The 44,480-nt window shown below is 37.6% G+C and carries 29 protein-coding genes; 6 read left to right on the top strand and 23 right to left on the bottom strand.

The features are described 5' to 3' along the window. Positions 1-5,543: DUF6089 family protein (locus A3EE_RS0110955; RefSeq protein ID WP_018343488.1), on the bottom strand; the 5,543-nt coding region annotated here is incomplete at its 3' end. A 104-nt stretch (positions 5,544-5,647) separates the two neighbouring features. Here A3EE_RS0110955 and A3EE_RS21835 point away from each other — a divergent pair. Next, entirely contained in the window at positions 5,648-5,809 is a 162-nt protein-coding gene (locus A3EE_RS21835) for a FeoB-associated Cys-rich membrane protein (protein WP_018343489.1), read from the top strand. A 5-nt stretch (positions 5,810-5,814) separates the two neighbouring features. Here the strand turns inward: A3EE_RS21835 and A3EE_RS0110965 are convergent, their stop codons facing one another. The 10 genes from A3EE_RS0110965 to A3EE_RS0111010 all read right to left on the bottom strand — a co-directional run bounded on the left by A3EE_RS0110965 (position 5,815) and on the right by A3EE_RS0111010 (position 19,621). Further along, complete coding sequence (locus tag A3EE_RS0110965) at positions 5,815-6,672, bottom strand: class I SAM-dependent methyltransferase (RefSeq protein ID WP_245553832.1); 858 nt, start codon at positions 6,670-6,672, stop codon at positions 5,815-5,817. Then, positions 6,669-7,688: an SPASM domain-containing protein gene (locus A3EE_RS0110970; protein WP_018343491.1), complete on the bottom strand. Its 1,020-nt coding sequence runs from the start codon at positions 7,686-7,688 to the stop codon at positions 6,669-6,671. Before A3EE_RS0110970 ends, A3EE_RS0110965 begins: the two co-directional genes overlap by 4 nt. 8 nt (positions 7,689-7,696) lie before the next feature. After that, the gene (locus A3EE_RS0110975) at positions 7,697-9,034 is read right to left on the bottom strand and encodes a hypothetical protein (protein ID WP_018343492.1); all 1,338 of its coding nucleotides are present in this window, start codon (positions 9,032-9,034) and stop codon (positions 7,697-7,699) included. Beyond that, on the bottom strand, positions 9,031-11,127 hold the full coding sequence (locus tag A3EE_RS0110980; protein ID WP_018343493.1) for a hypothetical protein: 2,097 nt from the start codon (positions 11,125-11,127) through the stop codon (positions 9,031-9,033). The genes A3EE_RS0110975 and A3EE_RS0110980 overlap by 4 nt, the downstream gene beginning before the upstream one ends. 131 nt (positions 11,128-11,258) lie before the next feature. After that, positions 11,259-14,387, bottom strand: coding sequence for an ATP-dependent helicase (locus A3EE_RS0110985; RefSeq protein WP_018343494.1), 3,129 nt, complete (start codon positions 14,385-14,387; stop codon positions 11,259-11,261). 117 nt (positions 14,388-14,504) lie between these two features. Further along, positions 14,505-16,598, bottom strand: coding sequence for a peptidylprolyl isomerase (locus A3EE_RS0110990; protein ID WP_018343495.1), 2,094 nt, complete (start codon positions 16,596-16,598; stop codon positions 14,505-14,507). Positions 16,599-16,677: 79 nt separating this feature from the next. Then, positions 16,678-16,917 carry a hypothetical protein gene (locus A3EE_RS20395; protein ID WP_157446982.1) on the bottom strand — a complete coding sequence of 80 codons (240 nt, stop codon included), beginning with the start codon at positions 16,915-16,917 and terminating at the stop codon, positions 16,678-16,680. A 4-nt stretch (positions 16,918-16,921) separates the two neighbouring features. Beyond that, positions 16,922-17,446: an LPS export ABC transporter periplasmic protein LptC gene (gene lptC, locus A3EE_RS0111000; RefSeq protein WP_018343497.1), complete on the bottom strand. Its 525-nt coding sequence runs from the start codon at positions 17,444-17,446 to the stop codon at positions 16,922-16,924. Further along, entirely contained in the window at positions 17,446-18,918 is a 1,473-nt protein-coding gene (locus A3EE_RS0111005) for a porin family protein (RefSeq protein WP_018343498.1), read from the bottom strand. The genes lptC and A3EE_RS0111005 overlap by 1 nt, the downstream gene beginning before the upstream one ends. Continuing rightward, positions 18,911-19,621, bottom strand: coding sequence for a type III pantothenate kinase (locus A3EE_RS0111010; protein WP_018343499.1), 711 nt, complete (start codon positions 19,619-19,621; stop codon positions 18,911-18,913). The genes A3EE_RS0111005 and A3EE_RS0111010 overlap by 8 nt, the downstream gene beginning before the upstream one ends. Before the next feature lie 91 nt (positions 19,622-19,712). Between A3EE_RS0111010 and A3EE_RS0111015 the strand changes: the two genes are divergently transcribed. Beyond that, positions 19,713-20,816 (top strand): anhydro-N-acetylmuramic acid kinase, encoded by a 1,104-nt coding sequence (locus tag A3EE_RS0111015; RefSeq protein WP_018343500.1) that lies wholly within the window; start codon positions 19,713-19,715, stop codon positions 20,814-20,816. Here A3EE_RS0111015 and plsY read toward each other — a convergent pair. The 4 genes from plsY to tpiA form a co-directional block, all read right to left on the bottom strand. Further along, complete coding sequence (gene plsY / locus A3EE_RS0111020) at positions 20,797-21,447, bottom strand: glycerol-3-phosphate 1-O-acyltransferase PlsY (protein ID WP_018343501.1); 651 nt, start codon at positions 21,445-21,447, stop codon at positions 20,797-20,799. The two genes, A3EE_RS0111015 and plsY, sit on opposite strands and share 20 nt — an antisense overlap. 138 nt (positions 21,448-21,585) lie before the next feature. Continuing rightward, positions 21,586-26,595, bottom strand: a complete 5,010-nt coding sequence (locus A3EE_RS0111025; RefSeq protein ID WP_018343502.1) for a hypothetical protein — start codon at positions 26,593-26,595, stop codon at positions 21,586-21,588. 44 nt (positions 26,596-26,639) lie between these two features. Next, positions 26,640-27,470, bottom strand: coding sequence for a 50S ribosomal protein L11 methyltransferase (prmA, locus tag A3EE_RS0111030; protein WP_018343503.1), 831 nt, complete (start codon positions 27,468-27,470; stop codon positions 26,640-26,642). 223 nt (positions 27,471-27,693) lie between these two features. Then, positions 27,694-28,449 (bottom strand): triose-phosphate isomerase, encoded by a 756-nt coding sequence (gene tpiA / locus A3EE_RS0111035; RefSeq protein ID WP_018343504.1) that lies wholly within the window; start codon positions 28,447-28,449, stop codon positions 27,694-27,696. Positions 28,450-28,945: 496 nt separating this feature from the next. On the opposite strand from tpiA, the gene carB reads away from it, so the two are divergent. From carB to A3EE_RS0111065, 4 genes are all read left to right on the top strand, one after another. Then, positions 28,946-31,759, top strand: a complete 2,814-nt coding sequence (carB, locus tag A3EE_RS0111050; RefSeq protein WP_018343507.1) for a carbamoyl-phosphate synthase large subunit — start codon at positions 28,946-28,948, stop codon at positions 31,757-31,759. A gap of 168 nt (positions 31,760-31,927) precedes the next feature. Continuing rightward, positions 31,928-32,182, top strand: coding sequence for a DUF4834 family protein (locus tag A3EE_RS0111055; RefSeq protein WP_018343508.1), 255 nt, complete (start codon positions 31,928-31,930; stop codon positions 32,180-32,182). A gap of 170 nt (positions 32,183-32,352) precedes the next feature. Then, entirely contained in the window at positions 32,353-33,201 is an 849-nt protein-coding gene (accD, locus tag A3EE_RS0111060) for an acetyl-CoA carboxylase, carboxyltransferase subunit beta (protein ID WP_018343509.1), read from the top strand. 212 nt (positions 33,202-33,413) lie between these two features. Beyond that, positions 33,414-35,291: a T9SS type A sorting domain-containing protein gene (locus tag A3EE_RS0111065; RefSeq protein WP_018343510.1), complete on the top strand. Its 1,878-nt coding sequence runs from the start codon at positions 33,414-33,416 to the stop codon at positions 35,289-35,291. A 14-nt stretch (positions 35,292-35,305) separates the two neighbouring features. Here A3EE_RS0111065 and A3EE_RS0111070 read toward each other — a convergent pair whose 3' ends face one another. The 8 genes from A3EE_RS0111070 to lysA all read right to left on the bottom strand — a co-directional run bounded on the left by A3EE_RS0111070 (position 35,306) and on the right by lysA (position 43,929). Next, positions 35,306-35,767, bottom strand: a complete 462-nt coding sequence (locus A3EE_RS0111070) for a hypothetical protein (protein ID WP_018343511.1) — start codon at positions 35,765-35,767, stop codon at positions 35,306-35,308. A 34-nt stretch (positions 35,768-35,801) separates the two neighbouring features. Then, the gene (locus A3EE_RS0111075; protein ID WP_018343512.1) at positions 35,802-36,437 is read right to left on the bottom strand and encodes a DUF3575 domain-containing protein; all 636 of its coding nucleotides are present in this window, start codon (positions 36,435-36,437) and stop codon (positions 35,802-35,804) included. A gap of 189 nt (positions 36,438-36,626) precedes the next feature. Further along, positions 36,627-37,088: a hypothetical protein gene (locus A3EE_RS0111080; protein WP_018343513.1), complete on the bottom strand. Its 462-nt coding sequence runs from the start codon at positions 37,086-37,088 to the stop codon at positions 36,627-36,629. Positions 37,089-37,127: 39 nt separating this feature from the next. After that, entirely contained in the window at positions 37,128-38,792 is a 1,665-nt protein-coding gene (locus A3EE_RS0111085; protein ID WP_018343514.1) for a leucine-rich repeat domain-containing protein, read from the bottom strand. 103 nt (positions 38,793-38,895) lie between these two features. After that, the gene (locus tag A3EE_RS0111090; RefSeq protein ID WP_018343515.1) at positions 38,896-40,500 is read right to left on the bottom strand and encodes a fumarate hydratase; all 1,605 of its coding nucleotides are present in this window, start codon (positions 40,498-40,500) and stop codon (positions 38,896-38,898) included. Positions 40,501-40,642: 142 nt separating this feature from the next. Continuing rightward, positions 40,643-41,800, bottom strand: a complete 1,158-nt coding sequence (locus A3EE_RS0111095) for a class I SAM-dependent methyltransferase (protein ID WP_018343516.1) — start codon at positions 41,798-41,800, stop codon at positions 40,643-40,645. 259 nt (positions 41,801-42,059) lie between these two features. Continuing rightward, the gene (locus A3EE_RS0111100; RefSeq protein WP_018343517.1) at positions 42,060-42,338 is read right to left on the bottom strand and encodes a hypothetical protein; all 279 of its coding nucleotides are present in this window, start codon (positions 42,336-42,338) and stop codon (positions 42,060-42,062) included. Positions 42,339-42,696: 358 nt separating this feature from the next. Beyond that, positions 42,697-43,929 (bottom strand): diaminopimelate decarboxylase, encoded by a 1,233-nt coding sequence (gene lysA / locus A3EE_RS0111105; protein WP_018343518.1) that lies wholly within the window; start codon positions 43,927-43,929, stop codon positions 42,697-42,699. Between the last annotated feature and the right edge of the window lie 551 nt (positions 43,930-44,480).

The raw sequence follows: 44,480 nt of genomic DNA on the forward strand, positions 1-44,480 counted from the left end.
TGTGCATTCAATGCACTCTTAGAAACCTCAATTGTTTGAACGTTTGTAGGATTACCCGGTGGTCTATGACAGATCGTTACTTTCTCTTCTACTACAGGGGGGGTAACCGGTGTTTGTTCCTGAACTGGTGGTGCTGGAGTAACCGGTGCAGTTGGTGTCGTAGGTGCAGTTGGAGTTGTCGGTGTCGTTGGAACAACTACTGGATCCGTTTCTTTAGCAGGCATGTCTGCATTTGTACATTCACCCACATGGTCACCATGTGCCAGGTGAGCAGCCAATGCGCTCTTAGATACCTCAATCGTCTGAACCTTTGTAGGATTTCCAGGCGGCTTATGACAGATCGTTACTTTCTCTTCTGCTACAGGAGGTGTAACCGGTGTTTGTTCCTGAACCGGTGGTGTTGGATTAGTTGGTGCCGTCGGAACGGTAGGAGTTGTTGGCGCAGTCGGAGTAACTACCGGAGGTGTCACCACTTCAGGCTCAGGTTGTACTGCAGGTTTATCCGCATCTGTACATGCACCAACATGATCTCCATGTGCCAAGTGTGCCGCTAAAGCACTCTTAGAAATCGTCAGTGTTTGAACGTTTGAACTGTTTCCTCCAGGCTTGTGGCAGATGGTTATTTGTATATTTGCATCTTCGCTTGTAGAACATGCACCTGCAGTGCTGATCGAGCAGTTACAGTTTGTTGTAACAGAACTTGAAAGATTTCCTGATTGTAATTCGATACCAGTTGCATCGCATAGATCTATTTTACCAGTTAACGATGCGCTTGAATTAATACGTGTATCATTTTTTACCTGGATCAAACCACAGCTTCCCGAAGAGCCTGCAATAGATCCATTAATCATAATATCCGTTGTTATCCATTTTGAATTTGAGCCGATATTTAATCTGCCTGAACCGTTCACAAAAGTAACACTACTTACAGTTACTGTTCCTGAATTGGTAAACGTTTTATCTATATGCAACTGCCCACCTACTGTAAGCTTACATGAATTTGTAAACTCAGCAGAGCCATTGTCTTTTAAATTTCCACCAACTATGATTGTACCTGAATTACAAACGAAATTGTTGTTGTTGAAATTCATCGTCGCATTCAACGTTCCTGTATTGATAAATACAGCACTGGAGTTTACATTGAAGTCGGATGATATAGTAGCTTGTCCATGATTTTCAAATCGTCCATTAAATGTTATGTTCGAAAATTTAACAGTACCGTAGTTACGTATTGCAGACGCACTGTTGTTCATATTCAAATTATCAAACGTAGCACTTCCTGTAATTACAATATCTCCGCTATTAAAGTTGATATTACGAATCGTTGCATTGCCGCAAATCACCAACTGTCCGCCATTCAAATTAACATTACCTGTGAATGTATTCGGAACGCAAACTTTTTGATTTGCATTTACTGTAATATCTCCGCTTGAAGCTGTGATTGTATCACTACAGGAATTACAATTTGTTATCGGTGTTGTTGAAATGACACATGTTTTATCTGTAGGACCTACAACAACTTGAGGCACTTCACAAACCAGCGTCGCAACATCACTTGCAGCACCTGTTGTATTGGTAGCTGTAATATTTATAGCAGCTCTGTTTGTTACATTCACTGCAAACGTTACAATACCATTTACAAATGAATATGCCGAAGCGTTTACTACAGAACCATTGTTTGTAATGATCAATTGCTCTTTTGCAGTTACATTTGTTATCGTTGCTTTTACAGTTGTATTGCAATTCGCTATGATCGATGTTTCAGTAGCAGGTGTATTAATTACAACTGTAGGTGCAGGCAACTTATTACACGTCAGATTTACTGTCTTCGTTGCAGTCTTCGTTTTGTTTGTTGCAACAACCACAATTTTAGTTGCAGCAGCAAATGTAGTAGGTATCGTTAACAATCCTGTTGACGCATCAAATGTATACATCGACGCATCTAATACAGCAGAATTAGCTTTAACCTGTATCTGATCTTTTCCACTTACGTTAATCACATTCATCAATACATTTTCCTGACACGTAAGCGATGCATACGTTTCACTAGTTGGATTGATTAACGTAATCGTTGGCTGCAACACAGGATTACAAGTGAGATGGGTAGTTTTAAATACTGCACCTGCACTATTTGCAACCGTCAATTTAACTTCTGTACTCACTGCATAGGAAACAACAACCTTTATTAATCCTGAAGTTTTATCGAATGAAATATTACTTGCAGGAATCGCAATGCCATTTACGAAAGCTGTTACATCTGCAATAGATTCAATGTTTTTAACAGATGCAACAATGGTATCTTTGCAATTTTCTGAAGCGTACGGATCTTGCTTCGGGCTAATAATTACCAATTCAGGCAACAATACAGGCTTACATACTAAACTGATTGTTTTAGAATCCTGACCTGTTTCGTTACTTGCTTTGATTATTAAATCTCCATTTGTTTGGAATGCATGAGAGAATGTTAACGTAGACGTAAGTGTATCATACAACAACAGCCCTCTATTAACAGATGTTCCATTATAGGTAACTTCTATCTGGTTTAAACCTGTTACATTTGTCACAACCGCTTTAATATTCTCCACGCATTTTGTAGAGATCACTGGACTTCCGACAGGAACCAAAATGCTCACAGAAGGCGCAATCGTTGGCTTACATTGTATTGTTAAAGTTGTGGAAGATACACCACCATTATTTTTTGCAGATACAACAATTGTGCTCGTTGCAGTTACAGAAACTTCAAATGTTAAAATTCCGGTTGCTGCTGAATAAGTTAACAATTCGGATTTTATCGGCGTGCCATTTTGCACTACCGTGATATCTTCTACCGAAGCACAGTTTGTCAATTTCAATTTAACCGACTCGCGGCATGTTTTTGAAATCGAATTTATAGCAACCGGAGCAAGAACCTGCAGAGTTGGTTTAGGTAATATGATTGGTTTACATTGAAGCGAAAGCGTTTGTAAGGCTACACCATTTACGTTCGTAGCTTTCACAACTATAGATGCTGTTCCCGTGAACTGAACCGGGAAGATCAATACACCTGTTGTTGCATTATAATTCAATGTATTGCTTGCTACAGGTAAACCATTAAGTATTACAGAGACATCAGAAGCAGATGTTATATTTTGAATCTGAACAGATATCTGCTCCTGACAAGATGTTGAAACATATGAATTCGTTGTCGGAGAGATCAATGCAATAACAGGCTTAGGAGCAGGCTGACAAATTATAGTGAATGATTTAGATGATGAGCCACCTTTGCCAACAGCATTAATTAAAATCTCCGCTCTGCCTGAAACATTTACCGGGAATGTTAATTTGTCAGAAACAGCATCGTATGAAAGCCCATTCGTTAATACAATTCCGTTTAATGTTACATGTATGGAATTAATATCTTCTACATCTGTAACAGTTGCCACAACTGTTTCCTGGCATGTTCCGGAAACAAACGGATCTGTTCCCGGTGAAACAATCTGAATAGTCGGTGCAAAGACTGGTGCGCAATTAATTGTCAGATTTTGTGTTGCCGTTCCATCTTTATTTGTTGCAGTAACAGTAATCAATGTTTGTTTTGTAATAAGCGCATCAAATGTTAAGAGTGAAGTTTTAAGATCAAAGCGCATCAAACTTTTACTGATCGCAACACCATTGATCTCTACATTGATATTTTGAATGTCTGCAACTTCATATACTTTAAGAGCAACATGTTCGCGGCATGTGGAAGAAGAATACACCGACGTTGAAGGCTGCACCAATTGAAGGCTTGGCAACTTCGGTACATATTGATTCACACAATCCGTATTAACAGATGCAGTGGTAACGCCAGCAGCATTTGATGCTTTAATTAAAAACGTATTTGAACCAACAATTAGATTGCTGATTGTTAATGTACCTGTTGTTGCATCAAACGAATAAAACTGAGGATTGAGGATCGTACCGTTTCTGGTAATGGATATCGTACTTACTGAATTTATTCCGCTCACTAACGCTGTGATGCGTGCCGTACAATTTCCGGCATTGTCCTTATCTACATTCGAAGTAAGTACATTAATAACCGGAATAATTTGGGCATTTGTAGGAGCTGTTACAGGTGTACATGATAAGTTTACCGTTTGCACAGCAGAGTTTCCGCTATTCGTAGCACGGATCGTAATCGATGTAAACTGATTGAATCCTGCTTGAATAGTAACTGAACCATTGTACGGATTAAAATTATATTGATGTGAAGACAAAATAATTCCGTCCATGACCACTTCGATCGATTTTGGATCGGTTACATTTTTCACCGAAGCAACTACGTTTGCGATACAATTATTGCTCGATGAACTTATAATAGATACAGTAGGTGCTACAGGTGCCGGTGTGTTTAACACAGGCGAACAGTTTGTGTATACATACTTTGTATCTTTCCCTGAACTATTTTGCGCAACAATTGAAAATACGGTATTGCCTGCAATCGGTGTATGGATCGCTAACACCTGCGTCTGCTCATCATAAGAATAATAGGTTGATGATAACACATTGCCATCTCTTAAAACAGTAATCTGATTTACAGAAGTAATGTTTGTGATGCTGACCTTAATATCTGCTGTACATTCCTGCAGATAGACCGGATTTTCATGAGGATATAATAATGTAATTGCAGGCTTCGGATCTACAGGTGTTGGATAATAGGTTGTTTGCTGCTGAGGAGTCTGTTGAACATGTGAAGAACCTGAACCAATTGCTACTGTTAAAAATAAACTGCTGTAATGATATCGATCGTTCTTTAAACTTTTTGTTGCATCGTTCTTCCATTGACTTGCATCTAAATTATCTGTTGATGTATACGTGTATTTATGCTCCCAACCTAAATATACATTAGGCGATAATTTTATACCGATACCTACACCAATTGCGCCCGACAATACATACGAACTTTTATTCTGACCGTATACGCCATTGGTCTCATAACTTTTATCCCACAAATTATTCAGATCACTTTTAGCAAGACTTTTTGAAAAAGTTGATACCCCAGAATAATCGTACATATTTCCTGCGCCATCCAACTGATTTATCTTAGAAATATATCCTGTTGCACCGATCCCTCCAAATCCATAGATCTTAAAGCCACTATGCGCACGAAGTCTGTTCAGGATCAACAAACCTTCTAAAGAAAATTCATCTGTCTTTGTATAAAAATTTCGATATACATAACCTGAAGATGTATAGTTGATGGATGGATACGAAATACCATTCAGGTTATTATCATTCGCCACACCATAAAAAGGTGTGGATTCTCTTCCCCACATCCAGGTATGCAAATACCTTCCTCTTAATGAGAAGCCCAAAAGGCTGGTATTGTTCGCAACAATTTCTTTTTCTAAGGTTAGCCCCCAGCCCGTTCCAAGTCTGGAATGTACGTCTGCGTTTTCCCAGGCACCGCCCCAGTTCATACCGAACAACCATTTTTTCTGATAGCTCGCTGTATTTTGCGCGCTGGATTGAAGGGAAGGTAAAAGAATTAAAAGAAATGAAAATGCAAGTAGTAATCTTTTCATACGAATTATCTATGGTACACGTAGTATGCTAAATTATAAAAATCGTGCCACTTATATAGCATGAATGGAACCAAATAGAGAGATAAAGTGTAAATTTATGTGCTATGATAACACAGAATACACAATATATTATAATCGGTGCAATTGTCGGTTGGGCAGGAATTTACCTGTTAAGGCGCATTTATAATGCATTTAATCCACCAAAAGACGGTTGTGCAGGAGGTTGTGGCTGTGCTTCTGCAGAATTAAAAAAGGAGAAAGAATAAAAGGGCTATTTGGTTGCGTGAATAATGCAGTATTTCCATAAACCCTTTTTCAATGTTTTGTATTGATAATAGGCTGTATAGACATTATTTTTTGAGAACTCCGTGGTATTTTTGTGTACCAGATTATAGATTTTAGAAACAATCCAACCTGGAAAAAAAGCGTAATACAAGCGTTTTGCTGACTTTATAATGTTTTTTGTAGCATCCATCATCTGTATAGACCGAAAACCGGAACGCTCCAGCATTTCATGAAAAATGCTCTCTTTCTCAAAAAAAGGAACAGCCCATCCATGTCCCCAGGCATTTAGTTCACGTTCATCCGTTTCATTCCCGTCTTTCACGATAAAAAAATCCGCCATGATTAATCGCCCACCGGGCTTCAGCAAACGGTACGCTTCCTTTACAAAATCTTCTTTATTGCTTGCGTGACAAACACTCTCGATTGCCCAAACAACATCAAAGGATTGTTCATCAAAATCCGTTTGTGTAAAATCCTTCACCTGAAACTGAACACAGTCTTGCAAACCAATTTCTTTCACATACGCATTTGCACGTGCAGCCTGCTTCGCACTTAATGTAATGCCTGTAACGTTTGCTTGTTTATTTTTCGCCAACCAAATGGATGAACCACCAATGCCGCAGCCCGCATCCAGCACTTTTGTGCCTTCATTAATATTAGCTTTTTCTGAAAGAATTTTATTGATATTCGCTAGTGCTTCTCTAAACGTTTTTGTTGTATCCTCCCAATAACCATAATGTAAAGCGCGACTTTGATTCAGGTCCCAGAAATACATATAGTGATCTTCGCTCACATCGTAGTAGGTAGCAATATCTTTAGAGGAAAAAGTTTTAGAATTGCTCATGCCCATACAGTAGTGCCTTCGGTACAGTTCTTACACATTTCAATTTCACTTCTGGATTTCAAAAGAGATTTTCTGAATTGAATATACGGAGCACTGTTCCATATTTCTTTAAAAGTATGTGTCTGCAATTCGCCCATTACAAGATGGGCATCTTTATCAAAGCAACACGGTACGATCTTGCCATCCCAGGTGATTACGCATGAGTGCCACATCTTCCAGCAATGATTCAGCAATCCGTTTTTTATGGAATAGGTATTGTCTGCATTTTTTTTATACCGAGCGTATTTATCAATATCCGGAATCAACGGCGAACCATTTTCATAATCGTAGATTTGAGCCGTTTTAAATCGCACTTCACCAACACCTAATTCTTTCGCAATCTTTTTAACTTCTTTCAACTGATGTTGATTTGGCTTCACAACTAAAAATTGAAAAATAACATGAGGCGTTGAAGACTTCAATTCTTTTTTCCAGTGCAGAATATTTTTTGTTCCTTCCAGCACTTTTTCCAGACTTCCACCTATGCGATATTGTTCGTATACTTCCTGCGTAGTTCCGTCAATGGAAATGATCAATCGGTCAAGGCCTGACTCAACGGTCTTCCGTGCGTTCTCATCTGTTAGGTAATGTGCATTGGTAGAAGTTGCTGTATAGATGCCTTTGCTTGATGCATATTTCACCATATCTAAAAACGACGCATTCAAGTAGGGTTCGCCTTGAAAATAAAAAATCAGGTAACTGATTTCTTTATACAATTCATCTATAATTTTAGAAAACATAGATAAATTCAACATACCTGTTGGGCGTGTGAAGGAACGCAATCCGCTTGGACATTCCGGACAACGAAGGTTGCAGGAAGTGGTTGGTTCTATTGCAATGGAATACGGAACAGAAGGATGAACTACATTACCTGTGATCTTAGAATACTGATAACTTACAAAAACCTTCAAAATGGTAATCAGCCTTTTGAAGGTCATTTTAGAAAGTAGATTCAGTGCATCACGTGTAGCAATCATGCTACAAGTTAAAAATAATAACTGAATGCTACACTCATTCCCTGGCCTGAAGTTTTAGAAGGTGCAACTAAATATTCAAACCACATTAGGTTTGCAGATACAAGCAAATGTTCTGAAAAAGATTTGGCAATTCCCAGTTCAACATCTGCTCTTCCAAAACCTCCGTAAGACAAGGTTGGAATAAGTACAAAATCTTTTTTCAGATAATACGCAAGCTTTCCATATATTTTGGGAATATAACCATGCACGAACTGCTGACGCACGCCACCTGTTATCGTTACTTTAGGAGACAAGTGTCTATAGTAAGAAACATGTACCGTTGAAGGAAGCATGTAGGTTACATCTTTTACTGTTTTATGGATTCCCATATTTTCAAAAATTGTTGCAAGATTAACCGGATCCAATACAATTCCATTCCCACCAATGATATTATCTATTGCAATCCCATCATATGTATAAGAACCATCTCCCTTATATGTTGCTACATCATTCCAACGAACAAAACCAACATCCAGCAATTCTATTGCCAATTCACTTTGTTTTCCTTTGATCGAAAAAAAGTAATCCGACGTCAATCCTGCTCCATTCATGGATGGAACTGCTGAATAGGTAGAGTCATCTGTATAAGCAACATCAAACTTGCCATTCAACGTTAAATAACTGCCGTCATTAGCTGTATACAACGAGAGATTTTTTGAATGAATGCGCTGCAATCTTCCGCCGCGTACAAAACCCAATCGTGCACCCAGCTGTATATTTTGTTTTTTTCCAACGGTCTTTTTAACACCCAGGTATATGGTCTGATAGTTGACGTTATACATGCTCATCGGATCAAGGCTCGCCGTCTGTCCGGCATACATGGAGTTGCCATAAAATGCGAGCTTGTAGGCATCCGCAGAATATTGTGATGAATAAAAATCACGATAATTCAACCCTGCTTCAACACGTATTTTTTTAAATGTATGCTGCCCATAAATTCCTGCTTTCAAATCAACACCAATGCTGTTTGATTTCTTCAATCGATCAACCTGCTGTTGCTTCAGGTCACTATCGATATACGATTTTGTATATAGGTATGCTTTAATAAACGAATTTGTAATCGCATTCGAATTGATGTAGCCACTGCCATAAGCAGAAAAATAGGCTTTATATTCTTTCTCCTTTTCCAAAGAAAAGGTTTTATTTTTTGTTGAAACGGTTTCCTGATCTGAATCTGTTGAATCAACTTCTTTCAGCAATCTGTTTTTGCGCTCAAATAAAAATGCCTCCGGCCTATCAAAATCAACCTGTGCGTATACACTTACTATACTGCAAATAAATACTACTATACTACCGATCTTTTTCATTGCCCACTATTCACCTGGATATTCATATCACCCACCAACTTAAAATCAATTGAATAATCATCGTAAATACTTACGTGCGTGTTTACAGGCTTCGTATCGAATCGTGCGGTAAAGACTACCTGTGTAGCAAGATTTGTTAATGTATTTACTTCCGCTGCACTTAACTGAAATGATACAACGCTGTATTTACTTGAAACCACTTTCCCGCCTGCATCAATCGGTGCGGCAAGAATTGTATTTGTTGTGATGATGCTATCTACCTGCACACCGTACTGATCAAGAAAACGCATATCTACTTTTACATCGAATGGAAATCCGTTCCACACCAATAAATTAAATTTGCCTTCCTGAAAGCCTGCTGTTTTTAATGCTGGAATATCAAATGCAGCCGTATCAGATAAAACCATATTTGCAGCGATCACAGAAAGCGGAATTTTAATATCCAGAAATGCTTTCAAGTCAACTCCTGAATACGCAAAATCGGTATGCGGATTTCCTACTTTACCGGCAGGATTAAATTGAAAAATTCCGGCATACGAAAATTTATCCGGAAGGATATTTAATAAACTGATTGCATTCGAACCTGTTGACAAATCTATTGTTGATTGCACAGACACCGGAAAACCGCCGCCCTCTGTAGCAGGCGCTATCGGATAGGATTGATTCACAGGCGTACCTGTTAAACTCACATTTGCACCCGTTTTAGAATTATAAGCTGTCAAATTATCCAGCGTTGCTTCTGCAGGAATACCCAATGCATTTTCAAAAACAATGTCTATTGCTGCCGATGAAAAATCCAGTGTTGTTGCAGAAATGTTTTTAAATATATTGACATCAATATTGCCCGGACCAACATCCAATGCATCTTCTCCAAGATATCCTTTGATATAACTTGGCTTAGGATCAACAAGTGTTAGGGTCATATCTAAGCTATCATCTAAGGAAAGATGTACCAGCCGTCCGGTATAATTTATTTTTCCTTTTAACACATTATAAAACGTATTATACTTTGTGCCGTCAGTACCTGTGAGATCCATTAAGTATCCTGAAAAATCTGTATCGAAAACAACATGGGACGTGCCGTTTGCAGGTGCCGGAGGAACAACCGCGTCAAATTTAAATGTTTGTCCGTTTTTAGTTGCTGCAGGAATTTCATACGTAAAGCGCACCGTATCTTCTGCCGTACTGTATACATCAGCGTGCACCGTACCTTGACGAATAATTGTTTCTGTTAATTCAACATTGTTCAATCCGATCAATTCGACATTGGACGTTTCATTTACAACTTCCTGTTCAGGAAAAATTGCTGTTGCAGAAAATACTTTTATGTTGCTTATTGAAAGTGTCAACAACAATGCATCCGAGGTATCTATAATAACAGTTCCGGGCGCAATGTCCATATCATCTATTGACGCATCTATAGTTGAACCAATAGTCTTTCCGGATAAATCCTGCGTTTTAGACTGTGTTGTACTCGGAAGAATGTTTGTGAACGTTTGTGTCGTGATTACAGAAGGTGGAGTATTGTTGTTTAATGAGAATTGCAAATTAGAAATTGTAAGCGGTAAACCATTTTTTACCGACACGATCATTTGTCCACTCAATAAATCAGCTGTTTTAAAAAATTGACTGATATCAATACTAATAGGGCCTGCAGTAATATCATTCACACCCGGAAAAGGAATTGGAAAACCTAATTTACCGGCAAGTATGATTTGATCACCTAAGGGATTTCCTTGATTTTTTAATTGCAATGCAATTTGTCCTAATGAAATCGCGCGTGTAATTGTCTGATCAGATAAAACCAGACTGCTTAACTTCACCGTCCTTTTAAATTGCGGTGCTTCAAGCGAAACCAATGAGTCTATGGTGTATGTAAAGATCTGCTGACGATTCACTAAAGAAATAGAATGATCCACTTCGGTTTCAACCTGCGTAGAGTCTTTAATAATATCTCGGATCGTTAATTTACTTTTCACCAAGGGTGCAAGCACTTTTGTATCCCATCTGGGTTTCTCAAATTCTCTTTTGCAGGAAAAATGTATGCCTGCAATAAAAAGAATTCCTACAACTGCTTTAATATATATTTTCATGGGGTGCGTGGGTAGTTCCAGACGTATGAAGCTCTCTAGATAAATTTAGCCAATTACTTTAACCAAACCAATAATTAATTAGACTATTGTAAGAAAAGTAACCTTAATTCACTTTAATGAATTATCAAAGCTTATTCTTCGTCCAGGGATAAGGTCATGTCAACTGCTTTATAATTGTATCGAACAAAGGTACACCAGGTACAGTCTTCCTCTCCGCAGCCTTCATTGAATTCGTGCTTCATAATACGCTGATACGAATCAACAAGCTGTAATCCCACTGCCTGTTCGTCTTCAGGCGAGATAAATATTTTATGTTTTGTTTGCTGCTTCGTAGTTGCATCGGGTTCAACAAAATCCAATTCACCGGAGATCACTTTGTAATTCGTTTTGCGGTCGTTTTCAATCAGCAGTTTGTAAAATATGATCTGCCTCCAGTAATCTCCTCCGTTTGGTTCCTTTTCTGTAGGAGGTAATAATTTTGATTTACTGGTAGCGTACTTGCCCGTTTTGTAATCAATTACATTTACGTCCTTACCAAATACTTCAATTTTATCTACATTCCCTTTTATTGGTATTCCTTTGTATTCAACATTGTCGATCTTATGTTCAAGCAATACGTCTTTGTGCCACACATTGATGTAAGCGGCATATAGCTCAGGAAGGACAACGGTAGCGCCATACTCTTCGTAGTTTTTGTATTCAATCAACGTAAAATGCGAATGTACATTTTTCATTTTCAATTTGAATACGTCGCTCAAATATTCAACCGTTGGAAAACGTTTCTCTTCGTCAGCTACCATGGATGCGAAGAAATCTTTCAGTGCTTCGTGTACAGCAGTACCAAAGCCCGAAGAGGCAGTACGTGCACTTGGTACCATTAACATGTTTTCAAAATAAAATGCGATCGGGCATTTCAAATATTTATTCAAATGCGTCACACTCAGTTTATAATTTTCCAGCAGTTCATTCAGATATACCGAATCGATCAGTGGAATAACCGGCGGTTCTGTAAATTGCAAAATGTCTAATTTATATTGAACAATCAGATCATCAATCAAATTCACCTGTTCAACCGTATTTGATCCGTCTTGAGTTAGCTCAACTAAAAACCGGCTGCCTACTAACTCTTTTTCATTTGCATCTTTTGCAGGATATGAAATATATAAAAATTCTTTCGCCCGTGTTAATGCAACATAGAATAAACGACGTTCATCTTCTTCGTTATCGTGATCTTCACTTTCTGTTATGGTACTCGGAATTTTAAATCCAAAGTTGCGCTGCGACTGTCCTTCCCATTGTTTAGAGATGCAGCCGATCAAAAACACATAGTTAAATTCTAATCCTTTAGAAGAATGTGAGGTAACAAAATTTACACCTTTTTCTGCATGAATAATTTTCTGAAGATTCAAACGTACATCGTTATCCAGCATTTTTTGAATGGTGGATAAAAACTCTTTCAAGGTTAATAACGGAGTGCGTGCAGTTTCTTCTTTCAGAAAATCGAAGAACGTAGTCAGAACCTGCATGTACCAGGTCTTTTCAGACGTATTCATGATCCATGAAAGTATACCACCACGCGTTGTTATTTTTTCAAACAACACCTGCAATGTTATGTTGTGAAATTCTTTTTGCCAATAAACTAAATTATCTTCCAGGTCAAGAATCGACTTCATTGAATGAAGATTCATCTTTGCAAGTTCCAATTTATTGCCCATTAGCTCCCTCCAGCGTATAGACTTAGTTTCAGCGGTACGCCTTGTTTTACGAGCTATGTTCGCAATGTCCCTCGGGTCGATATTGAAATATTCAAAATGCATCAGGCGGAATAATTGCTCTTCTCCGGAATCCGGATAATCATTTTCCCGTTGAATATAAGAAAGTACATCAATCAGATTTTGAACAAAGGGCAACTGCAATACATTAATGCTTTGCTTAATGTTCAATGGAATTTTTCTTTTCTCAAGTACTTTAATAATATCTGCAACTTTTGAGTGCTTTCGATAAATTACTGCAACCTCTGAGAGATCAACTCCTTCCTGATGCAACTGTTCTAATTGCTGTACAATAGCTGCTTCTTCATGCAGCTCATTATAATATTCTATGATCTTAGGTTTGACAAGAGATGTAGCAACCTTACCTTTTGCTACCAATTCCTTATCCAATCCGTTCACACTGTTTACAAGACGTTCGTTGTTGTTCTTGATCACAGCCATGGATGCATTCAGCACAGCTTGTGTAGAACGGTAATTTTCTTTTAATACAATCAACTCCGGTTTATACTTGACATTAAAATCAACAATGTTTTTAATGTTCGCTCCCTGAAAACGATAAATGGATTGATCATCATCACCAACAACAAACAAGTTCGGGCGCTCCCAATACGAAGCCAGCATATCCACCACTTCGTTCTGCGAGCCGCTTGTATCCTGATATTCATCTACTAAAATATATTGATAGCGCTCCTGGTAATTACGCAACAGCAAATTATTCTCTTTAAATGCCTTCAGCACCCATAAGATCATATCGTTGTAATCGTAGCGACGGATATCGCTCATGGCTTTATTGAAATTGGCAAACTCTGCAATGGCAGCTTTCAGCTTATCCATCTTTTCAATTTCAATGTAATAGCTCGCCTTCAGATCTCCTTTATTATTGTTTCCTGATTTGCGTTTGTATTGATGTTCTGGATCATCTTTTAATTCATCTACATACTGATCGATCAGGCGATACATGTTGACTTCAGACCAGCCTTCACTTTTCATGTTTTTAAACAGCTCCTTCAATCCGATCTGGTCGTAGTAGATATCACCTTTAAAGCGCTTCAGTTTACTTGTAGAATCGAAGTTGTCAATCAACTTTTGATATAATTCTATGGTCTCTAATTCTGAAATGGGCTGAAGATTCCGCACACCAAAATAATCCAGGTTCTCCTGAATAACCTGATTACAAAATCCATGGAATGTGTATACATGCACACGGTATGCATCCGGACCGATAAAATCCAGCAGACGCTTGCGCATGGCTACGGTACCGGCTTCCGTAAACGTTAAACATAAAATATTATGCGGCTGCACCTGCAAATCGGGTGAAGCAAGGATATGACCTATCCGTGCAGAAAGGATTTGTGTTTTCCCTGTACCCGGACCGGCAATAACTAACACAGGACCTTCTGTTGTATTCACAGCCTGCAATTGAGCCTTATTTAATTTTGCCAACTGCTGCTGAAAATGAATATCGTATGTTGAAGATGGAGCGGCCATGATAAAAACGTGTAAGGGTTTGTATTTAAATATACGATTTCATTTTATTTATTGGTACAAAAAAAAGTCATCCCGATAGCTATCGGGATGACTTTAAAATTCTGTTTATAAATTCAATTAAAATCTATAACGCATATCTATAATTTCTGATGTCTTTTTAATAGCTGCATCAATAACACCGTATGCAATACGGTTGTTACGTTGCTGCTGTAATTGAGAAACAAACTGGCTGTAATCTGCAACTTCTGATTTCGTAAAGTTTAAATTCTTAACGATTAATACACCGTTCTCGCCTGTAAGTACCGTAGATACTTTATCTTTACCAAGACCAAATATTACACCTACTGCTTCAGGCTCATAACCTACACCAGTGATCATTCCTGAAGAAAGAAGAATGTCTGTTGCTTTGCCTGTTAATGCATCCGAACCATACGCTTTTGCTATCGCAGCTAAGTTTGTACCGTTTGCATTTAATTTTGCAGCGATGCGTTTAGCTTTTTCTTCATTTTCGATTTTAGGTTTCACTTGATCTTTTACATCTTTAGCAGAAGCAAGACCTTTTTCACGGATACCTGTAACCAATACAACGATCTGCTTGTTATCAACTGAGAATACATTAGATACATTGTTTACATCTCTGTCATCGCTGTATAACCACTTAATGATTTCTCTCGCTTCCGTAACACCTGTGATGCTTTTAGCAGCTCCATCAATATTTGCCTGCTCATATTTAGCAGCGCCAAACTTGAATTTTTTCAATTCGGTTCTGAATGTTCCAGTATCTTTTACAGACGAAGCAAAACCATCTGCAACTCTGTAAACCGAATCTACAGTAGCATCAAATGCTTCAACATTTTTCTGTACAGTTGCAACTAAAAACTTCTTACCCATTTTAGGTACGTCAACACGAATGATGTGGTAACCGAATTGTGTTTCAACAATGTTTGGCAATACACCTGCTTTGTTCGCACTGAAAATTGCATTTTCAAATGGCTTAACCATTTGACCTTTTCCAAACCAACCCAGTGAACCTCCATTGGAAGCAGTACCATCGCCGCCATATTGTGCAGCCATTTTCTCGAAGCTTGCTCCTTTTTGAATTTCAGCTAAGATCTGTTGTGCTTGTTTTTTAGCTTCTGCTTTTTTCTCTGCAGGATCTGTTTCGTTTGTACGGAATAAAATATGGCTAGCTTTTGCTACAACATTCGTATCGCTTTCGATCTTGATCACTTTTGTCAATGTATAACCCTGGCCACTTGGGAATGGACCATATACGCTATCCGTTTGTAAAGACGTTACCATTTTAGACATTGCTTCCGGCAACTGGCTAATCTGTACATAAGATGGTTCTGCAGGTGCGTCTGAATTTGAACGGATAAATGCAGTGTCATTTTTTGCTATCTTAAATTCTTCCTTGATCGCAATCAAATCTTTTTTAACATATGCACTGTCTTCAGCAGAAGGTGTATTGTTAAATACAGCAAATTCAATTGAACGGCCTTCTTCTACTTCAAATTCTTTTGCATGATCTTTAATATATTTTTCGATCATTTCATCCGTTACAGCAATTGTATCTTTGATAGAATAATATGGTACATATACATACTCCGCTTCTGCTTTATCATTTAAGCTGTGGTAGTAACGTTGTGCTTCTGCTTTTGTAACATATTCAGACTTCTTGATCAACGCATCGTATTTGCTGCGCATTCTTTCGTCGAAAACATATTGTTTCATTGCTTTCCAACGGCCTTGAAGTGCTATTTGCTCTTCCGGAGATTGGAATTGGTTGCTGTTGTCCAGATTTGCAATAAACTGTTTTACGTTTTCAGCACTTTGAAATTGTTGTTTTACAATTTCAGACATGTGCTCACCTTCAATTAAATCTCCTCTTTCTTCTTCAGAAATAGCAATACCCGCTTTTTCATATACAGGTATATTTAAATTGTCAAAAATTAATTGATTCCAGGCAATATCTTCCATGTTTGTGTTGTTGCTGGAACCGCCATAAAGTCCTTCAGCCTTCGCAATGGCTTTTTGGTAATCTTCAATAGTGATACTGGTACCACCAATTTCACCTACTTTGTTTTTAAAACTTGAAAAGATAGAATTGCTTGATGTAAAAGCATCCCCTAAAAGGAATAGCACTAAGCCTAATACAATAGTACCTACTACGAGGCCAGATCTTTGATTGATTTTATTGAAAATACCCATTTTTATACGTTTCTAAAGAATTGCAAAATAACGACAAACCTCCGTAAAAACAAAAGTCTGGAGTCGATTTGAAAATTAATTATTTGCCTTTTTTATTAAATTTTGTGCCCGTTTGGACTTTTTTGTGGTTTTGGTTATCCTCATCCTCTTTTGACTCATTCATTTTACGATACGTAAAGCCTAAAAAAAGCATGAACGTAAGCATGTAAAACATATAAGCTGCTGCAAATCCATTGCGCATGTTCTGATGTATAGAAATCATCAACATCCCTGCCATCGCATAAAAAAGAACTACGGTTAAAGTGCTTTTACTTTTCATACGGTTATTTTACTGAAACAATCCCTGTTACTGTCCGAATAGTGTAAGAAGAAAAATCCTGAGTAGCATCCATTCCATTTCCTTTTACAATTTCATTTGCTGTTTCAATTACTAAAAACTTATCGGTATAGATCTTCTTCGTTGCAGGCGACCAGAATAATTCTTCTGTAGACATTTTTTTCCCGTCACGCTTATTATCAATTACGACATTCCCTGAAATTTTATACAGATTCTTCTCTTTGTAAAAAATTGCATAGTTGGAAGTCAATATTGCTTTGGGATCTTTTTGTTCATCAAAAAATTCAACATAAACTCCCTTCGGAAATTCTCTATCGCTGTTCTGTAATAATAGCTGCACGGGAGCTTTCAGAATTAATTTGGTTTCACCAGAATCGCTGTATATTGTTTCAATATTTGTTGCAGTCATCATTGGGCCGGCATAGGGCGCAATATAGACAGCAGTCTGCTCTACTTTAGGTGCACAGCTTACCATACATGCTGTGCTGAAAAATATGAGCCAGCGTAACATTATTGTATACGTCTTTTATGAAACCATTTATCATAAAGAGTCATGCTCAGCTGCAATCTAAAGTAGGTCTCTGAAAGCTGTGTTGCAGTAAAGGTAGAACGCTGACCAACTACAAACGCAACACTTACTTTAGGCAGGATTGGTACATAAGCAGTATTTACACTTCCTTTTGAACGAACACCAACTGGTATGGATGTGCCTACTGAGAATGCATAATCATACAATGTTTTACCTGCAATATTAATAGGTGTGGCGGTATAAGAAAAACCTGCGCGATACGTCTTAACCCTATGTCCGCGATATATCTTATTCGAATTCTTAACAAAATTACGAGGTATAATTTCTCCGCCTATAGCAAATGTATACGATGCAGAATTTAACTCACTGTCTTTCGCTTTGTTCTTATCAAAATTAGACCAATCGGTGTAAACAAAGTCTGCAGCTACCAGCCAATATCCCGGGTTTTCAAAACTGGCACCTACTCTATAGGTTGTTGGAAAATAAGCAGTACTTCTTGTCTTTGATACGGTTGAATCCGATGTCACTAAATTTCTTGGATTACGAACAAACAAACTTTGTGTCTCTGTAGCTTTTACTCCCGGGAACAGTTCTGCACTTGCTCCGAATTTAAAATTAATAGGAGTAATTTTTCTGGAAACACTCTCTATGCGTGTTGTATCTACAGCATAGTATGGAGTACCGTCTGAAGCATAGACAATCGTACTGTCTATAGAATACGAGATAGTTTTTTTACGTTGAAATATCTGTCTCTTATACAGAACACCCGGCTTGAATGATACTCCGCTGTAATTTGTTTTTTTATTTGCACCCACTTCATTTTCAGCATCCGGATAATTTGGATCCGTAATTATTTGTGAAGTTGCTTCTTGTGTGATCGAACCAAAATTATAGGCTATGGTCATACCCAAAGCCAAATTTTTAGTAATACCTACACCATTCATCCATTGTAATTGATATACGCCACCGTTACCCAGATATTTATACATAGCGCTGTAATTGTTCGGATCGTTCGCTACGCTATCTTTATAACTGTATTTATTTTGAACGATGGTTAAAGGAGACAGCATTAAGCCCGATGTATAGACTTTTGAAATAGGAACCGTAAAGGCAATATTATTAATGTTCGCACCGGATGAGGAAGCTTTCGTATCATCGAATTTAAATGACTTATACTGAATGGTAAATCCAACATCAAACTTTACCAATGAGTCATTGTATTGATGTTTAAAATTTGCCAAACCCGCCGGGTTCAACACATTCATATAATCTTTACTTGATAAACTTGAGCCGGCATAGCCCATGCCCATATTACGTATATTTCCTTTATACGACATTCCATCTCCGATACCGATCCGGGAATAAGGAGAATTTCCTAAGCCCTGAGCATTAGATACAATTGCAATAAAAAATGATATAGAAAGTAGGACGAATCCCTTAAAGTCATTAAACATTATAATTCAGTATTCGATTTAAACCTATTAAATTCAACTCAGCAACTACAAAGATGGCTTCTTTTAGCCTCTTTTCAAAAAGACTGGAGTTTCCACCCGTCAATAATACGTTTATTGTAGGGTATTTATTTTGGTATGCTGCAACAAAACCTTCAATTTCAAACTGCATTCCGCAAATAACCCCGCTCAAGATGGATTCTGTGGTAGATTTGCCCGTTAATTCTATTTTTTCTGAAGGAATCTCAACCAGTGGTAGTTTGGCCGTATAATGAGGCAATGCCTTCAAGCGCATTTCCAGACCCGGACTGATACTGCCGCCATGGTATATGTGATCCTGATCTACAATGCCATGCGTTAAACAGGTGCCCAGATCAAATATCAGATTATGCTGCTTCGGGTATAGTACAGTTGCGCCAACTGCTGCTGCAATGCGATCCGTACCCAGCGTATCAGGCGTTTTATAATCAATTTTAATAGGCAAAACTGTCTCGGAATTGAAATAGAGCAGGTTAGTCGATGCAGTCAAGGCATCAAACAGCTTGTCTTTCCGGACACTTGAAACAAATACATGAGCCGGCTTTGTTTCCTGCACCTTCAAAATTACTTCACTCATTTCTGAATAAACATGCGTCCAGCATAAGGTATCGCCTTCAAAAGCACCTGCTTTTATGTATGTATTCCCCACATCCAAAACAATGTTCATGCTGCTGCTCAATTTATTTCCAAATATAAAGAAGTTCCAAGTTGTTTAATCACGTTTGTCTGCCTAGTTTTAATTTTACATCTATTGACTCATGAAAAATAAAACATATACGGTTGCAGGGTTAATGTCAGGTACTTCTTTAGATGGTCTGGACATTGCAGTTTGTGTCTTTGAACAAAAAAATAATCAATGGACATACCAAACACTTGCAGCTACTACTATTGAGTATTCCGAACAATTTAAAATTGGCCTGAATACGGCTATGAAAATTTCAGGGGAAGAATTGATTGCGCTTGACCGTTCATTTGGTGCCTTTCAAGGAACTGCTGTTAAAAAATTTATAACGGACCACCAACTCTCTATTGATCTGATTTCCGCACATGGCCATACCATATTTCATAACCCTGCTGAAGGCTATACCTTACAAATTGGCAGCGGTGCTTCGTTGTATGCAGCGTGCAACATTCCGGTAGTAACAGACCTGCGGTCTGTTGATGTGGCCTTTGGCGGACAAGGCGCACCGCTTGTACCGCTTGGCGATGAATTGCTTTTTGGCACGTATAGCGGCTGTCTTAATTTAGGCGGAATTGCAAATATCAGTTATGTATCCAATCATAAAAATGTAGCATTTGATATTTGTCCCGTAAATATTTTATTGAATGCCTATACATTAAAAATAGGTAAGAGTTACGATGATGGTGGACGTATTGCTCAAAGCGGAAAGCTTATTCCTGCTTTACTACAGCAGTTCAATGATCTAAAGTATTACAAACAAGCAGCGCCCAAATCCATTGGCAGAGAATGGGTAGATGCAGAAGTTTTTCCACTGATTGCGCAATATGCAACACATCCAATCGAAGATATTCTTCATACAATCGTTCTGCATGCTGCACAGCAAATTGCGTCATGTCTTTCTGCATTACCTGTAAAAGAAGGCAAGCAGCAGTTATTAATTACAGGCGGTGGTGCATTCAATACTTTTTTAATTGAATCCATAAAAAGCTTTGCCGATAAAAAAATTGAGCTGATCATACCGGATGCGAATACCATTCAATTTAAAGAAGCTATTATTTTTGGCTTTTTAGGTTTACTACGCATGCAAAATATACCAAATGCAAAAAGCACCGTTACCGGTGCTTCTGTTGATACAATTGGCGGTGCCGTGTATGGCAACTTTAATGACTTCTTTTCTTGATCAGATACGTTTTATTTTCTTCCCCAAGAAACAGTCGCTTTATATTTTTTTTATGTGTTAGAACAACCATTAAGAAAATGGCAAATCCAAACACAATGACAATAGGTGTTTCTGTATGAAATTTTGGTACAAAAATAATCATCAGAGGAAATGCTAACGTTGATAGAATAGAACCTATTGAAACATATTTGGTAGTGATCAACACAACCAAGAATACAGCTAAGCAAATCAATGCAGCTTCTAACTGTATGCTTAACACCATACCTAATAAAGTTGCAATTCCTTTACCTCCTTTAAAACGTTCAAATATCGGGAAGATGTGACCCATTACAGCGGCCAAACCATAAATCAATTTATATACATCCAGTTGTATACTTTCAATAATCGAAAAGTGCACTAAAAAAACTGCAAGACTTGTAGCCGCCCAGCCTTTGAAGATGTCGATCAGCATCACTATCGTACCTGCTTTTTTGCCTAGTACCCTGAAGGTATTTGTAGCACCCGCATTACCACTCCCAGCCGTTCTGATATCAATATTGTGATATTGTTTACCATACCAGATCGCAGTAATAAATGAGCCCATCAAATAAGCTATAAAGGCACCGAAAATGATATATAGTATATTAATCATATTTAAATTGTACGGTATAAACAGAAATATCGTTGCACGTAATTGCTGTGGAAATTACGTACACATTCTGTTTACATATTGTTTTTATTGGTTGATTAAGTAGAAAGCTATTTAAATTCAAAGATACGAAAAACAACGCTACTTAAATAAATTTTTGAGTTGTTCCTGATCTCGTTGTTTTTGCTGCTGTTCTTCAATGGTTGATTTATTGTTTGCTTTATTTTGATCTCCTTCCTGACCTTCTTCGTAGGTAGTATCCTGCTCCTGCATTTTATATTGATTTGCATCCGTTGCATTGTCTTTGTACTCATCTGGCTTGCTCTCGTCAACACGTTGCTGCGTATTATTCGTGTCGTCCAATTGCAGCTGCTTACGTTTCGCTACAGATGCAGAATCCATTGCCAATGAATCGCTGCCGATAGGCAATGAATCTGTTACAGCTGTTGGATCATATGCAGGTTCTTCTACATAATCATCCTCCACTTTATACTGCTCTTTAAATGCACCAGTAAATTGATTCACCTCCATCGCTTCAGCCTGTACAACAAAGAACTTAGAGCGATCCGGCATTTCACCTTTCGTTTTTGAAGCAATGGCTCCACTCACATCACCGCTTGAAGATGCATATGCCAATCTATTATTTTCGTATTTAATAAAATACCAATTGCCGTAAGTAGGTTCCAAATAAATTGTTATGATATCTCCGGAAATTGATTTTTTAATTTCTATATATCCTTTAACAGCTTTATTGATATCCGTTTTTAAGATACTTGCAAGTTCAATCGGTCCAACACTATAAAATGCCTTATATTCCGGCGACCAGTTCATCTTAATTTCAGAGAATACAATTCCCTTTTGAAAATTTGAACTTAAAGCTGAAATACCGCTTTGTCCGGAGGCACGCTTACTTTTGTAACTCGCAACACCAGCATCCTCGATAAACTCTGCCAGTTTTTGGAATAATAAATCATCTTTCTCTTGCTGATATTTCACTGTGCTTTCTTCAAAAGCAGTTGCCTCATCCTGTATTGGTGGCTGGATAGAGAGCGATGAAATATTTGTTGCCATTGCAGCAAGCGGAACGGTATTGCCTTTAAATGCAAAGCTTATAAAGTAATTGAAACTATATTCATCTTCAATCAATTTAGCGCGACCGATACCGGATGTATATGCAGTAACATTTGCATCCGGTTTTAATATGTCAAACTTACCGCCGAATTTAATGCCAGATGTATTGTCATTATAAGAGAGGAAGTTTCCTTTGTATGATTTTCCGTTCAGCTTTTCTGCACTACCTACAACAAATTCAGTAGAATCCGGATGGTATTGGAAAATACCTGTTACAGGTAATAGATCCTGATCTTCCGGATGGATTTTTTCTGAAATAAAGTTTGGATACAATTGATTTGATTTGGTATCAAAAGACAATGTTGTTACCAACGGATTTCCTCTTTCAGAAACTGCACTGTTCAGATCCAGGGACACGGTATTGGTGGTTCCTGTATTGGTGTATTTAAGCCATGAAGAATAACTTAGCTGTCCCTTTAATGCCAGCTTAATAAAGCCTTCAAATGCAAGGAATTTTTCAGGCGACTTCATCGTGATGTTTCCTTTGTAAAGAATTTTGTCTCCAACAAACAATGAATCCTTTTCTTGCACCTGCGCAATACCAGTAGTCAAATAATCGGTATTCTTTTTATCTGTAGCAGGGGTATATTTAAAATTACTGAATAAGATCTGCAACGTATCTGCTCCTAAGTTTACATACCGGTAAAGAGCCTCGCCATTGAAATTCTTGCGACCGAAGATGTCTATATTGCCATCATACAAGTGATGATAATTTGTAAGCGTATCGAAATCCAGAACGGCATTGTTAAGTGTTTGCATTACGGCATTTTCACGAATCATCACATGGTGACCATCAGGCGTAATTTTACCATCGTTTACAACAATATAAGGTATTCCATAAATACTTAATGTAAGCGAATCCATTATGTATTCAGCTCTGCTTGCATTAAACACAAGTGAATCCTGTTCCTTGCTTGTTGTATAGAAATATGAATTGCCAATATTTGTAGAATCGCTTGCTTCAAGGTATATCTTGCGCTGAGCAACATCCCACGTACCTTTACCTATACTGGTTTTATATTGTGCATATGGAAATTCAGTACTTGCAAAACCTTCTTTTTCAGGCCCAAACGTAGCAATTCCTTTCTTCAGATCGTAATCCAGTTTGGATTGTACTGTTTTCAACGCAGGTTTTTCAGGGTTGTCAGATTTAATTCTGAACGTTGCATCGTGTGCACTTAAGTGCATGTCTTCAAAATGGAACTTTTCAGATTCAGTTTCTGAATCTTTGGTGGATAGTACACCTTTACCATACATACCTTTGTGTGTTAGTCCCAATGTCCCATCAAACGTAGCTGTTGAATCATACAATTTGAATGGTTCTGTAATGGATGACATGTACATACTGTCTACCTTTGGTTTCCACATCAAACGATACGGACCGATTTTAACATCCGGCATCGTTACCGATGGATCCAGCAGCGGATTTGTACCAGCAGTTGTCACCATGCTTGTACCATCCGTAAGTGTTGAATCTTTAAAGAATACAAAATCTTTCGACAGCAATGTTGTATTCAAATACTTGATCTCACCATTACCTCGCAGACCTTGATTATCCAGCTTAAGCATGTTGTTGTATACAGCATCTCCTTCATACATTTTATAACCTGTCGGGGGCGTTGGGTGCGTAAACCCAAGTGAATAATCCGGCATTACAACAAGCCGCTCTTCAAAAGGCGGAAAGACCCCGCCCGATTCAAATGTTCCGTCAAAACCAATTACACTCGGATCGTTATTACTCAAACTATCAACTGTAAATGGAGGAATTTTAAATTGAAACGTTGTGTCGTATGCGCCTTTTGCAATATCTTTTTTATTGAAAAATACTGAAGCTCCGGTAGACGCGTGGAAGATCGGATACTCCGCATATCTTTTACGTGCAGACTTATTATTCGGCTTATTGATGTATAAGATACCGGATGAATATCTCAATTCATTCGTCAATACTTTCGCTTTACCGGATTTTTTTGTATCAACTGTATCTTCATCAGACACCGCAAGTTTGATCGCATTGATACTTGTCAATACAACATAAAAGCTATCGTAATTAAATTCAAAATCAGTACCTACGAATTGAAAATTCGCCGTGTTGATCTTTCCATTAAATTTAAAATCCCGGTTTGCTAATATTTCTACGGTATTGCTATCCGGCTCAAAATTTACAGATAGGGAATCACTGATGTAAATTCTTTTTACACCATGTACGATCAAGGATTTAGATGTTAAATTCAATTCCGCATTCGCACCTGAAGGTGTAAGCGAAACGAAATTGATGTTATCATAATCCTTTTTATCTCTGCTTGATAATACATAGTGAAATGCTTTATCCTTTACTACTACCAAACCTGTACGGCTATTGTAATCAACAAAGCCAAGCTTCATCAATTGTATCATAGCACCTTTCAAGGTTTCAGCAGGAAGTTTAGAAGCATCCGCAAGTTCAATTACAGGAAATTCTCTGGATTTAATTTTATCCGAATACCAAACGATCAATTGCAGCGGGTGAAATTGATAAATACCTTTCAAGCGGGCATATTTTGATAATTCATAAAATTCCTGCGATTCAAATAATGCAGCAATTTCTGTTCGTCCATTTATAATTTTAAAATCAATTTTATCTTCATTCAGATTCCATGTCAATGCATCTGCAGTAATTTCAAGCTTATGATATGAATCTAAGAACGGAGCCATTCTATAGCCATTGGTTTTAGTCAAACGCAAAAACTCACTATTCTTATTGTATTTTAAAATGGTACCCGGGTGATAAATAGAATCCGTTCCTTGATAGATCACAAGCTTCGTATAATCACTTGTGATCAATGAATCTCCAAGTTGGAAGCGGTTTGATACTGCTTTAACTTTTACTTCACCCCCTTTTAAGATTTTAATTTCTGAAAAGCCTTCATCAATAGAAGAGCTGTATATTTTTTTACCGGACATGGAGAAACCTCCATGATACTCAATGTTTTTATCTAAGCCTTTAACCGGAATGTTGCTGTAAAAAGATTTGAAACGCGGATAGTTTTTATCGGCATAGCTTTTTGCTTTCATGCTGTTGTATTCAAACACACCAATCGGAATGGAGTCTGTTTGTTCCGGATAATGCAAGCGTGAACCTTCTGATACAATCCGATAGCCTCTGATCGGAAAGTTAAAGCCTCCCAGATCCACATATACATTAGGCAAGCCTACACTGGACCAATCAAATGTTCCGCCTTCACCAACAAAGAGTCCTGTTTTTAAAGAAACAACACCGCTGGTATTTTTAATGCGTACCGTATCTACAGGTGTTGTTATTACTAAGGTAACGCCTTTCAATACAATAACAGGGCCATCTACATTTGGCTGAGGAGTCGGTTCATAACCAACATCCAATGCTTGTTCATTTGTAGGTGCAGGTTCTTCATCCAATGTTCCCCACGTTTCTTCGTTCTGATCAAAATTATCCCAGTCTTCAAACTGATTTTCCGTTGCAGTATCTGCCGGTGCCGGCACTTCTTCTACAAAAGCCGGTTTGCTCTCTTTTATTTGAAAAGCAAAGCTCCCGCCTTCCACCTGAAGTGTGTTGTAGTTAGAGGCATAGAGTAGATTTTGTTGAGTAATTAATTTCGTTGTTTTAAAAAACACCTCCATTTGAGGCCCTTGCATGGTCTCTATAAACTGATCTGTTATGATCAAAAATGTATCGAGCTGAACACCACCCATACCCTTACCTTGCATTGCAGTAAGCGTCAGATAAAAATCTCTAAAATGCGGATTGGCTCTTAACTTTTTACTTTTAACCATTTTTTGTGAAACCTCAACTACTTTCTTCTGCTGAGCGGCACTGAATGCTCCCCATGCTCCGCCTAAGGCTGAACCTGCTTCAATACACTCCTGGTTCTTGGTAACCTCCATCATTGCTGCAGCTTCACCTGGATATGCAGCAGGATCGCCTGAAAATTTTTGCTGCGAAAACACCGAAATGCTTGTGAGCAAACAAATAAAAAACAGAAGGGAATATTTTTGGATTTTCTGCATGTTCAAAATCTATAGTAAATACGTTTAACGGCTTTTCAGCCATTTTATTTTTTTTGTAGTTTCATTGAAACCCAACGATCTTTCACTTTAAAACTTTCCTTTTCAAAACCTGCTTCGTTCGCACGTTTTAAAATATCCTCAATATCTTCTTCGTAAAAACCGCTTAAGAAAAGCAGTCCGTTTGGAAGCAGACGTTTGTAGTACTCATCCATTTCGGCCAGCAATACATTTTTATTAATGTTCGCCAATAAAATATCAACCTGAATATCTGCCGGAATAATCTCTGTGATTGTACCTTGTCCGGTTTGAATCCTATCACATCCGTTCAAATTACAATTTTCAATCAAATTTTCAAAAGCCCAATCTTCTATATCGAACGCATATATTTTCTTTGCTCCTTTTTTTTGAGCTAAAATGCTGAGAATTCCTGTTCCACAGCCTGCATCAATCATTATTTTATCCTGAAGATCTGTTTCCAATTCATATTGGAGCATCAACGAAGTAGTAGCATGATGACCCGTGCCAAACGACATCTTCGGATTGATCACAACTTCATACTTAAACTCAGGTCTTTCGGGATGAAACGAAGCACGTACATAACATTGATCTGCAATAACCAATGGGTCAAAATTCTTTTCCCATTCTTCATTCCAGTTGATGTTTGGCATGTCTGCAAACGAGTATGTATACAACGGATTAATTTCGTGCAACACTTCTTTTAAGTCCGCTTCTACGAACGCGCTTTTTTCTACATACGCTTCCAGCATATTTACGTGTTCAGCAAATGAATCAAAACCAATGGCTAGTAACTCTGCCATAACACGTTCCTGCTCGTTTTCATCAACGGCTATATCAACTTTAATGTATTGGTCCATAAGAAACAAAACCCCGACAAGAGTCGGGGTTATATATTTTAAATTTATAATAATGAATACGCGTACTAGCGCATATGGCGCCAGTCTTCAGACTGGTGTCTATCATTCTGTAGTCTTTGACTACTTGACTTAGCTACAAATGCAGTCAAAGACTGCAAAATAGATGACACGAGTCCCGCTTCGCTAAGACTCGCGCCAGGAAGCAGTAGACGTATTAAAACGATTAGTAAGACTTAGCAATATCAATGAAATCACGTGATTTCAAAGAAGCACCGCCAATCAAACCACCATCAATATCTTTGCATGCTAACAAACCTTTTGCGTTATCAGGCTTCATGCTACCACCATATAAAATGCTGATCTCATCTGCTACTGCAGCGCTGTATTTAGATGCTAAATGCTCACGGATTTTTGCATGCATTTCCTGTGCTTGTTCGTCAGATGCTGTAACACCTGTACCGATTGCCCAGATTGGTTCGTACGCAATTACTACTTTTTTGAAATCTTCCGGAGATAAGTGGAATAGGCCTTCTGTTAATTGAGTATTAACAAAATCAATATGAATGCCTTTTTCTCTTTGAGCAAGTGTTTCACCACAGCAGAATAACGGAGTTAAACCGTTTGCCAATGCAATGTTTACTTTATCAGCCAATTGCTGATTTGTTTCGCCAAAATATTCTCTTCTTTCGCTGTGACCAATGATCACATATTTAACGCCAACAGATTTCAACATAGAAGCTGAAATCTCACCTGTAAAAGCACCTGATTCTTTTTGATATACATTCTGCGCTCCAATAGCTACTTTATCACCAGCGATCTTAGAAATAGCTGCCAGTGAAATGTATGGAATACACATTACAAGATTAACATCTGCAGGAACCTCATCCTTTGCTATATTTACCACTTCAGATGCCAACGCCAAGCCTTCTTCAAGTGTTTTGTTCATTTTCCAATTTCCTGCAATTACTTTCTTTCTCATAATCGATGTTCTTATTTATATGTTTGATTCGGGTTTTTCAATAATAAGTAATAAGCCAAATATAATAAGAATTGACGAAAGCAGAAAGATTAAAGCTAAAGGCGGAACGCCTGAGTTTCTTGGGGCGATGCCCCAAGTTTAGATAAGTCAGGCTTACAGCCTGAGTATTCGATATGACAAACCCTGTAAGGCTTTAACACCGTAACTTGGGGCATTGCCCCAAGAAATTCAGGAATTCTTATCTCTTTACTTGTCTTATCTAGCACCTGGCAACTAGAACCTGGCAACTACGATTCGTATTTTTTCTTGAAATCGTTCAATAACACACTAGTAATCAAACTTATTATTCACAACAATAATATAATCTTTCAAATCCAATCTTTTTGCTTTAAATTTGCTCAATTTGACTGTGTAAAAGAAGGACAAAAACCCCTTTTCGCCTTCAAATTCGGATTCTGTACAAACCATTGAAATCTATATAAAATAATAATATCCCATGCCTAAGGATTTAAGTATCAAACACGTTCTGATTATTGGTAGTGGCCCGATTGTAATTGGCCAAGCTTGTGAATTTGACTATGCGGGCTCTCAAGCTGCGCGTTCTCTTCGCGAAGAAGGCATTGAAGTTACATTAATTAACTCCAATCCTGCTACGATCATGACGGATAAAGTTGTAGCTGATAATGTGTATTTGTTGCCATTAGAGAAAAAATCAATTATAAAAATCCTTGAAAAACATAAGATTGATGCGGTGTTGCCTACCATGGGCGGACAAACTGCATTGAACTTAGCAATGGATTGTGATAAAGCGGGTGTTTGGAAAAAATTTGGTGTTCGTATGATCGGTGTTGATATCAACGCAATCGAAACGACTGAAGACCGTGAGAAATTCCGTTTGAAAATGATTGAAATCGGTGTTGGAGTTTGTAAAGGCGCAACAGCAACATCTTTCTTACAAGGAAAAGAAATCGCTCAGGAAATCGGCTTCCCGTTGGTTATCCGTCCGTCCTTCACCCTTGGCGGTACAGGCGGTGGTTTCGTACATACAGCAGATAAATTTGATGAAGCTTTAACGAAAGGTCTACATGCTTCTCCAACACACGAAGTATTGGTTGAACAAAGTATTTTAGGCTGGAAAGAATACGAATTAGAGATCCTACGTGATAGCATCGGTAACATGATTATCATTTGTTCGATTGAAAACTTTGATCCGATGGGTATTCACACAGGTGACTCTATTACAGTGGCACCAGCGATGACCTTGCCGGATACTATTTATCAGGAGATGCGTGATCAGTCGATCAAGATGATGAAAGCAATCGGTAATTTTGCAGGTGGCTGCAACGTACAGTTCTCTGTGTGTCCGGATACTGATCACATCATCGGTATCGAGATCAACCCACGTGTATCACGTTCTTCAGCTTTAGCTTCAAAAGCTACAGGTTACCCGATTGCAAAAATCTCTGCAAAACTTGCGATTGGTTACAACTTAGATGAATTAAAAAATCAGATCACAAAAACAACAAGCGCGTTCTTCGAACCTGCATTGGATTATGTGATCGTAAAAGTTCCTCGTTGGAACTTCGATAAATTTAAAGGTGCTGACCGTACCCTTGGTTTGCAAATGAAATCTGTTGGTGAAACAATGGGTATAGGACGTAACTTCCAGGAAGCTTTACAAAAAGCATGTCAATCGTTAGAGATCAAACGTAACGGTTTAGGTGCGGATGGTAAAGAATTAACGAATCAGGCGGAAATTCTTCACAGCCTTGAAAACCCAAGCTGGAATCGTTTGTTCCATATTTACGATGCATACAAATTAGGCGTTCAATCTAAGACGATTCAGAAGTTAACGAAGATCGATCCTTGGTTCTTAAACCAAATTGAAGAGCTTGTTACCTTAGAAAAGGAAATTCAGAAACAAACGATACAGAACATCAGCAAAGAAATGCTGAAAACTGCTAAGCAAAAGGGCTACGCCGATCGTCAGATTGCGCACTTGCTTAGATGTATGGAAAGTGAAGTATTCACAAAACGTCACGAATTCGGTATCAAACGTATTTACAAAATCGTTGATACCTGTTCTGCAGAGTTTGAAGCTAAGACACCTTACTACTACTCTACATTTGAAGGCGAGAACGAATCAATTCCTTCAGATAAAAAGAAAATCATTGTATTGGGTTCAGGTCCGAACCGTATCGGACAAGGTATTGAATTTGACTACTCTTGTGTACATGGTGTATTAGCAGCAAAAGAATGCGGTTACGAAACCATCATGATCAACTGCAACCCTGAAACGGTTTCTACGGATTTTGACATCGCAGATAAATTGTATTTCGAACCGGTATTCTGGGAACATATTTACGAGATCATTCTTCTTGAAAAACCGGTTGGTGTAATTGTTCAGCTTGGCGGACAAACAGCATTGAAGCTGGCTGAAAAATTAGAAAGATACGGCATCAAAATTATCGGTACAGATTTCCAATCATTGGATCTAGCTGAAGACCGCGGACGTTTCTCATCCTTATTAAAAGAAATCAACATTCCGTATCCGGAATTCGGTGTGATTGAAAATGCAGACGAAGCAGTTGCAATCAGCAAAAAATTAAACTTCCCGCTTTTAGTTCGTCCTTCTTATGTATTGGGTGGACAAAGCATGAAGATCGTGATCAACGAGCAGGAGTTGGAACAACACGTAGTAAACTTATTGAAAGATCATCCGGGTAATCAGGTTCTTGTCGATCACTTCCTTGAGAATGCAATCGAAGCGGAAGCGGATGCGATCTGTGATGGAGAGAATGTACACATCATCGGTATCATGGAACACATAGAGCCGGCTGGTATTCACTCCGGTGACTCCCACTCTGTATTGCCTCCATTCGATTTGAGCGAAAACGTGATCAAACAGATTGAAGAGCACACAAAGAAAATTGCTGTAGCACTTAAAACAGTAGGTTTGATCAACATTCAGTTTGCGATCAAAAACGAAATCGTTTACATCATTGAAGCCAACCCAAGAGCTTCACGTACGGTACCATTCATCTGTAAGGCATATGATGAGCCATATGTAAATTATGCTACAAAAGTAATGTTGGGTGAAAATAAAGTGACAGACTTTACATTCAATCCTAAGAAAAACGGCTACGCAATTAAAATACCTGTGTTCTCATTCAACAAATTCCCGAATGTAAATAAGGAACTTGGACCGGAAATGAAATCAACGGGTGAAGCGATCCTGTTCATCGACGATCTGCAGGATGATGAGTTCGTGAAATTATATTCTGAAAGAAATCTTTATTTAAGCCGATAGGTAGAATGTTTTAAGTAATAAGTTTTAAGATTCGTTTCTTTGAACTTATTACTTAAAACATTAAATTATGGTATAGAAATACTGTTTTAAGAGGTAGCGCAACAAGACATACAATATTTTTTCTACTGCAACGTCTTAAAACCTAGAACTTATTACTTAGAACACATCATGTGGAAATTCATATTCTTTACAATTATAATTTTTTGGTTGCTTCGTTTGCTTTTAAAACCATTCCTAAAAGCTATGGTTATTAAAAGTGCTGAGCAAATGGCTAAAAACATGCAGCAACAATACAATCAGCAACAAAGACCGCGTTATCCGGAAGGATCTATACACGTAGATCATATTCCTGCTGGAAAAACTCACAAAAATGGTGGTCAGGCTTCCAAGGACGAATATATAGATTTCGAGGAAGTAAAATAATCTCATTTATTTATTTTTTTATCTGATTTACAGATAATTACAATTGTACTGATATGTAAAAAACTTACATATTCGTACCGTAATTTTATTTTTTTGTTATCTTTGTCATCCTTTAAAATCCCTCAGGATTTGAAGAAAAGGTTTAATTGAACATTAAAGAAAGAATATAGATGTCTTGGTTTAAGAGAACAGAAAAAGGTATCACTACCCCAACTGAAGAGAAAAGAGAAGTACCGGATGGTTTGTGGTATCAATGTCCTGAATGTAAAAAAGTTGTTCATACAAGAGAGCACGAAGAACATGCCTGGACATGTACTGAATGTAATTACCACGCCAGAGTAGGTTCAAAAGAATATTTCGAGTTGTTTTTCGATAATAATGAGTTCACGGAATTAGACGCAGGTTTAAGCTCAGGTGACCCATTGAAATTTATTGATAGCCAGCCATACCCAAAACGTATTATAGCTGCCCAAGCTAAAACTGGTTTGACAGATGCTGTGCGTACTGCTTATGGAAAGGTAAACGAAAAAGAAGTTGTGATCAGTTGTATGGACTTTACGTTCATTGGTGGATCTATGGGTTCTGTAGTAGGTGAGAAAATATCAAGAGGTATTGATGCTGCACGTGCTAAAAAAGTGCCGTTCATCATGATTTGTAAATCAGGTGGAGCGCGTATGATGGAAGCAGGTTTTTCATTGATGCAAATGGCAAAAACATCTGCTAAACTTGCCTTGCTTTCTGAAGAAGCCCTACCATATGTTTCTATTTTAACGGATCCTACAACAGGTGGTGTTACTGCTTCGTATGCGATGCTGGGTGACATCAACATTGCTGAGCCGGGAGCGTTGATCGGATTTGCCGGACCACGGGTTGTTAGAGAAACGATCGGTAAAGATTTACCTGCAGGCTTTCAAACTTCTGAATTCTTATTGGAACATGGTTTCCTGGATTTCATTGTTGACAGAAAAGACATGAAAAAACAGGTTTCTGATTTCTTGAGAATGGTTGAGAAAAAGTAATTCTGTACTAGATATAAAAATGAAAGCCTCACTTAATAGTGGGGCTTTTTTATTTTACCGCAAAGAGACCCCAAGGAACCCACTCTCTATTCGTAGAGCGCTACGCTAACTCTACGGATAGCTTTGGGACTTTTGTTTTTAAGTATTCTAAGTTTTTTTTGAAATTGATTTAGTATATTCATATCAACGAACTACTTTTTAATTCAATTTTTATGAAACACTTCTTACACACAGTTGTCTTTTGCTTAACCGTATTCTTTACAAACGTTTATGCGCAGCAGCCTGCATTCAACGCCAATACAACCGTGCCGGCTTATGCAAACGATTTCTATTTTGGTTCAAACCCGGGTTACTATGGTGGCTACAACAACAATGCACCTAATGATAAACTCATACACGATCTCTTTATCAAAGCCGGTATGCATACTACCCGTCCGGGATTGTACGATTATTTTTTAGACCAATATGGTGTTAATGTGCGTAAGAATGAATTCGCCTATTATACTGCTACGTTGAATATGAAAGAACTTACGTTATTTTTAAACGGACCAAGTGATGCGCACCGTTCCACAAAAGTTATTACTTGCAACACACAACAATTCCGTTCGGAAGTTTTTAAAAATTTATATGCACCTATTTGGGACGATAGTACGAATGGGGTAACTGCTGTTAACGATACAAACTATTATGCAGCCTATGTCTACAAGGTTGTAAAAACCTATGGCAGCTATATCCGCTTTTATGAAGTGTGGAACGAGCCGGATTTTTCCGCCAATAGCAATGTTTCTCTAAATCCGGGACAACCAGGTAATTGGTGGGATGCAAATCCTTCTCCTTGCGATCTGGTAAATCTGCGTGACGATATAACAAATTATGTACGCATGCTGCGCATTACCTATGAAGTGGTAAAGTCTATGCAGCCCAATTCATACATTGCAACGGGCGGACTGGGTTACACGAATTTTTTAGATGCAGTAATGCGAAATACCGATAACCCGGTAGATGGATCTGTTACTACAGCGTATCCACTAAAAGGCGGTGCATACTTTGATGTATTAAGTTATCATTGTTATCCGCAATACTATTTACGCACCTGGGACAATAGCATCGGAGGATTTAAATATTTCAGACATTCTGATTATGCAGTGCAAAAAGTCATTGCTATGAAAAATGATTTTCAGGCAATACTTACAAAGTACGGATACAATGGAACGACCTACCCTTCGAAACATTTTATTCTTACGGAAGTAAATCTTCCACGCAAGCATTACGGAACAACCGATTACATAGGTACTCCTGAAGCGCAACGCAATTTTCTGATGAAGGCATTTGTGGTTGCACAAAAGCAAGGTATCAAACAAATGTATACATACAACATCGGTGATTCTAAAAGCGAAACCGACCCAAACGTAAGCACCGATGGTTTTGATGGCATGGGCTTTTATTATAATCTGAATACTGTAACTCCTGCTACCGCAACACTCGCGCCCTCGGGTATCGGATGCAAAACATTATCTGATTTTATACTAAACTATAAATACGATGCTGCAGCAACAGCCTTACTGAACTTGCCTTCTACCGTAGATGGAGCGGCCTTTACAAAAGGTACGGAAACACGTTATGTATTGTGGGCAAAAACAACAACCGATCAAAGCGAAGTATCAAGTGCGAATTATACATTTCCTTCTGCATTAAACTTTCAAAGTCTGACTACACAAGCATGGAATTATTCAAGCACCGGTACTACACAAACCGTAACAGGATCTGCGATCACACTTTCCGGCAACCCGATCATGATCAAAGGAACTGCTATCTCAACAGGAATCATTCCTGTTGCAGCAACCAATGATTGGTTTTCAATCTATCCCAATCCATCAAATGAAGATGTTACCATTCATTTTACAGAAACATATACCAATCCTGTTTCTATTACTTTATATGACATGCAAGGCAGAGTACTACAAAAAAATCAACTGGTAGGTGAAGTCAATTCAACTATTTTCTTAGGCAATTTAGCAGCAGGTGTATATCAGGTAGAAGTTCTTTCGAGTGAAAAAGGCAGAGCAACTAAAAAACTTGTTGTGTATTAACGCAGCACAAATCTTTATTTGATCAGCTCGTGCAGATTTAAGTCCGAATCTTTTGCATACTCCCATTTCCCTTTGATTGCAGAATTGAAGATGTCTGCAATATAGAGTGGGTCATTTTTGTACTGTACTTCTTTAAATGGTTTATATTGAAAAACAGCTACACTTTTTTCAGTATTGAATAGAAATACAATACATCCTATCACCAACTTTGGAATAAATACAAGTGCGTTGATAATATATAGTGGTTCCCGGTATCCCTCTCCGGACATATGATTCAGGAAAACAAATTCGGACCAATCATCTATCGGATATTTTTTAAGGATAGGCTCTATGACATCGTCCCAATCATCCCCATATGTATCTAAATCATTGTTGATGGTTGTTTCCAGATTCAATTTAGAAATAGGTTCAGATCTAACCTCTGCAATAATGGTTAGAATATCTGCGTATATCTGTTTGTAGGAAGATGCGTGCATGTTTACTATTTCTTACAAACATAAGACATCTTATCTAAAACGCATAGCCGAAATGAAGGACGAAATGAAAGGCATTACCCGGTCCTGAATTATTGAAAACTTCTTCAACCTTATCTGATCCAAGCTCATAAGACATTCCATATCGTGCAAAATAATTATCATCTGCACCAAATGTTGCCTGACCAAAATGCAAGCCTCCTAAAAATTCAAAAAAAATCCGTTCATTAAAAAATGCTTTATAACCACCGGATATACCTCCACTCCAATAATCAATATCTGCTCGATGCTTTCCAACATAATCACGATTGTCATCGTATGGATGGTTTGGATACTCAATCGCAGTATATACATAAGGATTATAATGCGCGTAACCACCTCTGACTTCTAAAAACCAGCTGCTCTGCTCAAATGATTTAAAGTAATAACGTGTGAACATATTGCATGTATATCCTGGAAATCTGGTTCCCCCATATGAAGCCATTGCTCCTAATGAAAAGTGTTTGCTAAAGGCATGCTCGTAAGAAAAAAATATTCTTGTGGGTATTGGCGTAATACCTATTTTAAATGCGTTGCGTTTTGGTCTGACAATTTTGGTCTCATCCTGTGCATGAATAAAATGGCCAATAGCGAAGAAAAAAATAAAGCCGATTGATTTAATGTAAAATTTCATAGAGGTTTTAATTAAAATAGAATGTCTATTGAATGCAGATTAAAAAGATTCAAAAATAATTTTATCTTTCTACCAATAGGACAATTCATTTATAACTCACCCCTATTCAAGACATAAAAATCTATTAAAAAAGAAAAACCCTGGGAGGCGTTTAATCCTCACAGGGTTTTATAATTCTATTCAGATAAATTAATTCACAAAAATATCTTTCCATCCCGAATCCGGATCATTTCCTGACATCTGCAGCCCTGCAATAATTTGCCAACGAACTTCTCTTGGGTAAACATTATACGAAGGCTGTACACCTTCCGGCAAAAAGACATTCTCAACCCACGAATAATTTTTATTTGCATCCAGATGTTGAGCACCTGAAAAATCAAACGTGAATTCATGAATAAAACGCGTATCCACTTTTTCTTTAGTAACTGAATTGCCATTCACAACCTCATTATGAATTACTTTAACGTGTTCAACCGCCGCTAATTTTACATAAATTTTATCAAGTGTAATACCAACGTCTTTTACTGACACATTTACCGTAACAGGAACATTTGTATTACGATATAGGTTTGTATTCATCACAATTTCAACCTTTGCAGCATTGCCTGTAATTTTATTTGCAATGTTTTTAATTTTATCAAAAAGTCCCATAATTTTTATTTTTTAATTATTTAATAAAGATACTTTGAGTTACCATACTTTCCAAAAAGGTTTAGGTGCAGGTGCCGCAAAGGGATCCATTTCTTGTTTTTTAAAATTATAGAATTTTTTAGCACCTTCTATTTGGGATACTTCAAAATAAAACTTTTCATTCAGTTTATTAATATCAACTAAATGAAATTGATCTAATTCCGTTGCGTTTTCCAAAACAATTTTTTTCAAAGAAGGAAAATTTTTCAAGGAGATCGTTTTTATAGCGGTATTTCGAATAACCAATTCTTCCAATGAAGGATATGTAAACTGCCCAAGGAATTCAATTGGATTATTTGATACATCTAGCTTTTGGAGATTTAATTTCGAAACTCCTTCATGCAATTTAGTAATACCACAATTAATCAAAGCCAATGACTTAATTGTACCACCATACGTAATAAGGGTCTCGAAAAATTGAAATACTTCATGATTTATCATTCGTTCCTGATCCCGAATAATTACTTCATTAAAATATTTTAAAAAAAGTCCTTCAATTCCACTTGTGTCCGTATCTATAACTAAAGGCTTTACCGCCGAGGTCTCTCCGGAATTGCCAGATATAAATTTATGCTGAAGTAAATTCGTATAATATAGTCCTATTCTTGAATTGGGAATGCCATTTGAAAGAACAATTTTTTTTGAATAAAAATCTTTTTTCCAAATTCCCCAAAATGCTGGTCTGAAACTACCATTCGTTATAATTAATGCCAAAGCAAGAGCATGTGCCCGAACCTTATCATCTGTATGGTACAGACCTGTATAAAATACTAAATCGAATAGTCCATGGAAATTGATATCCTGTTTTGCAAATTCTTCTATAAGCGCTATAATTTCAATATTGCTGTCACCTAAAAATGTATTGATTATTTTTTCGATGTCCGGGTGTCTACCAATATGATTACATATAAAATTTGAATAGTTTTCAATTTGATAGTCATCTGTTAAAAACTGATAAATAACTTTATCATTTTTATTTGATTCAAAAGCGGCGGACTTACTTGCTCTCGATTCTACAAAGGTTTTGAAATGCGTTAAATTAGATTCCTTTCGCTTATTGATTTGATCGGTAAGTGCAGAGTTTAATTTTGTCAAATGTTCCGTTGAATTGTTAAAACGGAATACGGTTACACGTTTGTCAGAATTTTTACTTCTGTATAATTCATTAAAAATTGCAACTCCCAAAACGCTAGAAGATTCATCGTTAATCCATTTTTCTAAACTGCCGCTTGTTTCTATTGGTAGAATATCAGAAGGGTAAACAGGAAATTTTAATGCGTCTGAATATTTTAAAATGTGCTTATCCATATTTGCTCTTACATAGGTCTGTATATAGCCTTTACCCATGTTAAGATCTAACTTGCCAAGCACATACCTTTTCATTGATACATCCGAAGTTGGATCTTCAATCGTATTTATTTGTGCAAGTGCTTCCATCCAATCTGTTGGAATCGATTCATTGAAAAACAATACAACACCACATTCATTTTTAAAATATACGACAATTTCATTCGGTTGAATTCCTTTATTGTTAATTAATTCATCGAATTTTTCCGGTCGTCCATTATCCAGCAATTCAATGTTAAATTCAGAAGTTAGTTGTCCCGCTATTGTTTCCTGAGATACTTTTCTAGTATAGGTGCCCCAAAAAGTAAGATTCTTCATAAAGAAATTATTAAATGAATATGAATTCAGATTTAAGCAGAAAAGCAGAAAGGATATTGATTTGTATAATCCATATCCTTTCTGCTTTTCTTATTTTATTTTTTTACAAATTCGCAAAAAAGTCATTCCCCTTATCATCACAGATGATGAACGCAGGGAAATCAACTACTTCAATCTTGCGTACCGCTTCCATTCCCAATTCTTCGAAGTCAACTACTTCAACCGATTTAATATTTTCTTTCGCTAAGATCGCAGCCGGTCCACCGATGGAGCCTAAATAAAAACCACCGAATTGTTTACACGCATCGGTTACTGCTTTCGAACGATTTCCTTTTGCAAGCATGATCATGGAACCACCCTGACTCTGAAACAGATTCACATATGAATCCATTCGTCCGGCTGTTGTAGGACCGAAGCTTCCGGATGGCATGCCTTCCGGTGTTTTCGCAGGACCAGCATAATACACCGGATGATTTTTGAAATACTCCGGCATTGGTTTACCTGCATCCAGCAATTCTTTGATCTTCGCGTGCGCAATGTCACGCGCAACAATCAACGTTCCTTTTAATTTTAAACGAGTTTTGATCGGATACTGAGAAAGCAATTTCAATACATCTGCCATCGGCTGATTCAAATCTACTTCAACTGCTTTTTCTAAGTGCGGAGCTTGTGCAGGCAAATACTTTTCAGGATTTGTTTCTAAGGCTTCAATGAACACACCTTCTTCTGTAATTTTTGCTTTGATGTTACGATCTGCTGAACAGCTTACACCAATACCAACCGGACAAGATGCTGCGTGACGTGGTAGACGAATCACTTTTACATCGTGTGTGAAATATTTACCGCCGAACTGCGCTCCGATCAAACTCTCCTGACAAATTACTTGTACCTTCTCTTCCCATTCAAGATCGCGGAATGCTTGTCCACCCATATTCCCTTCTGTAGGTAGTTCATCGTAGTATCCTGCTGAAGCTAGTTTAACAGCTTTTAAGTTCGCTTCTGCAGATGTACCACCTATCACCAATGCAAGGTGATACGGCGGACAAGCAGACGTACCCAAGTCTTTGATTTTATTTTTAACAAACTCCGCTAAACTGTTTTCGTTTAGTAAGGCTTTTGTTTGCTGGTATAAATATGTTTTGTTGGCAGAACCGCCGCCTTTTGCCATGAATAGGAATTTATATTCATTGCCTTGTTCTGCATAGATGTCAATTTGTGCAGGCAAGTTTGTACCAGAGTTCTTTTCTTCGAACATGGTAATCGGCACTACTTGCGAATAACGTAAATTACGTTCCTGGTATGTATTGTATATTCCTTTTGAAAGAGCCTCTTCGTCGTTGGCGCCGGTCCAAACGTTTTCACCCTTTTTGCCCATTACAATTGCAGTACCTGTATCCTGACAAGATGGAAGCTTACCTTCTCCGGCAGTAGATGCATTTTGTAATAAGGTATATGCAACAAAACGATCGTTATCTGTTGCTTCCGGATCTTTAATAATCTTCGCTAATTTTTCTAAATGCGATGAACGGAGATAGAATGAAACATCAGCCAACGCCTTTTCAGCAACCAATTCAAGCGCTTTCGGATCTACTTTAAGAATCTTGCGGCCATCAACTTCAATTGTTGAAACATACTCTTTGCTGATTAATTTGTATGGAGTTGGATCTTTCTTTAACGGAAACGGTTTTTGATAACTGAATTCAGGCATGGGAGTTATTTAGTTATATGTTAAACGGGAATTCTAATTTACGGAGTCTTAATTATTTTTCTACGTATGATTACGTATTTAATTTGAAGATTATTTCAGTGTTGTTTTTATAATTCGTCGTTCGCCACGGCGGCTAACCAAATCATTTCACAAGCTTTTCCAGATAATGAAAATCAATATGAAACTCCTTTTTAATATCCTCTATTTTGGATTGAATTGTCTGGTCTTCAATATTCATGGCCGTTTTAGCGCCTACAAGCATTACATTTTTACGTGTATGTTCGTTTGAAATAAATTCAAATACTTTTGTGTTATAGTGATGCTTTTCTAAGATCAAGGCGCGAATGGTATCTGTTACCATTTCAAATTGGCGTTCTTTAAAGATTCCGTATTTCAGAATCGGACTCTCCTGCTCGATGCCTTTTACCTGCTGACGAATCTGTTTGTGGCAGCATGGTGCACATACAATCAGTTGCGCATTCGAAACAATGCCTTTATAAATGGCGTCGTCTGTTGCAGTATCACAGGCATGGAGTGCAATCAATATATCAATTTGCTTCTCTGTATATTTCTGAATGGGTTTGCAAACAAAGTTTAATTTATCGAAACCACATTTTTTTGCAATATCGTTGCAATACTCAACTAACTCTTCACGCAATTCAATACCAGTCACCTGAACGTTCAATCCCTTTTCGTTCGCTAAATAATCATACAATGCAAACGTAAGATATCCCTTACCCGAACCCATATCTACAATGTGTATATCTTCCGGAAGCGTAACAGATTCTATAAGGCCTTCAATGATTTCAAGATATTTATTTATCTGACGGTATTTATCCGCCATCTTTTGAATCAGAATGCCGTTTGCATCGGTTATTCCCAGATGCATTAAATAGGCCTGTTCATTGGATGCGCGTTTTATTTTCTGACGGTCATGCACGGCTTCCGTTGTTGTTGTGAACGTTGGTTTATTGGTTTGCAATGTCATTTTACCTTTTTTGGAGGAAAGTAAAACAAAATCATTTTTGGTTGTAAAGAGCGATGTATTTCGATAGGAAGTACCTATTAATTTCTGAAGTTCGTTGATGCCATTTTCGATGGACCAGTTTTTTACCTGATCCTTGGTTTTATAGCGATACGTAAATGAAAGTGTAGCTGCGTTTTTAATTTCAACGTAACGCACATAGATCGCCGTTAGTGAACTTTGCTTGTCTGTTGGATTGCTGAGTGTCATTTTTACAAATGAATGCTCAGAGAAGCTTTGTTTTAGAAAATCAAGCAAGGCTGTTTGTTCTTTCATGAAACAAAGGTACGCATTCGTAAGCGGAGAGTAAAGAAGGTGATATAAGAAGTGTAATTATCCTCTCTTGGGGTGATGCCCCAAGCTACTTTATTTAAGCCTTACATATCTAAACGTGGGGCATCGGCCACGGATTGCAAGGATGATAAGTACAACTATGAAAAGGATGAGCCAAAGATTTCAACGCTTACATTATCCACAGGGCAATAAAAAAACCCGAGGTTTGCACCTCGGGTTTTCAATTCTTGTAAGAAACTAATTACTTAGCAGCTTTTTTAGCTACTGCTTTTTTAGCAGCTTTCTTAACAGCTTTTTTAGCTACTTTTTTAGCTGCAGGCTTCTTAGCTGCTGCTTTTTTAGCTACTTTTTTAGCTGCAGGCTTTTTAGCTGCTGCTTTTTTAGCTACTTTTTTAGCTGCAGGCTTTTTAGCTGCTGCTTTTTTAGCTACTTTTTTAACTGCTGCTTTTTTAACTGCAGGTTTTTTAGCTGCTACTTTTTTCGCAGCTGGTTTCTTAGCGGAAGCTTTTGCTTTTGCCATGATGTAATCCTCCTTTTTTGTAATTAAATAAATCCTATATAAAAAATACTCGACTAAAAGTTAATTCAATACTATATAATTTTTTTTAAACTTCCAAATACCAAACAACCAACCAACTACGTTTTCAACATCTTTAACGGTGGATAACTCAAAAGGTTATAGTTTGAATAAGTTTTTTTTTATAGCGAACATTTTTTAAGTGATTGCATGAAGTCTTCTGTACGCCTTTATTCATGATATGTTCAGAGAAAATAAAAGTGGTCATGCAGAAAATAATTCCACATGACCACTTTTATTTTTTGAAATTTCACCCCTGAAAACGGGCCAAAAAAAAATTTAAAAAATTTTAAATTTTTTTTTATAATTCAATATCAATTTGATTTTTTAACAAATCTTCCATCGTTTCGCGTCTTCGAATCAACTGATGTTTTCCATTATGCACAAGAACTTCTGCAGGTCTGAAACGCGAATTATAATTTGAACTCATACTGAAACCATATGCACCTGCATTTTTTAAACCAATGATGTCGCCGGCTTTCGTTTCTTCAATAAATAAATCCGAACCGAACGTATCTGTTTCGCAGATATAGCCAACAACGGTATACATTCTTTTATCGCCATCCGGGTTGCTAACATTTACAATGTCGTGATGCGATCCATACATCATTGGTCGGATCAAATGATTCAATCCGGAATTTACGCCAATGAAATTGCATGCAGGTGTTTCCTTGATCACGGTACATGTTACCAACAACATTCCTGATTCGCTTACTAAAAACTTTCCAGGTTCGAACCAGATATCTAATTTCTTGCCGTAATTCAAACAAAACGCATTAAACGAGTCGCTCATCTTTTTGCCAAGCTCTTCTATATCGGTTACGTAGTCGCCTTCTTTGTATGCAACTTTAAATCCGCTTCCAAAATCTAAAAATGTTAGCGAATCAAATTGCATAGCCACCGAATACACAACTTCTGCCGCACGAACAAAGGCATCCGCATTTTTAAAATCTGAACCGCTGTGCACGTGAACGCCGTTTACAACAATTTCATATTCATCTACCACTTCATAGATCTGATTTACCTGTTCAATAGAAATACCGAATTTAGATCCTTTGTGCCCAGTCATGATCTTCACATTTCCTCCGGCATCAATATGCGGATTAATGCGTATGCAGCAGGGTACACTGCTTCCATACTTTTTGCCAAATTCAATTAAAAACGGAATATTATCGATGTTGATCTGAACACCATGCTTAACAGCTTCTTCAATTTCTGAAAAATCAACGCAGTTTGGTGTGAACATAATATCCTTTGCAACGAAGCCTGCTTTCAATGCCAATTCCAATTCTTGAATTGAAACAACATCAACACCGGCACCGGCACCTTTTAATAATTTTAATATGGCTTGATTTGTCAATGCTTTCGCAGCATACTTAATACGCACATTCACTCCGGCAAATGCATCGTGCAAACGTTTATATTGTGAAAGAATTTTTTCACTGTTATAAACATACAATGGTGTACCATATTCGGTAGCCAGATCTGTCAGAGCAATTCCCTGAAATTCGTACGTGCTGTTTGTTGTTTGCATAAATGATTAGGTATTTAAGAATTACAAATATACTAAGCAGAATGCGGATTGTTAAAAGGTCTTGAAGAATAGTTTTATGCTATTGAATTCGTATAACAATTCTCCTTTCTTAATAGGATCTATCTTTCTTTTTTATTCTTCTGTTCTTTGTATTCGCCTCCGCAGTTAATCTCTACCGGAACTCTCCAAGGGTTTAAAACCCTTGGAGAGTTTTGAATCAGCAACAAAGGGTCGTTATTAAAATATCCTTGTCTTCATAGTTGCCGTGGTTGGTCAAAAGACACAACCTTTAGATTTACGCCGTAGTAAAATTCCAAGAAATAAGAATTCATATTTATCAAAGCGAAAGACGGTATCAACCGTCCTTCTGCAGTGATACGATTCTGTTTGGGTATATTTTTATTCTAAAGAATTCTAAATAAATTAATTAAAATAACCACCGGCAAAGGTGAACTATGGCGCAACTAGGTTAGACCTATCCGTGGATTTAGTCCTTTGCCGGCTTATTTGAACAGGCATCAAATAGAAATTTGAGTTCGCGGCTCAGTAGT

Source organism: Cytophaga aurantiaca DSM 3654 (assembly GCF_000379725.1).
Lineage (GTDB): Bacteria > Bacteroidota > Bacteroidia > Cytophagales > Cytophagaceae > Cytophaga > Cytophaga aurantiaca.

Coding starts and splice junctions, on each gene's coding strand:
- A3EE_RS0111065 (WP_018343510.1), top strand. CDS start 33,414: ATGAAACACTTCTTACACACAGTTGTCTTTTGCTTAACCGTATTCTTT.
- A3EE_RS0110985 (WP_018343494.1), bottom strand. CDS start 14,387: ATGGCCGCTCCATCTTCAACATACGATATTCATTTTCAGCAGCAGTTG.
- plsY (WP_018343501.1), bottom strand. CDS start 21,447: ATGATTAATATACTATATATCATTTTCGGTGCCTTTATAGCTTATTTG.
- accD (WP_018343509.1), top strand. CDS start 32,353: ATGTCTTGGTTTAAGAGAACAGAAAAAGGTATCACTACCCCAACTGAA.
- A3EE_RS0110975 (WP_018343492.1), bottom strand. CDS start 9,034: ATGAAAAAGATCGGTAGTATAGTAGTATTTATTTGCAGTATAGTAAGT.
- tpiA (WP_018343504.1), bottom strand. CDS start 28,449: ATGAGAAAGAAAGTAATTGCAGGAAATTGGAAAATGAACAAAACACTT.
- A3EE_RS0111025 (WP_018343502.1), bottom strand. CDS start 26,595: ATGCAGAAAATCCAAAAATATTCCCTTCTGTTTTTTATTTGTTTGCTC.
- A3EE_RS0111085 (WP_018343514.1), bottom strand. CDS start 38,792: ATGAAGAATCTTACTTTTTGGGGCACCTATACTAGAAAAGTATCTCAG.
- A3EE_RS0111080 (WP_018343513.1), bottom strand. CDS start 37,088: ATGGGACTTTTTGATAAAATTAAAAACATTGCAAATAAAATTACAGGC.
- A3EE_RS0111010 (WP_018343499.1), bottom strand. CDS start 19,621: ATGAACATTGTTTTGGATGTGGGGAATACATACATAAAAGCAGGTGCT.
- A3EE_RS0110990 (WP_018343495.1), bottom strand. CDS start 16,598: ATGGGTATTTTCAATAAAATCAATCAAAGATCTGGCCTCGTAGTAGGT.
- A3EE_RS0111015 (WP_018343500.1), top strand. CDS start 19,713: ATGAAAAATAAAACATATACGGTTGCAGGGTTAATGTCAGGTACTTCT.
- prmA (WP_018343503.1), bottom strand. CDS start 27,470: ATGGACCAATACATTAAAGTTGATATAGCCGTTGATGAAAACGAGCAG.
- lysA (WP_018343518.1), bottom strand. CDS start 43,929: ATGCAAACAACAAACAGCACGTACGAATTTCAGGGAATTGCTCTGACA.
- A3EE_RS21835 (WP_018343489.1), top strand. CDS start 5,648: ATGATAACACAGAATACACAATATATTATAATCGGTGCAATTGTCGGT.
- A3EE_RS0111005 (WP_018343498.1), bottom strand. CDS start 18,918: ATGTTTAATGACTTTAAGGGATTCGTCCTACTTTCTATATCATTTTTT.
- carB (WP_018343507.1), top strand. CDS start 28,946: ATGCCTAAGGATTTAAGTATCAAACACGTTCTGATTATTGGTAGTGGC.
- A3EE_RS0111100 (WP_018343517.1), bottom strand. CDS start 42,338: ATGGCAAAAGCAAAAGCTTCCGCTAAGAAACCAGCTGCGAAAAAAGTA.
- A3EE_RS0111055 (WP_018343508.1), top strand. CDS start 31,928: ATGTGGAAATTCATATTCTTTACAATTATAATTTTTTGGTTGCTTCGT.
- lptC (WP_018343497.1), bottom strand. CDS start 17,446: ATGTTACGCTGGCTCATATTTTTCAGCACAGCATGTATGGTAAGCTGT.
- A3EE_RS0110980 (WP_018343493.1), bottom strand. CDS start 11,127: ATGAAAATATATATTAAAGCAGTTGTAGGAATTCTTTTTATTGCAGGC.
- A3EE_RS0111090 (WP_018343515.1), bottom strand. CDS start 40,500: ATGCCTGAATTCAGTTATCAAAAACCGTTTCCGTTAAAGAAAGATCCA.
- A3EE_RS0111070 (WP_018343511.1), bottom strand. CDS start 35,767: ATGCACGCATCTTCCTACAAACAGATATACGCAGATATTCTAACCATT.
- A3EE_RS0111075 (WP_018343512.1), bottom strand. CDS start 36,437: ATGAAATTTTACATTAAATCAATCGGCTTTATTTTTTTCTTCGCTATT.
- A3EE_RS0111095 (WP_018343516.1), bottom strand. CDS start 41,800: ATGAAAGAACAAACAGCCTTGCTTGATTTTCTAAAACAAAGCTTCTCT.
- A3EE_RS20395 (WP_157446982.1), bottom strand. CDS start 16,917: ATGAAAAGTAAAAGCACTTTAACCGTAGTTCTTTTTTATGCGATGGCA.
- A3EE_RS0110970 (WP_018343491.1), bottom strand. CDS start 7,688: ATGATTGCTACACGTGATGCACTGAATCTACTTTCTAAAATGACCTTC.
- A3EE_RS0110965 (WP_245553832.1), bottom strand. CDS start 6,672: ATGAGCAATTCTAAAACTTTTTCCTCTAAAGATATTGCTACCTACTAC.